The sequence below is a fragment of the Corynebacterium mastitidis DSM 44356 genome (assembly GCF_000375365.1).
GTDB classification, from domain to species: domain Bacteria; phylum Actinomycetota; class Actinomycetes; order Mycobacteriales; family Mycobacteriaceae; genus Corynebacterium; species Corynebacterium mastitidis.
Genome location: NZ_AQXB01000004.1, coordinates 167,267 through 224,053, shown reverse-complemented (window position 1 = coordinate 224,053; position 56,787 = coordinate 167,267). Strand labels below are relative to the sequence as shown.

General features: G+C 71.1%; 51 protein-coding genes, 1 tRNA gene and 2 pseudogenes (1 of these 54 running past the window's edge). 18 read left to right on the top strand and 36 right to left on the bottom strand.

Features of this window, described 5'->3' with window-relative positions:
• A pseudogene (locus tag B140_RS12145) lies at positions 1–627 on the bottom strand (SDR family oxidoreductase) (it extends 143 nt beyond the left edge of the window).
• A 49-nt stretch (positions 628–676) separates the two neighbouring features.
• Here B140_RS12145 and B140_RS0106445 point away from each other — a divergent pair.
• Positions 677–2,260 (top strand): succinic semialdehyde dehydrogenase, encoded by a 1,584-nt coding sequence (locus tag B140_RS0106445; protein ID WP_018118539.1) that lies wholly within the window; start codon positions 677–679, stop codon positions 2,258–2,260.
• A gap of 7 nt (positions 2,261–2,267) precedes the next feature.
• On the opposite strand, the gene B140_RS0106440 is transcribed toward B140_RS0106445, so the two are convergent.
• Together B140_RS0106440 and B140_RS0106435 are read right to left on the bottom strand one after the other, a co-directional pair.
• A complete protein-coding gene (locus tag B140_RS0106440) occupies positions 2,268–3,830 on the bottom strand; it encodes a glycoside hydrolase family 5 protein (protein ID WP_018118538.1) in 1,563 nt (520 codons plus the stop codon).
• Between the two features lie 288 nt (positions 3,831–4,118).
• Entirely contained in the window at positions 4,119–5,234 is a 1,116-nt protein-coding gene (locus tag B140_RS0106435; RefSeq protein ID WP_244874402.1) for an esterase/lipase family protein, read from the bottom strand.
• Between the two features lie 517 nt (positions 5,235–5,751).
• On the opposite strand from B140_RS0106435, the gene B140_RS0106430 reads away from it, so the two are divergent.
• On the top strand, positions 5,752–6,195 hold the full coding sequence (locus B140_RS0106430; RefSeq protein ID WP_018118536.1) for a hypothetical protein: 444 nt from the start codon (positions 5,752–5,754) through the stop codon (positions 6,193–6,195).
• Here B140_RS0106430 and B140_RS13330 read toward each other — a convergent pair.
• The gene (locus B140_RS13330) at positions 6,164–6,826 is read right to left on the bottom strand and encodes a GNAT family N-acetyltransferase (protein ID WP_244874401.1); all 663 of its coding nucleotides are present in this window, start codon (positions 6,824–6,826) and stop codon (positions 6,164–6,166) included. The two genes, B140_RS0106430 and B140_RS13330, sit on opposite strands and share 32 nt — an antisense overlap.
• Positions 6,827–6,943: 117 nt before the next feature.
• Here B140_RS13330 and B140_RS0106420 point away from each other — a divergent pair, with 117 nt between their 5' ends.
• Positions 6,944–7,153, top strand: coding sequence for a hypothetical protein (locus tag B140_RS0106420; RefSeq protein WP_018118534.1), 210 nt, complete (start codon positions 6,944–6,946; stop codon positions 7,151–7,153).
• A 130-nt stretch (positions 7,154–7,283) separates the two neighbouring features.
• Here the strand turns inward: B140_RS0106420 and B140_RS0106415 are convergent.
• Positions 7,284–7,360 (bottom strand) — tRNA-Met (locus tag B140_RS0106415).
• A 132-nt stretch (positions 7,361–7,492) separates the two neighbouring features.
• Entirely contained in the window at positions 7,493–10,474 is a 2,982-nt protein-coding gene (locus B140_RS0106410) for a UPF0182 family protein (protein WP_026166076.1), read from the bottom strand.
• Positions 10,475–10,618: 144 nt separating this feature from the next.
• On the opposite strand from B140_RS0106410, the gene B140_RS0106405 reads away from it, so the two are divergent.
• Both B140_RS0106405 and B140_RS0106400 read left to right on the top strand, forming a co-directional pair.
• Positions 10,619–11,140, top strand: a complete 522-nt coding sequence (locus B140_RS0106405; protein ID WP_018118531.1) for a PPA1309 family protein — start codon at positions 10,619–10,621, stop codon at positions 11,138–11,140.
• Positions 11,141–11,159: 19 nt separating this feature from the next.
• Entirely contained in the window at positions 11,160–11,834 is a 675-nt protein-coding gene (locus B140_RS0106400) for a hypothetical protein (RefSeq protein WP_156801678.1), read from the top strand.
• Positions 11,835–11,855: 21 nt separating this feature from the next.
• On the opposite strand, the gene B140_RS0106395 is transcribed toward B140_RS0106400, so the two are convergent.
• Positions 11,856–12,128, bottom strand: a complete 273-nt coding sequence (locus tag B140_RS0106395; protein ID WP_018118529.1) for a hypothetical protein — start codon at positions 12,126–12,128, stop codon at positions 11,856–11,858.
• 315 nt (positions 12,129–12,443) lie between these two features.
• Positions 12,444–13,496 (bottom strand): YlbL family protein, encoded by a 1,053-nt coding sequence (locus tag B140_RS0106390; protein ID WP_018118528.1) that lies wholly within the window; start codon positions 13,494–13,496, stop codon positions 12,444–12,446.
• An 81-nt stretch (positions 13,497–13,577) separates the two neighbouring features.
• On the opposite strand from B140_RS0106390, the gene B140_RS0106385 reads away from it, so the two are divergent.
• Positions 13,578–14,963, top strand: coding sequence for a zinc-dependent metalloprotease (locus B140_RS0106385; protein ID WP_018118527.1), 1,386 nt, complete (start codon positions 13,578–13,580; stop codon positions 14,961–14,963).
• Positions 14,964–14,993: 30 nt separating this feature from the next.
• Positions 14,994–16,142 (top strand): annotated as a pseudogene (locus B140_RS14340) (amino acid permease); the annotation flags it as partial.
• 201 nt (positions 16,143–16,343) lie between these two features.
• On the opposite strand, the gene mmuM reads toward B140_RS14340, so the two are convergent.
• Positions 16,344–17,234, bottom strand: a complete 891-nt coding sequence (mmuM, locus tag B140_RS0106365; RefSeq protein ID WP_018118523.1) for a homocysteine S-methyltransferase — start codon at positions 17,232–17,234, stop codon at positions 16,344–16,346.
• Positions 17,235–17,239: 5 nt separating this feature from the next.
• The gene (locus B140_RS0106360; RefSeq protein WP_018118522.1) at positions 17,240–17,770 is read right to left on the bottom strand and encodes a M48 metallopeptidase family protein; all 531 of its coding nucleotides are present in this window, start codon (positions 17,768–17,770) and stop codon (positions 17,240–17,242) included.
• Positions 17,771–17,845: 75 nt separating this feature from the next.
• Here B140_RS0106360 and B140_RS12970 point away from each other — a divergent pair, with 75 nt between their 5' ends.
• Positions 17,846–18,694, top strand: coding sequence for a hypothetical protein (locus tag B140_RS12970; RefSeq protein ID WP_018118521.1), 849 nt, complete (start codon positions 17,846–17,848; stop codon positions 18,692–18,694).
• Here B140_RS12970 and B140_RS0106350 read toward each other — a convergent pair.
• The 7 genes from B140_RS0106350 to B140_RS0106320 are packed head-to-tail and all read right to left on the bottom strand — an operon-like array spanning position 18,691 to position 30,263.
• Positions 18,691–20,739 (bottom strand): ATP-dependent DNA helicase UvrD2, encoded by a 2,049-nt coding sequence (locus B140_RS0106350; RefSeq protein WP_026166073.1) that lies wholly within the window; start codon positions 20,737–20,739, stop codon positions 18,691–18,693. The two genes, B140_RS12970 and B140_RS0106350, sit on opposite strands and share 4 nt — an antisense overlap.
• A 32-nt stretch (positions 20,740–20,771) precedes the next feature.
• Entirely contained in the window at positions 20,772–21,797 is a 1,026-nt protein-coding gene (locus tag B140_RS0106345) for a potassium channel family protein (protein ID WP_083912262.1), read from the bottom strand.
• A 60-nt stretch (positions 21,798–21,857) separates the two neighbouring features.
• Entirely contained in the window at positions 21,858–25,202 is a 3,345-nt protein-coding gene (locus tag B140_RS0106340) for an ATP-dependent helicase (RefSeq protein ID WP_018118518.1), read from the bottom strand.
• Positions 25,192–28,290, bottom strand: coding sequence for an ATP-dependent helicase (locus tag B140_RS0106335; protein ID WP_018118517.1), 3,099 nt, complete (start codon positions 28,288–28,290; stop codon positions 25,192–25,194). Before B140_RS0106335 ends, B140_RS0106340 begins: the two co-directional genes overlap by 11 nt.
• Before the next feature lie 3 nt (positions 28,291–28,293).
• The gene (locus B140_RS0106330; RefSeq protein WP_018118516.1) at positions 28,294–29,151 is read right to left on the bottom strand and encodes a TIGR02569 family protein; all 858 of its coding nucleotides are present in this window, start codon (positions 29,149–29,151) and stop codon (positions 28,294–28,296) included.
• Positions 29,148–30,020, bottom strand: coding sequence for a DUF3152 domain-containing protein (locus tag B140_RS0106325; protein WP_018118515.1), 873 nt, complete (start codon positions 30,018–30,020; stop codon positions 29,148–29,150). The genes B140_RS0106330 and B140_RS0106325 overlap by 4 nt, the downstream gene beginning before the upstream one ends.
• A complete protein-coding gene (locus tag B140_RS0106320; protein ID WP_244874400.1) occupies positions 30,021–30,263 on the bottom strand; it encodes a DUF3107 domain-containing protein in 243 nt (80 codons plus the stop codon). It lies immediately after the preceding gene.
• Between the two features lie 94 nt (positions 30,264–30,357).
• On the opposite strand from B140_RS0106320, the gene B140_RS12130 reads away from it, so the two are divergent.
• On the top strand, positions 30,358–31,707 hold the full coding sequence (locus B140_RS12130) for a DEAD/DEAH box helicase (RefSeq protein WP_040426132.1): 1,350 nt from the start codon (positions 30,358–30,360) through the stop codon (positions 31,705–31,707).
• On the top strand, positions 31,704–32,939 hold the full coding sequence (locus B140_RS0106310; protein WP_018118512.1) for an Rv3212 family protein: 1,236 nt from the start codon (positions 31,704–31,706) through the stop codon (positions 32,937–32,939). The genes B140_RS12130 and B140_RS0106310 overlap by 4 nt, the downstream gene beginning before the upstream one ends.
• Here the strand turns inward: B140_RS0106310 and B140_RS0106305 are convergent.
• Complete coding sequence (locus B140_RS0106305; protein ID WP_040426180.1) at positions 32,936–33,349, bottom strand: hypothetical protein; 414 nt, start codon at positions 33,347–33,349, stop codon at positions 32,936–32,938. The two genes, B140_RS0106310 and B140_RS0106305, sit on opposite strands and share 4 nt — an antisense overlap.
• Before the next feature lie 554 nt (positions 33,350–33,903).
• On the opposite strand from B140_RS0106305, the gene B140_RS0106300 reads away from it, so the two are divergent.
• Complete coding sequence (locus B140_RS0106300; protein ID WP_018118510.1) at positions 33,904–34,161, top strand: WhiB family transcriptional regulator; 258 nt, start codon at positions 33,904–33,906, stop codon at positions 34,159–34,161.
• 110 nt (positions 34,162–34,271) lie between these two features.
• The gene (locus tag B140_RS14625) at positions 34,272–34,346 is read left to right on the top strand and encodes a 50S ribosomal protein bL37 (RefSeq protein ID WP_370513925.1); all 75 of its coding nucleotides are present in this window, start codon (positions 34,272–34,274) and stop codon (positions 34,344–34,346) included.
• 97 nt (positions 34,347–34,443) lie between these two features.
• Here the strand turns inward: B140_RS14625 and B140_RS0106295 are convergent, their stop codons facing one another.
• Together B140_RS0106295 and B140_RS0106290 are read right to left on the bottom strand one after the other, a co-directional pair.
• The gene (locus B140_RS0106295; protein ID WP_026166069.1) at positions 34,444–34,701 is read right to left on the bottom strand and encodes a hypothetical protein; all 258 of its coding nucleotides are present in this window, start codon (positions 34,699–34,701) and stop codon (positions 34,444–34,446) included.
• Positions 34,698–35,312 (bottom strand): sigma-70 family RNA polymerase sigma factor, encoded by a 615-nt coding sequence (locus tag B140_RS0106290; protein WP_018118508.1) that lies wholly within the window; start codon positions 35,310–35,312, stop codon positions 34,698–34,700. The genes B140_RS0106295 and B140_RS0106290 overlap by 4 nt, the downstream gene beginning before the upstream one ends.
• Before the next feature lie 65 nt (positions 35,313–35,377).
• Between B140_RS0106290 and aroA the strand changes: the two genes are divergently transcribed.
• Both aroA and rsgA read left to right on the top strand, forming a co-directional pair.
• Entirely contained in the window at positions 35,378–36,694 is a 1,317-nt protein-coding gene (gene aroA, locus B140_RS0106285) for a 3-phosphoshikimate 1-carboxyvinyltransferase (protein WP_051069260.1), read from the top strand.
• Complete coding sequence (gene rsgA, locus B140_RS0106280) at positions 36,687–37,679, top strand: ribosome small subunit-dependent GTPase A (protein WP_018118506.1); 993 nt, start codon at positions 36,687–36,689, stop codon at positions 37,677–37,679. Before aroA ends, rsgA begins: the two co-directional genes overlap by 8 nt.
• On the opposite strand, the gene B140_RS0106275 is transcribed toward rsgA, so the two are convergent.
• Together B140_RS0106275 and B140_RS0106270 are read right to left on the bottom strand one after the other, a co-directional pair.
• Entirely contained in the window at positions 37,676–38,182 is a 507-nt protein-coding gene (locus B140_RS0106275) for a DUF6912 family protein (protein WP_018118505.1), read from the bottom strand. The genes rsgA and B140_RS0106275 overlap by 4 nt on opposite strands.
• Positions 38,183–38,185: 3 nt before the next feature.
• On the bottom strand, positions 38,186–38,596 hold the full coding sequence (locus B140_RS0106270; protein ID WP_018118504.1) for an HAD-IA family hydrolase: 411 nt from the start codon (positions 38,594–38,596) through the stop codon (positions 38,186–38,188).
• Positions 38,597–38,692: 96 nt separating this feature from the next.
• Between B140_RS0106270 and B140_RS0106265 the strand changes: the two genes are divergently transcribed.
• On the top strand, positions 38,693–39,067 hold the full coding sequence (locus B140_RS0106265) for a hypothetical protein (protein ID WP_018118503.1): 375 nt from the start codon (positions 38,693–38,695) through the stop codon (positions 39,065–39,067).
• A gap of 69 nt (positions 39,068–39,136) precedes the next feature.
• Here the strand turns inward: B140_RS0106265 and secA are convergent, their stop codons facing one another.
• From secA to B140_RS0106220, 9 genes are all read right to left on the bottom strand, one after another.
• On the bottom strand, positions 39,137–41,707 hold the full coding sequence (secA, locus tag B140_RS0106260; protein WP_026166067.1) for a preprotein translocase subunit SecA: 2,571 nt from the start codon (positions 41,705–41,707) through the stop codon (positions 39,137–39,139).
• Positions 41,708–41,845: 138 nt separating this feature from the next.
• Complete coding sequence (gene hpf / locus B140_RS0106255) at positions 41,846–42,520, bottom strand: ribosome hibernation-promoting factor, HPF/YfiA family (protein ID WP_018118501.1); 675 nt, start codon at positions 42,518–42,520, stop codon at positions 41,846–41,848.
• Between the two features lie 128 nt (positions 42,521–42,648).
• The gene (locus B140_RS0106250; protein ID WP_018118500.1) at positions 42,649–43,254 is read right to left on the bottom strand and encodes a ComF family protein; all 606 of its coding nucleotides are present in this window, start codon (positions 43,252–43,254) and stop codon (positions 42,649–42,651) included.
• A gap of 2 nt (positions 43,255–43,256) precedes the next feature.
• A complete protein-coding gene (locus B140_RS0106245) occupies positions 43,257–45,035 on the bottom strand; it encodes an LpqB family beta-propeller domain-containing protein (RefSeq protein WP_018118499.1) in 1,779 nt (592 codons plus the stop codon).
• Entirely contained in the window at positions 45,032–46,579 is a 1,548-nt protein-coding gene (mtrB, locus tag B140_RS0106240; protein ID WP_018118498.1) for an MtrAB system histidine kinase MtrB, read from the bottom strand. Before mtrB ends, B140_RS0106245 begins: the two co-directional genes overlap by 4 nt.
• Positions 46,580–46,588: 9 nt before the next feature.
• On the bottom strand, positions 46,589–47,269 hold the full coding sequence (gene mtrA / locus B140_RS0106235) for an MtrAB system response regulator MtrA (RefSeq protein WP_018118497.1): 681 nt from the start codon (positions 47,267–47,269) through the stop codon (positions 46,589–46,591).
• A 3-nt stretch (positions 47,270–47,272) separates the two neighbouring features.
• Positions 47,273–47,938: a dTMP kinase gene (locus B140_RS0106230; protein ID WP_018118496.1), complete on the bottom strand. Its 666-nt coding sequence runs from the start codon at positions 47,936–47,938 to the stop codon at positions 47,273–47,275.
• The gene (gene ahcY, locus B140_RS0106225; protein WP_018118495.1) at positions 47,938–49,377 is read right to left on the bottom strand and encodes an adenosylhomocysteinase; all 1,440 of its coding nucleotides are present in this window, start codon (positions 49,375–49,377) and stop codon (positions 47,938–47,940) included. The genes B140_RS0106230 and ahcY overlap by 1 nt, the downstream gene beginning before the upstream one ends.
• Positions 49,378–49,437: 60 nt before the next feature.
• On the bottom strand, positions 49,438–49,791 hold the full coding sequence (locus tag B140_RS0106220; protein WP_018118494.1) for a DUF4259 domain-containing protein: 354 nt from the start codon (positions 49,789–49,791) through the stop codon (positions 49,438–49,440).
• A gap of 260 nt (positions 49,792–50,051) precedes the next feature.
• Between B140_RS0106220 and B140_RS12125 the strand changes: the two genes are divergently transcribed.
• Entirely contained in the window at positions 50,052–50,918 is an 867-nt protein-coding gene (locus tag B140_RS12125; RefSeq protein WP_156801676.1) for a hypothetical protein, read from the top strand.
• A gap of 28 nt (positions 50,919–50,946) precedes the next feature.
• On the opposite strand, the gene manA is transcribed toward B140_RS12125, so the two are convergent.
• The 4 genes from manA to B140_RS0106195 all read right to left on the bottom strand — a co-directional run bounded on the left by manA (position 50,947) and on the right by B140_RS0106195 (position 55,085).
• A complete protein-coding gene (gene manA, locus B140_RS0106210) occupies positions 50,947–52,146 on the bottom strand; it encodes a mannose-6-phosphate isomerase, class I (protein ID WP_018118492.1) in 1,200 nt (399 codons plus the stop codon).
• A gap of 38 nt (positions 52,147–52,184) precedes the next feature.
• On the bottom strand, positions 52,185–53,141 hold the full coding sequence (locus B140_RS12120) for a hypothetical protein (protein ID WP_018118491.1): 957 nt from the start codon (positions 53,139–53,141) through the stop codon (positions 52,185–52,187).
• Positions 53,142–53,160: 19 nt separating this feature from the next.
• Positions 53,161–54,534: a phosphomannomutase/phosphoglucomutase gene (locus B140_RS0106200; protein WP_026166064.1), complete on the bottom strand. Its 1,374-nt coding sequence runs from the start codon at positions 54,532–54,534 to the stop codon at positions 53,161–53,163.
• 113 nt (positions 54,535–54,647) lie between these two features.
• Positions 54,648–55,085: a DUF3499 domain-containing protein gene (locus B140_RS0106195; protein WP_083912254.1), complete on the bottom strand. Its 438-nt coding sequence runs from the start codon at positions 55,083–55,085 to the stop codon at positions 54,648–54,650.
• A gap of 86 nt (positions 55,086–55,171) precedes the next feature.
• On the opposite strand from B140_RS0106195, the gene B140_RS0106190 reads away from it, so the two are divergent.
• Positions 55,172–55,627, top strand: a complete 456-nt coding sequence (locus B140_RS0106190) for a metallopeptidase family protein (protein ID WP_018118488.1) — start codon at positions 55,172–55,174, stop codon at positions 55,625–55,627.
• A 73-nt stretch (positions 55,628–55,700) separates the two neighbouring features.
• Positions 55,701–56,210 carry a hypothetical protein gene (locus B140_RS0106185; RefSeq protein WP_018118487.1) on the top strand — a complete coding sequence of 170 codons (510 nt, stop codon included), beginning with the start codon at positions 55,701–55,703 and terminating at the stop codon, positions 56,208–56,210.
• A 57-nt stretch (positions 56,211–56,267) separates the two neighbouring features.
• On the opposite strand, the gene B140_RS0106180 is transcribed toward B140_RS0106185, so the two are convergent.
• Positions 56,268–56,558, bottom strand: coding sequence for a WhiB family transcriptional regulator (locus B140_RS0106180; RefSeq protein WP_018118486.1), 291 nt, complete (start codon positions 56,556–56,558; stop codon positions 56,268–56,270).
• Positions 56,559–56,787 lie beyond the last annotated feature (229 nt).

The window sequence follows — 56,787 nt, the reverse complement described above, 5'->3', positions numbered from 1 at the left end:
ACACCGTCTCCGCCACCTGCTCCGGGGTGATCCGAACCCCCAGCCGCTTGGTGGAGGCGGCCTCCACGTCCGCCAGCTTCGTCTTGACCCACAGCGGCATGAGGCCCACCACGCGGATGCCGTCTCCACGCCACTCCAGGTCCAGGGCCTCGGTCAGCCCCGTGATGTAGAACTTGGAGGCGGAGTACGGGGTGATGTGCGGCTGGCCGTAGATGGCGGAGGCCGAGCCCATGTTCACCAGGTGGGAGCCCCTGGTGGCCTTGAGGTAGCGGTGCGCGGCCCGCGCCCCCAGGACCGCCCCGGTGCAGTTGACGTTGTTCTGCGCGGCGATGAGGGCGGGGTCCTGGTCCACGATGTCCCCGTCCCCGATGATGCCCGCGTTGTTATCCAGCACGTCCAGCCTGCCGCCGGTGTGGGAGGTAAAGGCCGCCAGGGCCGCCTCCCACTGCCCGGCGTCCGTGACGTCCAACGGGCCGGTGACGATCTCCGGGTGTTCCTCCCGGAGCGCGGCGAGCGCCTTCTCGTCGCGGTCGTACACGCCCACTATCCATCCCTCGCGGCAAAACGCAGCGCTACCTGGCGCCCGATACCCGCGGCGCCGCCCGAAATAAAAATACTTTTCTGCATGGAACCACACTATAGCAAACGCAGATCACACGATGTACGATTTTGTGTCATGCACCATAAAATCCGCTTCGACCAGCCCCTCCCCGAGGACCTAGCCGCCCGGCTGCGCGCCCTGACCGTCAGCGCCCGCCTCCGCACTACCCCCGACCGCCCCCGCCTTACCGTGGAAAACCCCTTCACCGGGGCCGACCTAGGGTGGGTGCCCACGGCCAACGAGGAGGACGTGGACGCCGCCTTCGAGCGGGCGCGCGCGGCGCAGCGATCCTGGGCCCGCACCTCCTTTAAGCAGCGCCGCGCGATCCTGCTGCGGTTCCACGACCTCGTCTTAAGCAACCGCGGCCTCCTCATGGACATCGCGCAGCTCGAGACGGGCAAGAACCGCACCTCGGCCCTCGACGAGGTCCTTGACATCGCCATCAACGCCCGGCACTACGCGCTCAGCGCGGGCAGGCTCCTCTCCCCGCAGCGCAGGTGGGGCGCCGTGCCGTTCCTCACCAAGACCTACACCTACCACCGCCCCAAGGGTGTGGTGGGCCAGATCAGCCCGTGGAACTACCCCCTGACCCTGGGCGTTTCCGACGCCATCGCCGCGATCATGGCGGGCAACGCGGTGGTGGCCAAGCCGGACTCCACCACCCCCTTTTGTCTGCTCGCCTGCCTGGACCTGCTCGAGCGGGCGGGCCTCCCAGAGGACGTGCTCCAGGTGGTCACCGGCTCCGGGCGGGTGGTGGGCACCGCCATCGCGCAGCGCTGCGACTACCTCATGTTCACCGGCTCCACCGCCACCGGCAAGACCCTCGGGGAGATCTGCGGGCGGCGGCTCATCGGCTACTCCGCGGAGCTCGGCGGCAAGAACCCCATGATCGTGGCCCGCGACGCGAACATCGAGAAGTCCCTCGACTCCGCCGTCCTGGGCTGCCTGGCCAACTCGGGGCAGCTCTGCGTCTCCATCGAGCGCATCTACGTGGAGGACGCCGTCTACGAGGAGTTCACCGAGGCCTTCACCCGCCGGGTGGCCGCAACCAGGCTCGGCGCGGGCTTCGGCTGGGACGTCCAGATGGGCTCGCTCGCCTCCCAAAAGCAGCTCGACACCGTGCGCTCCTACGTCGAGGACGCCCGCAGCCTCGGCGCCACCGTGCTCACCGGCGGCAGGGAGCGCCCCGACCTCGGCCCCTACTTCTACGAACCCACCGTGCTTGCCGACGTCCCCGAGGGCGCCCGGCTCCGGCGCGAGGAGGTCTTTGGCCCGGTGATCTACATCGAGCGGGTGTCCAGCCTGGACGAGGCCATCGAGCTGTGCAACGACACCGCCTACGGGCTCAACTCCAGCGTCTTTGCCGCGCCCGCCACCGGCTGGGCCACCGCGCCCCGCATCGAGGCGGGCTCGGTGAACATCAACGACGGCTTCTCCGCGGGCTGGGCCTCCTACGACTCCCCCATCGGCGGGGTGAAGGAGTCCGGCATGGCGCACCGGCACGGCGACGAGGGCATCACCAAGTACACCGACGCCCAGACCATCGCCCAGCAGCGGTTCATGACGCTGCAGGGGCCGCGTCGGCTGCCCCGCCGCGCCTACGCCGCCGTGATGAGCGGCCTGCTGCGCTTCGGGAAGATCACCCGAACCATGCGCTAGGCGGCTCTTACCTGGGGCGCACCGTGACCGTGACCGGCTCCTCCCCGGTGGACTCCACCAGCAGCCTGGTGGCGTTCGGCTCCGAGACCACCCGGCCGCCGGCGACCTCGGCGGTGTACCCGGCGGGGAAGTTGGCGGCCGGAACCGCGATCTCGCTCACGGCTCCGGGGGCAAAGCTGCCCTGGCCGTCCACCCGCGCGGCGTCCCAGGAGGTGACGTAGGTGCGGGCCTGGGCGTCCCAGTGGGCCTCGGCGGGGGTGCCCGCCACGGCGCGGACGTGCGGGGCCGCCAGGATCGCCAGCTTGTCCGCGTTCACGGCGTCGGCGGTCACCGGGCCGGGGACGGTGGGGTCCGCCACGATCCCCTGCTCGCGCTGGTTCTGCGTGGTGGGGTCGTCGCACCCGCAGTAGGACCAGTACTGCCAGCCGATCAGGCGCTCGCGCGCCCTGCCGATCACCCCGCCAAGCGTGGCGGCGTCATCCGTGGCGCCGAACTCGCTCAGCAGCAGCGCGCTCCCCTGCGCCGCCGCGGTCCTCTCCGCGTTGTCAAAGGTGAGGGAGTCCGGCAGGTCGCAGCCCGCGTAGGAACCGAACAGGGCGTTGGTGGTGCAGTACACGTGCCAGCTCAACGACGCTTGCGGGGCGCTGGCCGGGCGGGCCGGGCGGGTATCGATCCCGGTGTTCCACATCGAGTAGGGCTCGTAGTGCACGATGGCGCGGGGATCGGCCTCGACCATGGCGCGGGCCGCCTTCTCGTGCAGGGCGTCGAGCCTCCCCGTGGCCTCCCCGCAGTCCCCCAGCGTGAGGTAGCACAGCGGGTAGGCCGAGCCCGGCCAGGGCTCGTTCATCACGTCGTACCCCATGATCCCGGGGCGGCCCTGGAAGTACCCGGCCACGTGCCCCCACATCGCCGCGTAGCGGTCCTGCAGGCCCACCCCGCCCGGGCCGGGGGCGTTGCTCAGGAAGTTATCATAGGCGCGCAGCAGGCCGATGTTCACGGCCTGGTTCGTGGGGAAACCGGCCTTGAGCAGGCTCGGGAGGCCGTCGTCGATCACGGCCCAGTCCGGGGCGAACTCGCCCTCGAACCTCTCGTTGTACATGTCCTGGTGGGCGTCGATGAGCACGGCGATGCCCCGCGCGCTCAGCTCGTCCACGGTGCGCGCGATGGACTCCAGGTAGGCGTCGTCGTAGACGCCCGGCTGCGGCTCCACCGCCTTCCACATGATGCCCAGACGCACGGAATCGAAGCCGTTGTCCTGCAGCCACTGGGCGTCCTCCGCGTCGAAGCCCGCGGCCTCCGCCGTGTAGGGATCGTGCTTGTACACCATGTTGACCCCGGCGGTAAGGAAGGCGCGGCCGTCGCCGTCGGTGTACCAGCGGCCGTGCTGCTCGATGGGGCCGCGCTGGGTGATGCTGGGCTGGGCGGGGGTGGCCTGGGTCTCGTGGGCGGCCCTCTCCGGGGCCGGGGGCTGCTCCGGGGCGTGCCCCTGCGCGAGGGCCTGGACGGGGGTCAGGGAGAGCAGGCCGCAGCACACCGCGACGGCCAGCCCCCTGCGCTTGAAACGAGACATTGCAATGCTTCCTTACCGTAAATTCCCGGGAAGTCCAGAAAGATAATCATAATTCCGCGATATGGGACAAATATCTAGAACGCGGTGCCCATTATCATCGAACTTTCCATACCTTTTGGGAAAAATTATACCGTCTACACACCCCGAAACAAGGGTACTTTCTTACCCCGCCCGCCCCTCCAAAAGTTCCCTTTAGGTCGATAAGGTTTATATCCAAAAAAGAATAAAGGGCGCGGCATGGGCGCATGACATTGCGCGCCCGCCTCGCCCTCCCCCGAACAATGCCGCCTACGAGGAGAGCCGAGAGGACAGCTCGTCCACCGGGCTAAAGCCCTCCGACACCCCGGGCAGGGTGGGAACGTTGACCGACCCGACCTCCGGGGAGCTGTTATCCGAGGAGGCCGTGACCGGGACGCAGGGGACCTCGACCTCGCGCCCCAGGGAGTTGGCGGTCAGGGCGATGGCGCGGGGAGAGAACGTGATACCCAGGTGCTCCGAGGCGTCGAGGGAGCAGCCGTCCTGCAGCACGTAGTTCCGGGCGCCGGCAGCGGTGTACTGGCTCGCCGACGTCGGGGTGACCGCCTCGTCAAAGCGCGTGGAGATGGAGACGTAATTGACGCCGGGAACCTCGATGCCGCCCTCCTGGAACCACTCGTTGAACTCGCTGTGCGGCAGGAGGTCGCGCACGCTGGGGCTGGCGATCAGCGCGGTGGCAAGATCCCCCATGCCGCCGATGGCGTTCAGCTTGTTCAGCCCGTACGAGGTGCCCAGCAGGGTGGTGCCGTGCAGCACGCCCGCGATGGAGACGATGGTGCCCACGCCCTCGCCATGCACCCGCTTGGCGTACGCGGTGGCGATGGTGGCGCCCGCGGAGTGACCCACCATGTCCACCTCGCTGGCCCCGGTCATGGCCTTGACCTGGTCGATCTTCCGGCTGATCTGATCGATCGAATCGTTGATCGGGGCCATCGCCCGGAAGGTGGGGATCGACCCCAGGACGGAGCTGCCGTCCGGGGTGGGGGTGCCCGGCAGCTTGCCCACGTTAAAGGCGTAGACGCACTTGCCCATGCCCGCGAGGTCCGGGGCCATGGCCGCGAAGGTCTGATAGGAGTTGGAGTTCAGGCCGTGCAGCAGGATGACCGGGTTCTCCCCCTCCGCCGGAACGCAGGACACGTTGGAACCCAGGGGGCTAATGTCCTCCGTCATGCCCTGGTTCTTCATCACGTCGATGAAGTCGTGCGCGCGGGGGCCGTGCGGGCCCATGCCGGTCCAGTCCAGGACCGCGTCGCCGCCGACCGGCTGCTGATCACTCGAGCCCGGAGCCGCCAGTGCAGGTGCGCCACTTACGCCGAGGGCCAGGCCCAGCGCCGCGACACACGCGGCGGATGCTTTTAAGAACTTCACAGGTCTAATTACACCTTCCCAGATAGAAGCGATGGACACAACAGAGTATCCACACCAGATGTTAGACCAGGGTAGCCTGCAGTAAAAAGCGCGTGAAGTATGGTATATATCATTTTATATAGGAAAGGTGGACTTTATGGCCGCCCGAGCGATTATATACGGAGTGTGAGACTTAGCGTGCGGGATTCACTCCCGACCCCCTTAAGATTGCAGACCTGCCCGACCTGGGGCGGCGCAGTGCGAGGCGGGGGCGGTCCCGCTCCACCCCCCTCCCTGGCCCGACCCGGCGACAGGGGGGACCCCGGCATTGCCCCAATTGCGCACAAGCGAAATAAATAGCCACTTTAATTCCCTATTTACCCCCTCATCCCACGGCGATAAATAGGAATAACATTGCCGCCGCCGCGATCCGATAGGCGGGCCCGATGTGGCTCGAACACGAGCCGAACCGATCCTTGCGCCACGCAACAAGGAAACCTAAAATGAGGGAAATAAAAGAATAACCACAAGGGGAAAAATGACCACGGAAGAAAACTCAACCAGGTTCCTCACCACCCTACTGCCCAAGTCCCTCGACGCGGGGGATAAGGTCACCATCCTGGACGAATGCTTCACCGGGCCGTCCCTGGACCTCGGGGATAGCTCCGGGATTATCGTCACAATGCGCAAGGATGACGGAAAGATCCTTCTCGAGGGAAAGACCTATCCTCCCGGATTCGGCATGAACATGAGCGGCGTGGCGCGGGCGCTTGGGGACGTCACGATCCCCGAGAAAGACCCCGACGCATTTCTTGCCGCCTACGACGAACTGGTAGAAAAACTCCTCGAAAGAGATGCCTGGATAAGCCCACGGGATAAGAGGGATAAGCCCGTGAACCGCAGCCAATGGCAGACGAGGATCGATCAGGGGCGGGATTACGGGGAGCGCATTATGCGCATCGCGGCCCGCGGCATCCATTAATACTCCGCGTCCCGGCGGTGGCATCGGGACGCGGCCCCCGCCCGAGGGGAATCCAGTAGCGCCGCTTCAGGGGGCCACCTCCCGGGCAGCGGCGCCGATCCTCCAGGACTCCCCCGTTGGCCTCGATGACGCGGGCGGAGCCGGCGTTATCGTCGTCGCACACGAGCAGCGCGCGGCGAACGCCCCTGGAGTACAGAAGAACCAGCGTCTGGCGAAGGATCTCGGTGGCATAGCCCCGGCGCCGAAACTCCGGCGCCACGGCGTAGCCGATGTGGCCGCCGTGGTTCAGCAGCTCCTCGGTCAGCCCGTACCGGACGGACGCGCGCCCGACGACGACCGGGCCGCCGCCCCTTCCGTCCCCCTCGCCCCAAACCTCCGCGAGAAGAAAATCCGTAGGAGGCCACCCCTCGGGCAGGCCGACACCCTCGTGAAAGCGCATGACGCTGCCGAGGAAGTCCGCCCAGTCCGCGTTGCTCCGGTTCCCCCGCCACGCCCGGGTTGAGGGGCACGGGCCCGCGCCGAGCACCCCCACTCCGGCCAGGAAGTCGAACCGCTCGGTGGAGCACAGGACGTTGAGTTCACGGACCCGGGCCTCGTAGGCGGCCACGGGGAGGCGCAGGATCAGCGGCATGGTGCCCAGGATAGGGGTTCTGCGATTCGGCTGGACGGCGCGGCCCCGCCCCGCCCGGCGCTCACGCCCCGGCATTGGTAGCCTCGACGGCAGACCAACACAGACTAGGAGAAACTTATGCCCACAAGCACGCGCGGACGCCTCCTCATGCTCCTCGCCTCATGGTTCATCGCGTTCCTCACCTCGCTCCTCGTCATGGACGGCAACGTCGGCCAGGCGTTCTTCTCCCCGCTCACCATGCTCATGGGCTTCCTCTCGGTCAGCGCCGCCTCCGCGATCGTTGTCCAGGCCAGGAACCGGGACCAGTCCGAGCGCCCGGAGGCCTAAAGGGGGCCACGGCACGCGGGGCGGGCAGGGCGCAAGGCGCTCGCGTCCGCCGGGGAGTCCGTGTGCGCCGTACCCCTCCCCCGGCACGCAAGAATCCCCCGGGACCGAAGTCCCGGGGGATTCTTTGACATGGTAGCGGGGGCAGGATTCGAACCTACGACCTCTGGGTTATGAGCCCAGCGAGCTACCGAGCTGCTCCACCCCGCGTCGAATACTTTTCAGTATCGCGCCGCCTTGGCGACGTGTAAGAACTATACGCACAACCCCCATAAAGAACAAACTCCCTGCTCACCGCAAGAAAGCGGCCAGCAGGGAGCGAGCGTGTCCCGCGCTGCGGGCCTAGGAGTCCGTCCCCTCGGCGGCGCGGTACCCCTCCACCGCGCGATCCAGCTCGTCAAGCGCCTTGCCGTACTCCTCGAAGGAACCGTCCCGGGCGCCCTCGAGCTTGCGCAGGGCGTCGTTGATCTTCTCGATGGCCTCGCCCTCGGAGCCCGAGCCGCTCGCCGGGGGAGTCGGCGTGGCCTCCTTCTCCCTCTGCTCGGCCTGCGCGGACTCCGAGGCCCCCTTCTCCCCGGCGGCGTCGGCGTCGCCGTCCACCTCGCGGATCTCCTGCGCCGCGTGCGGGTCGATGCCCACCTGCGTCAGCGCCTCGGAGATCGTGGGCGCGTAGCCGATGGAGCCCTTGTAGCTCACCAGCACGCGCAGCAGCTTCGGGAAGGCGGAGTCCTGGTTCTTGCGCTGGGAGTACAGCGGCTCCACGTACAGGATCTCTCCCCCGCCCACCGGCAGGGTGAGCAGGTTGCCGTCCTTGAGGTCGTTGGTGCCCTCCCACAGGGTGCGATCCCGCGAGATCTGGTCCGAGGAGGACATCGTGTCCTGCACCAGGCGCGGGCCCTGCGTGAGCGTGTCCGTGGGTAGCACGCGCACCGTGATGTGCCCGTAGTTCTCCGGGTCGGAGGTGGCCGTCATGTGCGCGGAGAGGAAGTGCCGCTGCAGGCCGCGGAAGGGCGTAATCAGCTGGAAGGCCGGCCTGCCGGTCTTGGGATCGGCCGCCACGATGTGATACGGGGGCTGGGGCAGTTCCTTGCCGCTGTCGTCGGTGGGATCGGCGGGCACGGACCAGAAGGCATCGTTGGTGAAGAACACATGCGGGTCGTCCACGTGGTAGCGGGCCAGCAGCTCGCGCTGCACCTTGAACAGATCCTCCGGGTAGCGCAGGTGCTCGCGCAGCTCCTCGCTGATCTCGGAGTGGGGCTTCACCGCGTCAGGGAACACGCCCCGCCACGCCTTGAGCACCGGGTCCTCGGTGTCGAACTCGTACAGCTCCACGGTGCCGTCGTAGGCGTCCACGGTGGCCTTGACGGAGTTGCGGATGTAGCCCACCTCGTTGTTGATGAGGCGCTGGGTGGTGCCGTCGGGGGTCAGGGCATCCTCGGTGACGTTTTGCAGCGAGGTGCGCGTGGAGTACGGCAGGGAATCCAGGGTGGTGTAGCCGTCCACGATCCACTTCACGCGGCCGTCGATCACGGCGGGGTAGGTCTTGGAGTCCGTGGTCAGCCAGGGGGCCACCTTCTCCACGCGCTGGCGGGGGTCGCGGTCGAAGAGGATCTTGGAGTCCGAGCCCACGCGGTCGGAGAGAATGAGGTTCATCTCCTGGTACTTCAGGGCAAAGGCCGCGCGGTTGGCCCAGTTGCCCACGTCCACGCCGCCCCGGCCGGAGTAGGTGTAGCTCTGGTCGTCGGTGTCATACTCCACGGGGCCGTTGCCAGTATCGCCCACGATGGCGTAGTCCGCGCCGTCGTTCGCGGAGGCGATGACGGGGCCGAAGTAGATGCGCGGCTGGTCCACCTTCATGCCCAGCTTCTCCGCGTCGCTGTTGCCGGAGGCGTTGGATTGCAGGTCGGACACGGTGTACACCGGGTAGCCGCCGCGCGTGGAGCCCACGTCCCGGGCCACCTCGTCCACCTTGTTCGCCGGGGCGGCGATGAACCCGTTGCCGTGGGTGTACACCGTGTGCCGGTTGATCCACCCCGCCTGGTTCTCCCGCAGGGAGTTCGGGTTCAGCTCGCGGGCCGCCACCACGTAATCGCGCATCTGGCCGTCCACGGAGTAGCGGTCCACCGAGAGCGTCTCCGGGAAGCCGTAGAAGTTGCGGAGCTGTTGCTGCTGGGTGAAGGTGGGGCTGAGCACGTCCGGGTCCAGCAGGCGGATGTTGGAGATGGTGGCCTCGTCCGCCGCCACCTTCTCATCGCTGGCACCGTCCGCGCCCCAGTTGTCCAGGTAGGTGACCTTATCGTCCGTCAGCCCGTAGGCCTGGCGCGTGGCCTCGATGTTGCGGGCGATGAACTCGCGCTCCTTGGCCTCGCGGTTGGGGTTGACGGAGAAGCGCTCCATGAGCAGCGGCCAGGCCGTGCCGATAGTCAGCGAGGAGACGAGCAGCAGCACCGCACCCAGGGCGGGAATGCGCAGGTCCTTGAGCACCACGGCGGAGAAGAAGGCGAAGGCCACCACCAGCGAGATAATCATGAGGATGATGCGGGCGGGCAGGTGGGCGTTGATGTCCGTGTAGCTGGCGCCCGTGAACGTCTCGTTGGAGTTGTTCATCAGGGCGTAGCGCTCCAGCCAGTAGCCGAGCACCTTGACCAGCATCCACAGGCCCGCGATCACCGAGAGCTGCACCCGGGTGGCGCGGGTGATCTGCCCCTTGAGCCCGGCCGCCTGGTTGCCCAGGCGAATCCCGCCGAGCAGGTAGGAGCCCACCGCCGAGACGAGGAAGGCGATGACGAGCAGCAGCGACAGCGCGGAGGCCGCGATGTTGAGCAGCGGCAGGTCGAAGGCGTAGAAGCCGAGGTCCTTGCCGAACTGCGGGTCCTCCACGCCGAAGGGCGCGCGGTTGAGGAACAGCAGCGCGGTGCGCCAGGTGCTCTGCCCCACGAAGCCCGCCAGGATGCCCACGAACACGGGGATGACGAGCAGCAGGCCGCGCACGGACCGCTCCATGAGCTTGCGGTACTGGTGCACGGGGGAGTTGAGGTCATGCCCGTACAGGTCGCGCGGGCGGTAGCGCCAGGTGAAGTACCCGGCGGCCCAGGTGATGGCCGCCGCCACCAGGCCGAAGAGAGCGAAGAGCACGATGCGGGCGACGAGGACGGTGGAGAACACCCCCCGGAAGTCCACCTCACCGAACCACAGCCAATCCGTGTAAAACCCCACCAGGATGGGGGCAAGCATGACCACGAAGGCGAGGACGCCAACGATCCAGCCTATTGTCCTGGGGGGACGCTTGCGGGGGGCGGAAGGCGGGGAAAAAGCGTTCGCCAACGTGGGCTCCTTACCGTATTTTATTCATGCCGATGACAGCGTGTATTACGAGATATACGCGTAGTCTCCTACCATACGGAAGGAGAAACACACCTGGCCACACGCGGCGCGCCCGCGCTCCCCGACGACCCCAGTAAGGAACCCATGCCCGCGAAGCCCCAGCAAGCACTCAATCGCGCCATGATGGAGGCCGTGGACTTCATCCACGCCGAGGGGTGGGACGCCCCGCCCACCCTGTTCGGGCTCGTGCCCAGCGAGCTGATCCCCGAGCACGTGGACGACGCCGAGGACTCCCCCCTGACGCTCGTGGTGCAGGATAGCCTGCCCGGCATCGCCCCCGGCTCCGCCGAGCTGGCGGACTACCTCTCCCGGATCGCCTGGCCGCCCCAGGTGGCCGGGGTGATCCTGGCCCAGGAGATCCGCTTCCGCGATACCGCCGAGGGCGCGGACTCCCCGGCCCGGCAGGCACGCCTGTTCTCCGGGGTGCTGCGCAGCGGGGAGGAGCTGACCCTGGTGCAGCGCCGCCCCACCGAGGCGGAGAGTAAGGCCGCCGGGCGCTTTGCCGACGACCAGGTGGAGCTGCGCGGGGGCGACTCCGTGGCCCCCGAGGTGATCGTGGCCCTGCGCTACGGGCTGGATCAGGACCCGGGCGCCCTGGATGTCTAATATAAGGAGCGTCAACACCGTGAGCACCCGAGGAGACGATGCCGTGCGCCGCACCAGCCGCCCGTGGAGGGCCCTCCCCCTCGTCCTCGCCGCCGGGCTGGGGATCGCCGCCTGTTCCTCCGAGTCGGCGGAGCCGGACTCCCCCGCCGAGGCCACGCAGAGCGCCCAGACTGCTCAGGCTGTTTCCGAGGAGACCTCGGCCGCGGCGACCACGCACTCCCCCACCAAGGCAGACAAGGAGTCCGAGGCCCTCAAGCAGGTGGCGGCGACCTACGCCTCCCTGGCCCCGGCGGAGCTCTTCGAGAAGTTCGAGTCCTGCACCCCCAACGGACTCGAGGGGTCCCACGAGTGCTCCGGGCCGGGGATAGGCCAGTTCCAGTTCTACGACTCCTCCGCCAAGGCCACCTCCAGCACCCAGCAGCTCACGCAGCTGCGCAGCTCGCACGTCATGCGCGATACCGGGGACATCGTGGTGGGGTGGTCCACGCTGGGCACCTCCGCCGTGATCACCGTGGTGGATAACAAGAAGGGGCTGGTAATGCAGCAGCTCGTCTCCTCGGACAAGGTGGACCCGGAGAAGCGGATCGTGGAGCTGGGGCTTGCCGACGCCGAGGAGGCCCCCGGCACCGAGCCCGCCACCACGGAGTCCGCCGCGCCGACGAGCGCGGAGGAGACGGATTCGGCGGAGGGCTAGGCGCGATCCCGGGGCGCTGTGTTAGGAGGCCTGGGCGATGAGCGCGCGCAGGGCAGAGACCGGCACCGTTTTCTCCTCCCCCGCCTCCTCCTTGACGGCCTCAACGAGGATGTCCCGAATCACCTGTCCCGTGGTCACGCCGCGCTCTCGGGCAATGCCACGGAGGGACTCGAGGGTGGCCTTCGGAAGGCGAGTGGTAAAAGCGCTCATGGCCGATGGCTCCCACGCCGCCGGCTCGGACCGGGCTGCCTCCGCAGAAAAATCCTCGTTCTCAAAAACGCTCGGGTCGATCATGCTTTCCTCCTAAACTCACGCCTCTCCCTGTGGGTCATATCCCGCACAGTCACCACGAACACGCAGCGCGCCCTCCCCTTCCATCTCTCGCGGAACGACGCCATGCCGCGCAATGTGCGTCTCGCTGCGGTCATCCCACCTTGATTCGCATATCGTACACGCCACGTACACGATGTCTCTGGGCTCTGGGCCAACCACACCGCAAGATAAGGCGCGAAACGCCCCCGCCAGCACGCGCGCGGCTTTCTGCGAGCGGGTGGCCTGCGAGCTGGGGCGACACGACTCCGCGCCACGCCGGACGAGCCCGCACCGGCGCTACCCGCAGGTGCGCACCTCCCGGCCCGCGGCGAAGTCGGACATGGCCGCGATCGCGTCGTCAAGCGTCTCCACCGAGGCGATCACGGTGGAGCCGTTGTTGCCCGCGAGCGCCTCGCGGCAGTTGGCGGCCGGGGCCAGGAACAGCTCCGCGCCCAGATCCGAGGCCGCGCGCACCTTGTGCTTGATCCCGCCGATCGGCCCCACCGTGCCGTCCTCCGCGATGGTGCCGGTGCCCGCCACGAACTTTCCGCCCGTCAGCTCCCCCTCGCTGAGCTTGTCCACCACCGCGAGGGAGAAGATCATCCCCGCCGAGGGGCCGCCGATGTCGCTGAGGTTGTAATCCACGCGCACACCGTCGGCGGACTCCGAGCCCATGAGCACCCCCAGCCGGGCCCGCCCCGGCTCCTGCGGGTCCTCCCCCAGGGTCACCGTCTCCTCCACCTGCTCGCCGCCCCGGCGCACCGCCACGGTCACCTCGTCGCCCGGCGCGCGCTCCCCGATGAGGTCGCGCACCTGGCCCGGCTTGTCCACGGCCGTCTCCCCCACCCGCTCGATCACGTCCCCCTCGCGCAGGTGATCGCCCGCGGGGGCGCCGTCAAGAACCCCGGCCACGGTCACCCGCATGGGGCGGCCCAGGTGGTTCAGGGCCGCCACGGTGGCGCTGGCCTCGGAGGTGCTGAAGGCCGCCTGGTTGACCTCCTGCACCTCCTCCTGGGACTTGCCGGGGGGAAAGATCTGCTCGATGGGCACCAGGGTGTCGTCGGTCAACAGCCAGCGCGCGGCGGCCTGCGCGAGGGTCATGTTGCTGCGCACCGCCACCGTGGTCATGTTGAGCTGCCCGGCGGTGGGGTAGGTCCGCGCACCCTCCACCGCCACCACCTCGGTGCCCTTCACCGTCCCCAGGGTGTCGATGCTGGGGCCCACCCCCTCCGCCGCGTAGGGGACGGTCAGGGAGACGTCGGTGCCGGGGATGTGGTCGGCGGAGATGAGCGCGGTGAGCGCCACCACGGGCAGCGCGCCCCAGGCGATGGTTCGGATTCGGCGGTTCACATCGCATTAGGCTACCCGTGTTCGCTCTCAGCGTTGCACAACCGATGGCTGCGGCGCGCTGCGCGCCGGTAGGTTGGTGCTATGAATAACGGCGGCTTTGGTTTTTCCTTTGGCAATGGCGACGACGACGAGAATAAGCGGCGCGGCGATCAGTCCTTCGGGGCCTTTGGCTTTAGCGGCGGCCTGGGGGACATCCTGAACCAGTTTGGTCAGATGCTCTCCGGCATGGGCAGCTCCATGAACTCCCCTGAGGGGGCGGGGCCGGTCAACTACGACCTGGCCCAGCGCATCGCCCGCCAGCAGCTCGGCGGCTCCGATCAGGGCGTGGGCAAGAAGGAGTCCGAGGCCGTGGCGGACTCCGTGCGCCTGGCGGACCTGTGGCTTAACGACGCCACTATGCTCCCCGCCGCCCAGTCCACGGTGGCCTCCTGGACCCCGGAGGACTGGCTGAGCAACACCATGCCCATGTGGAAGCGCATGGTCACCCCCGTGGCGGAGAACATGAACCAGGCGCAGCTGGACTCCCTGCCCGAGGAGGCTCGCCAGATGATGGGCCCGATGACGCAGATGATGAAGCAGATGTCCGGCATGAACTTTGGCATGCAGCTCGGGCACGCCCTGGGCGACCTCGCCGGGCAGGCGCTCACCGGCTCGGACTTTGGCCTGCCGGTGGCCCCCGCCGGGGTCACCGCCGTGCTGCCCGCCACCATCGCGCGCGTGGCCGGGGACCTCAACGTGGCCCACGGGGAGGTCCTGATGTACATCTGCGCCCGCGAGGTGGCCCGGCAGCGGCTCTTCCAGCACGTTCCGTGGCTGGTGGAGCGCCTGGTCTCCTCCGTGGAGGAATACGCCCAGGGGCTGGTGATCGATACCTCCCACATCGAGGAGGCCGCCCGCGGCCTCAACCTGGAGTCCGGCGACCCGCAGGCGATCCAGGAGGCCATGCAGCAGCTCCAGAACATGGACCTAAGCCCCAAGATCAGCTCCCGCAACGCCGGGGCCGTCTCCCGGCTGGAGACCCTGCTGGCGCTGGTGGAGGGCTGGGTGGAGCACGTGGTCACGCAGGCCATGGGCGAGCGCATCCCCTCCACCGGCGCGATGAACGAGGCGTGGCGCCGCCGCCGCGCCACCGGCGGCTCCGCCGAGCAGGCCTTTGCCAAGGTGGTGGGCATCGAGTTCGCCGCCCCCAAGGTGGCCGAGGCCATGGAGCTGTGGCGGCGCGCGGAGGCGGCCGTGGGCGTGGAGCGCCGCGACGCCGTGTGGGATCACCCGGACTTCCTGCCCACCGCCGAGGATCTGGAAAACTCCGCGGAGTTCATCGACGGCCTGCTCGACGAGGGCGGCGTGCACGGCTTCGACCCCATCAGCGAGATCGAGGAGCTGGAAAAGCGCCTGGCCGAGGGCGGCAAGGACGGCGAGGCAGACGGCGGCGAGGATGAAAATAAAGGAGACAACGACACCCCCTAACCCGCCCTGCCTGGGCTATCCTCACTGCCTATGACGGCCCAGGAAGCCCAGGAACACCACGGCGTGCACCGCGCCCTGCGCACCCGCCACCTCATGATGATCGCCCTGGGCGGGGTGATCGGCTCCGGGCTGTTCATCAGCTCCGGGTACACCGTGGCGCAGGCGGGCCCGCTGGGCGCCGTGGTGGCGTACCTCATCGGCGCGGCCGTGGCCTGGATGGTGATGACCTGCCTGGGCGAGCTCGCCGTGGTGTTCCCCGACTCCGGGGGCTTTTACACCTACGCCACCAAGGCGATCGGCCCCGCCGTGGGGTTTGCCACGGCCTGGCTCTACTGGCTGTGCTGGGTCGCCGCCCTCGCCTCGGAGTTCACGGCCAGCGCCATGATCGCGCAGCGGTGGTTCCCCGGCGTGGATACCTGGGTGTGGTGCGCGCTGTTCGCCGTGCTGCTGCTGGGGCTCAACGCCTACTCGGTGCGCTGGTTCGGGGAGGCGGAGGCCTGGTTCTCCGGCATCAAGGTGGCCGCCATCGCGGTGTTCATCCTGCTCGGCGGCGCGCTGATCCTGGGCTGGCGCGCCCCGGCCCAGCAGGCCCCGCTGCTGGGCAACTTTCTCACCCCCGAGGGATACTTTCCCACCGGGATCGGCGGGGTGATCGTGACCACCCTCGCGGTCTTGTACGCCTTCTCCGGCACCGAGCTGATCGCCATCACGGCGGGCGAGGCCACCGACCCCGGCCGCACGATACCCCGCGCCCTGCGCGCCACCCTGCTGCGCCTGGTGGTGTTCTTCGCGGGCGCCATCGTGGTGGTCGCCGCGCTCCTGCCCTACCCGCCCGGCGGCGAGGAATCCGTGGAGGGCAGCCCCTTCGTCCTCGTCTTGGAGCGGGCCGGGGTGCCCTACGCGGCGGACCTCATGGCCCTCGTGGTGATCGTGGCCCTGCTCTCTGCGGGCAACTCCGGGCTCTACGCCTGCTCCCGGCTGCTGTACTCCCTGGCGCGCGCCGGCCAGCTCCCCCGCGCCTTCGGGCGCACCACCCGGCGCGGGGTGCCGCTGCTCGCCGTGGTGGTCAGCCTCGCCGGAGGGCTGTTCTCGCTGCTGAGCAGCGTGTTCTCCCCGGGCGGGGTGTACCTGGCCCTCGTCTCCGTGGCGGGCTTTGCCGTGGTGGCCGTGTGGATCGTCATCGTGGTCGCGCACCTGCGCCACCGGCGGGCCTACCTCGCCGCCGGGGCTCGCTGCGCGACCTCCCCTACCGGGCGCCGGGCTACCCCTGGGTCCCCCGGATCGCGCTGCTGGCCTGCGTGGCCTCCCTGGTGGCCGTGGTCTTTGACCCGCAGCAGGTCTCGGCCGTGCTCTTCGGGGTGCCCTTCGTGGCGCTGTGCCTCATCGCCTATCGTTTCCTACCCAACGCCGCGCCACCCGCGCAATCTCCTCCGGCCCCACCCGGCAGCAGCCCCCGATGAGGGCCACCGGGGCGTCGATACGCAGCGCGGCGGGCTCCTCCGGCGTGGCCACCCAGCGCCGGGCGGAGGCGTCCCACCGCTCCCCGGAGTTGGGGTAGGCCAGCAGCGGGAGGGCGGTGTGCCGCCGCAGGATGCCCAGGGCGGCGGTGGCCTCCCGGGCGCTGCAGCAGTTCACGCCCAGCGCGCACAGGCCCGGGATCTCCCCGGCCAGGCGGGCGGCCTCCCCGAGGTCGGAGCCGTCGCGCAGCCTCCCGCCCGCCACGCTGAGGCTCAGAGCCACCGGCAGGCCCAGGCCGCGCAGCGCCACGGACAGGGCGGCCACCTCCGGCAGCGAGGGGATCGTCTCCGCGAGGAGCAGGTCCGGGCCCGCCGCCGCCAGCGCCTCCGCTCGGGGCCCGTGCCAGCGCGCCAGCTCGCGCTCATCCTTGCCGTACGCGCCGTCGTATTCCGTGCCCGGCCCCGGACCCGCGCCGTAGGGCCCCACCGAGGCCGCCACCCAGCGGGGCCCGCCGCCGCTCCCCGCCGCCTCCTCGGCGGCCTCCCGGGCAAGGCGCACGCTGGCGCGCAGCAGGGCCGTGGTCTCATCCCCGCCGCCCTCGAAGGTCACCTGGTAGGAGCAGGTGGTGGCCACCTGCGCCCCGGCGGCGAAGAAGTCCGCGTGCGCCGCGCGCACCTCCTGGGGCCGGTCCTTGAGGATCTGCGCGGACCACAGGGCGCCGCTGATGTCATTCCCGCGCCGCTCCAGGTGGGTCCCCAGGCCGCCGTCGAGGATGATCGGGGCCTCGCCGGGGCCCGGTGGCGTAAAGATCATGTCCGTTACCTCCCGTATCGCTGGTATGCCTCGAGGTACCCCCGGGCGCGCTCCGCCTTGGGCGCGCGGTCCGCCCAGCGGTAGAACTCCGCGCTGTGTCCGCCGGGGACAAAGGTGTGCGTCAGCTCGTGGATGAGCACGGCGTCCAGCACGTAGCCGGGCACCTCGCGCAGCCGGTCGCTGACGCGGATCTCCCCCGTGCCCACCGTGCACGAGCCCCAGCGATGCCGCTGGTTGCTCACCCACCGCACCGACGACGCCTCCGCCCGCCCCTCCAGGTAGGCCGCGTTGAGGTGCCGCGCCCGCCGCTGCAGCTCCGCGTCGCTATACCCGGAGGAGATCTTGCGGCGCAGCCCCGCCACCACCTTCTCCACCGCGCGCTCCCGCTCGGCCCGGCCCATCGCCGCCGGAACGCGCACCTGGATGCGCCCCTGCACCAGACGCGCCTGCACGGACTTGGTGCGCCGGGGAGAGGCGATCACCTCCACCTCGGGGGCCTCGTAGGCCTCGGGGGTGGCGGGCTGTTCTGCTGACATGACACGGCAGTGTACCTGTGCTGCAATGGGAGGCGGGGAACGCGCCGGGGGACGGCGCGGGAAGCAGGGGGAACCATGCCGGACGAGGATCTGATACTCGCGCCCGCCGCGCACGTGGTGGTGCGCGACTCCCGCAGCGTGCAATGCGGGATCGACGCCCGGCGCGCGGGCATCGTGGAGGTCGCCCACCCACGCGCGGTGGCCGCCGCGCTCGCCGGGGCGCGCCGGGCCACCCCGAGGTCGAAGCTCATAGAGCGGCTGCGCGCCGCCGGGCTGCCCCGGCTGGCGGCGGCCTCCCTGGTGGGAGAGCTGGTGGAGTACCGCGTGCTGCGCCGCGCGGACGCCGACCGCGCCCCGATCACGGTGCTGGGAAGCAGCCGCCTCGCCCGGCTCACCGCGGCGCTGCTGAGCGAGGACGGGCTGGCGGTGCGCAGGCCGCCGGGCGGCTCCCCGGGCGACGCGCGGGGCCTGCACGGCCTGTGCGGCCCGGTGCTCCTGGTGGACAGCGCCGCCGAGTACGGGCGGCTGGTCCCGGCGCTGCTGCGCCACTGCCCCACCGTGCTGCCCGCGCTGCTCCTCGGCGCACAGGGCGTGATCGGCCCGGCCAGGATCGAGGGCACCGGCCCCTGCCCGGTGTGCTACGTCCTGCACCGCAACGAGGAGGACCCCCGCTGGTACCGCGTGCTCACCCAGGTCACGGACCCCGGCTACGGGCCCGCCCTGCACGCCACCGCCGCGCGGCTGAGCGCCTGCGGCGCCTGGCTGGCGGGTGCTACCCCGGAGCCGCCGGGGCACCCGGGCATGGCGCTGGGCCCCGGGGAGGTGCTGCGCATCGACCCCTACCGCGCCGCCGGGATGGAGCGGCGCGCGGCGCTGCGCCCGCACCCCAAGTGCGTGCTGTGCGGGCGCTTGGGTGGCGGCTAGCGATACTGGGACAGCGCCGCCAGCAGGGACTCCCCGAAGCGCTCCACCTTGACCGGCCCCACCCCGGAGATGCTCAGCAGCTCGCGCTCCGTGGCGGGCATCGCCTCCGCGATGGCCACCAGGGTGGCGTCCGTGAACACGATGTAGGCGGGCACCTGCATCTCCTGGGACAGCGCGCTGCGCCAGGCCCGCAGGCCCTCGAACACGGCGGCGTCCATGTCCGAGGGGCAGTCCTCGTGGCGGCCCAGGGTCTTTTCCGTGGTCCCGTGCAGCGGGCGTCCGCACACCCGGCAGCGCTTGGCCTTGACGCTGCGCGGGGGCGCCTCGCGGACGTCCAGCTCCGGGGCCACGCCGTCCAGAAAGCGCGTGCGCTTGCGCGAGGCGCGCCCGCCCTCCTGGCGGGCGAGCGACCAGGACAGGTGCAGGTGCTCCCGAGCCCGGGTGATGCCCACATAGAACAGGCGGCGCTCCTCCTCGATGTGCCGGGCGCCCGCCTTAATGGCGTGGCTGATCGGCAGCATGTTCTCCGTGAGCCCCACCAGGAACACCGCGTCCCACTCCAGGCCCTTGGCGGCGTGCAAGCTCGCCAGGGTCACGCCCTGCACCGTGGGCGGCTGCTTGGAGTCCGCGCGGCGGCGCAGCTCCGCGAGCAGGCCGGGCAGGTCCAGGCCGGCGATGTCCCGGGCGAGCTCCTCGGAGAGGTCGGCCAGCGCCCCCAATAGCTGCCAGCGCTCGCGCGCCTGGGCGCCGCTGGGCTCGGTGTCCGTCAGCCCCAGCGGGGCGAGGATGCCGCGCACCAGCTCCCCCAGGGGGAGGTCCGGGAGGTCGGGGCGCTGGGAGGCGCGCACCAGCTCCTTGATCGCCTGGGTGATCTCCGCGCGCTGGAAGAAGCCCTCGCCCCCGCGCACCTGGTAGACGATCCCGGCGTCGGACAGCGCCTGCTCGAAGGCCGCGGACTGGGAGTTGATGCGGTAGAGCACCGCGATCTGCGAGGCGGGAACCCCCCGGTTGAGCAGGGTGAGGATCTGCCCGGCCACCTCGCGGGCCTCGGTGGGCTCGTCCGGGTAGGAGTGGAAGTCCGGCTCCGGCCCCGGAGGCCGCATGCCCTCCAGGCGCAGGCGGGTTCCGGCGAGCCTGCCGGTGGCGCGGTCGATCACCGTGTTGGCCAGGTCCGTGATCTGGGGGGTGGAGCGGTAATCGCGCTGCAGCTTGACCACGGTGGCGTGCGGGTAGGTGCGGGAGAACCGCAGCAGGTTCTCCGGGCTCGCCCCGGTGAAAGAGTAGATCGTCTGGTTGGCGTCGCCCACCACCGTGACGTCGTCGCGCTGCCCCAGCCAGGCGTCGAGCACCCGCTGCTGCAAGGGCGTGACGTCCTGGTACTCGTCCACCACGAAGCTGCGGTAGCGCTCCCGGAACTCCTCGGCCACCGCCCGGGAGTTCTCCAGCGCCCCGGCGGTGTGCAGCAGCAGGTCGTCAAAGTCCAGCAGCATCCCCTCCGGGGTGACCTTGGACTCCTCGTAGCGGCGGTAGACCTCCGCCACCTTCTGCGGGGAGGTGGGGGGCGTGCGGTGCGTGCCCTCGACGTGCCCGGCGTACTGGTCGGCACTGACCAGCGACGCCTTGGCCCACTCGATCTCCCCGAGCAGGTCGCGCAGCATTTCCGTGGTGGGCTCCACCCCGGCCGCCCGGGCGGCGCGCGCCACGAACGGGAACTTGTTATCCAGCAGCCGCCACGGCAGGTCCCCCGCCACCTGCGGCCAGAAGTACCGGAGCTGGCGGCGCGCGGCGGCGTGGAAGGTCAGCGCCTGCACCCCGCCCACCCCCATGTGGTTGAGGCGGTCGCGCATCTCGCCCGCCGCGCGCGCGGTGAAGGTCACCGCCAGCACCCGCTGCGGGGCCACAAAGCCCCCGCTGATGAGGTGGGCGATGCGGTAGGTGATGGTGCGGGTCTTACCCGTGCCCGCGCCCGCCAGGATGCACACCGGGCCGCGCGGGGCGGTGGCCGCCACCCGCTGGTCGTCATCGAGCTGATCGAGGTTCCACACCGCGCTGCTCACCGCCTCTCTCACCGTCCCTCTCACTGCCCCTCGACGTCCTGCTCGGTGACGCGGCGCACGTAGAGCAGGCGGTCGCCCGGCTCCACGGCCTCCGCCTCGGGGGAGTCGATGCGGTACAGCTCGCCGGAGCGCACCACACCCAGCACGATGTCCGCGAGGTGACGGGGGTTGGCCCCCACCTCGTCCTCGGCCACGGGGCGCTCCGCCACGGAGAAACCCTCGTCCGGGGAGAGCAGATCCTCCATCATCTCCACCACAGAGGGGGTCACGGTGGCCAGGCCGAGCATGCGCCCGGCGGTCTCCGAGGAGATGACCACGGAATCCGCGCCGGACTGCTCCAGGAGATGCTGGTTCTCCGACTCGCGCACGCTGGCCACGATCATCGCGCTCGGCGCCAGCTCCCGCACGGAGAGGGTGACGAGCACGGCGGTATCGTCCAGGTTGGGGGCCACCACCACGGAGCGGGCGCGGCTCACGCCCGCGATCTTGAGCACGTCCGCCTTGGTGGCGGAGCCGTGGACGGTCACCAGCCCCTGGTTCTCGGCGCGGCTCAGCGCCACGCGGTCGGTGTCGATGACCACGATCTGGTGGGCGGGGACGCCGTCGGCCAGCAGGGCCGCCACGGCGGAGCGCCCCTTGGTGCCGTAGCCTACGACGATGGTGTGATTGCGCACTCTATTCCTCCAACGCTGTATCTGCAGGGACTTCCGCGACTCCTCCGTGAGCACCGAGAGCGTGGTACCCACCAAGATGATAAGAAAGGCGATGCGCATGGGGGTGATCACCAGGATGTTCACCACGCGGGCCCCCTGCGTGACCGGCGTGATGTCCCCGTAGCCGGTGGTGGAGAGGGAGACCGCCGAGTAGTACAGCGCGTCGATGAAGGTCAGGGGCTCGGAATACCCGTCCCCGTCCGCGTACACGATGACCGCCACCAGCACAAGCAGCATCAGGGCGTACGCCACGCGGGTGCCGATGAGCACCCACGGGCTGCTGCGCGGCTTGCCCGGGATGGAGATCACCCCCAGCAGGGCGTGCACGGGCATGGCGCTGAGCTGCCCCTCGGCGCGAAAGCGCTCCCGAAACCTCTTAGCCACCGCTACTCCTTAACGCCGCGCCTCTGAACGATTCCCTGACACCTTAACCCCTCCCGGGGCGGGCGCGTCCGTGGGGGAAGCGGCGGCGGACATGAGCGCGGCGAGTTCCTCCCTGCCCGGCAGGGAGTCCGGCTCCAGGGTGCGATCAAGCGCCACGTAGTGGAACATCGCGCGGATGTGGCGGGTACCCAGCAGCTCGCCGAGGGCCACCTTGTACACCGCGAGCTGGATCTCCGCCGCGCGGCGCTCCTCCCGCGTCGCGGGCGGCATGCCCGTCTTCCAGTCCACGATGAGCCACCCTCCGGTCTCCGCGTCCGGGAAGATCGCGTCCACCCTCCCGCGCACCACCGCCGCGCCGAGCGTGACCTCGAAGGGGTGCTCCACGTAGGCCGGGGTGCGCTGCGCCCACCGGCTGGCCAGGAACTTCTCCTTGAGCACGCGGACCTCGTCGGCGGTGACCTCCGGCTCCCCCAGGCCCGGGAGCTGGTCCTCGTCGAGCAGCCCCGCCCCGCCGAAGCGCTCCTCCAGCCACTCGTGAAACGCCGTGCCGCGCTTGGCAAAGGAGTTGGGCTTAAACGGCACGGGCCTGCGCTGGCAGCGGGCGAACTGCGCCGGGTCCGCCTTGATGCTCACCAGGTCGCTGGCGGTCAGCTCGCCGGGAAGCTCCACGCGCACCACCGGGGCGCGCAGCGCCCGCTGCTCCTCGCACAGGGCCGTGACGTCCGCCTCCCACTGGCCAAACAGCTCGCCCTCCTCCTGCGGCGGCAGGTCCGCCAGCGCCGCACGCACGAGCCGGGCCCCCTCGCGCAGGTCCGCGCGGACCCCGGGCGGCGGGAAGACCCCCTCCTCCGGCGGCGGGGAAACGGGCTCGGCCGCCGGGTCCGCGCCGTCGCCGCCGTACCAGTGCGCCACGGCGTCCGGGCGCAGGGCGGCCAGCAGCTCCAGGTGCGCGTAGGGGCGGACGGGCTGGGTCTCCCCGCGCAGGGAACTCCCGCTGACCAGGAGCGTGCGCTCCGTGCGGGTGAGCGCCACGTAGAACAGACGGGTGGCCTCCTCCGCCTCGGCGGCGCGCACCCGGTCGATGTAGTCCTTTCCGAGGTCCTCGAACTCCTTGCGGTTCTCCGCGCCGCCCGGGTCGAACACCGGGGCCTCCTCGCTCGCGGCGGTGGCCTCCCGCACCTCCCCGCGCAGGGTGGCGGGGACCCGCCTGACCTGGGTGAGGAACGTCTCCGCCTGGACCTTCCAGGTGGATTCGTCCGCGTGCGGCACCGCCACGTGCCGCCATTCCAACCCCTTGGCCTTGTGGGCCGTCATGATCTGCACCCGGTCGCTGCGCACGGTCACCGCGCCGGGCTCCAGCCCGCGATCCCGGCTGCGCGCCAGGTCGCAGTAGTCCAGGAAGCCGCCCAGGGTGGCCCCGGGGACGGCGGCAAAGCCCGCGGCCTCCTCCAGCAGCCGGTCGAGGTGCACGGTGCCCACCGCGCCCGGGGCGAAGGGGTCCTCCCGCGCCAGCACCTCGGTGCGCACGCCCAGGGCGCGCTCGACGTCGCTGAGCACCTCCACCAGCGGCTTGCCCAGGCTGCGGGTGCGCAGGCCGCGCAGCATCGCGGCCGCCTCCTCCGCGCGCCCGCGCCCCTCCGGGCTCAGGCCCGCCCCCTCGCCCAGGTCCGCGAGGGCGTCGCCCAGCCCGGCCACCTGCTCGCGGTCCGGCGGCATCGCCTGCTCCACCGCGCGGCGCAGCCGCTCCTCGGGGTCCTCCGGAGCCTCCTTCTCGGGGGCCGCCTCGGTGGCCCGGCCCGCGAGGTTGCGCGCCCGGCGCGCCAGCGCGCGCACGTCCGCCCAGCCCAGGCCCACGGCGGGGCCGGTGAGCAGCCGCAGCGCGGCGGCGTCCTCGGCGGGGCGGATCAGCAGGCGGGCCACGGCGAGGACGTCGGCCACCTCGGGGACGTCCACCAGCCCGCCCAGGCCCACCACCTCGTAGGGCACCCCGCGCCGGGCCAGCTCGGCGGCCAGGGGGGCGCTGTGCTTGTTGGCCCGCACGAGGATCGCGGCGGAAAAGGGCTCTCCCTGCTCCTGCGCGCGCTCGTAGTGCCGGGCCATGTGCTCGGCCACCCGGGCGCGCTCCTCCTCCACGGTGGCGTGCCAGGCCACCTGGACCTCGCCGCGCTCCCCGCCGAACGGGGTCAGGGGCGCCACGGTGCGGTCCGGGCGCCCCGGGGGCCCCAGCACCTCCGCGGACACTGCGTTGGCGAGGTCGAGCACGGCCCCGGGGTTGCGGAAGCTCACGGTGAGCTCCTTCTTGGGCGCGGGGCCAAGGGGGGCGGGAAAGTCCTCCCGGAAGGCTTCCAGGTTGGCCGCCGTAGCGCCGCGCCACCCGTAGATGGCCTGCATGGGATCCCCCACCGCGTTGACGGTGAGCCCGGGGTCGGCGCCCTTGCCGTACAGCTCGCGCAGCAGCACGCGCTGGGAGTGGCTGGTGTCCTGGTATTCGTCCAGCATGACCACGCGGTGCCTGCGCCGCTCCGTGGCCCCCACCGAGGGGTGCTCGCTGGCCAGGCGCGCGGCCACGGCCATGTGGTCGGCAAAGGTGGCGGCGTTGCGGCGGGTCAGCTCCGCGCGCAGCGCCTCCACCAGGGGCAGGTAGTCCAGGCGGTGCTCCTGGGCGTCGAGCCACTTCTGCAGCGTGGCGTTGGGCTCCTTGCGCTGCCTCTTGCCCGGGGGCAGCTCCTGCACCAGGCTCACCAGGGGGTGCGTCTCCTCCCGGATGTCCTCGGGGGTGACCTGGTGGTTGAGCATCTCCCCGTGCAGGGCCAGCAGGGTGTCCACCACGGCGGCGGGCTCGCTCTCCACGCTCAAACGGCCCCGGTAGTCCGCCACCACCCGCGAGGCGATGGTGAACAGCTCCGTCTCCGAGATGCGGCGCGCGTGCGGCTCCACGGGGGCGAGCAGGCCGTATTCCTGCACGAGGCGGCCCGCGTAGGCGTCGTAGGTGAGCACCACGGGCTGGGCGTTGTCCAGGCGGCCCGCCAGCTCGCCGCCGGGGTCCACCTCGCGCAGCGCGGGGCTCAGCGCCAGCCTGCGCAGGCGATCCCGGATGCGCTGGCGCAGCTGCTGGGCGGCCTTGCGGGTGAAGGTCAGGCCCAGGATGTGATCCGGCTCCACCAGGCCGTTGACCACGAGCCACACGGCGCGCGAGGCCATCGTCTCCGTCTTGCCGGCCCCGGCGCCCGCCACCACCAGCATGGGGCCCACCGGGGCCTCGATCACCTCCGCCTGCTGCGGGGTGGGCGCGTTGCGCCCGAGCAGGGCGGCGAGCTTCTTGGGGCTGATCCGCCCGGCGTTCTCACGAGGCAACGGTCAACCTTCCTTCCGGTTGGACGGGGCACACCGCCCGGAGGCGGCACGAATCGCAGTGGGGATTGACGCGGGCCAGCAGGCGCGGGCCGCGCGTCTGCCCCGCGAGCAGCGGCAGGCGCGCGGCCAGCTCCTCCTGCTCCTGCGGGGTCAGGGCGGCCTGCTCGCGCGTGGTGATCTTCTGGCTGGACGTACCCGGGTACACCAGCCGCGCCCCGCCCAGGGGCGGGTGATCGGGCCCCTCGCGCACGGCGCCCCCGCGGATCTCGCCGCGCGCCAGCGCCAGCTGGTAGGCGCGCAGCTGCGTGTTCTCCTGGGCCCGCCGCTGCGAGGGGGCGCTGCTGCCGGTCTTGAAGTCCACCACGTAGTGATCCCCTGCGGCGTCCCTGTCCAGGCGGTCCATGCGCCCCGCGATCACCACGGCCTCGCCCACCGGTACCTCCACGGGCATCTCCACGCCCACGGGCTCGCCCTGCGCCTGCACCCACGCGTGGGTGCGCCGCAGCAGGCGGTCCCACTGCTCCACGAGGTTCTGTTCCTTCCACGCGGGCACGTCCCGGGAGTCCAGCCAGGCCCGCGTGACGATCTCCCGGGCGCGCTCCTCCGGAACCCCGCGGGCCAGCGCCTCGGCGTAGGCGTGCACGAGGGAGCCCTTGAGCAGGTGCGGGGAGTCCTCCTCGCGGAGGTAGCGCTCGGCCACCGCCCGCAGCGGACAGTCCTCCAGGCCCTGGATGCGCGAGGGGGAAAGATACACCCGCTCGGAGCCGACCAACTCCTCCTCCGTGGAGGCGGGCCGCGCCCCCCACCACTGGGCGGGATCAGCCCCGGGGACCCCCGCCCGCGCCAGCCGGGCAAGCTGGCGGGCCGCCTGGCGGCGCGTGGCCTCCGGGGTCTCCTCCGCGCAGACCGCCCGGCGCAGCTCCGCCACCGCCGCGGGCGCGGAGAGCACCGCAAAGCGCGGCGGGGTTGTCTCCTCCCCGGCGCCCGCCGCCACCGGCGCGGCCTCGGCGTACTCCCCCTCCTCGCGGCCGAGTTCGGCCAGGAAGCGGGAGGGCTCGCGCACCTCATCCTCCTCCTCGTGCACGGCGGTGATGAGCAGCCGATCCGTGGCCCGGGTGGTGGCCACGTGGAAGAGGCGGCGCTCCTCGGCCACCTTCTCCTTGGTGCGCCCGATGATCGCGTCCGGGTCCACCCCGGAGTCCACCAGGTCGATGAACTCCTCCTGCTCGAACAGGGTGCCCGTCTCCCCCAGCGCGGGCCAGACGTCGTCCTGCACCCCGGCCACCACCACCGTGCGCCACTGGCGGCCCGCCGCGCCGTGGGCGGTGAGCACCGTGACCGCCTCGGGGGCTGCCGCGCGCCGGTCGCGCACGCCGGTGGGAAGTTCCTGCTCCTCGATGTGGGCGATGAAGGAATCGATGCCCGCGCGCGGGCGGCGCTCCACGTAGTCCCCGGCGGCGTCGAACAGCGCCATCATGGCGTCCAGGTCGCGGTCCGCCTGCGAGCCCGCCGCCCCGCCGCGCAGCGCGGCGGCGGAGAGCCGCTCGGACAGGCCGGTGGCCTGCCACAGCGCCCACAGCACCCCCTCCACCGAGGCCCCGGAGTTCTTCGCCTCGAAGGCCGCGCCGAGCACGGTGCGCATGCGGTCGAGGATGTCCCGCTCGCGCTCCGTGAGGATCTCGCGCAGGCGTTCCTCGTGCTCCTCGTCGCGGGCGGCGGCCGGGTCGATGAGGCGGCGCAGGGTGAGCATGGCGCGCGTGTGCATGTCGCTGCGCCGCAGGCCGCGCAGCAGGCGGCGCAGGGTCACCGGGTCCGCCCCGCCCACCGGGCCCAGCAGCAGCGCCTCCAGCTCGCGCTCCTCCAGGGGCTCGCGGAGCGCCCGGACGCCCAGGATGATGCCCGCCACGAGGGGCTGGTGGGAGAGCACCATGTCCGTGGCCTCGATGTGCACGGGCACCCCCGCGCCCAGCAGGGCGCGGCGCACCGGGTCGATCATCCCCGAGGAGCGCACGATCACCGCGATCTCGCTCCACGGCACGCCCTCGATCAGGTGGGCGCGGCGCACCTCGTTGGTGTAGCGGGCCTGCTCCTCCACCGCGGATCGGGCGATGGACACGGCGGCCTCGGGGTTGCGGCGGGAGCGGGGAAGGCGCACCTCGCGCTCCGCGGGGAAGGAGCGCAGGAACTCCGGCGAGGCGCCCCGAAAGTGAAAGACGGACTGCTCCGGGTCGCCGCCCACCACCACGGTCCGGGCGTGCCGCGCCAGAAGGGAGATCAGCTCCCCGGAGAGCGGGTCGAGGTGCTGGGCGTCGTCCACCACCACGGTGTGCCACAGCCCCTCGAGGAGTTCGGGGCGATCGCGCAGCGCGCGCAGGGCCACGGCCACCAGCTCCGAGGCGCTGTACGAGTGCGCCCCGCTGAGCGCCATCGTGCGCTCGTACTCCCGCAGGAAGGTGCCCGCCGCCGCCCAGGCGGGGCGCCGGTGCCTCCGGCCCAGGTCCTCCAGGTCGCGCGCCCCCACGCCGCGCTCGGCGGCGCGCAGCAGGAAGTCGCGCAACTGGCGGGCAAAGCCCACCAGGCCCAGGGCCGGGACGTGCTCCTGCGGCCAGGGGCCCCGGCCCTCCTCGGCGTGCCCGGCCAGCAGCTCGCGGATCACGGCGTCCTGCTCCGCGCCGGTGATGAGGCGGATTTTCTCCTCGCTGGCGCGGCGCAGCAGGGCGAAGGCCAGCGAGTGCAGGGAGCGCACGGCGGGCTCCTCCGAGGCGTAGCGCCTCCGGGCGGCGAGGAGGCGCTCGCCCAGCTCCCGGCGCAGCCTGCCGGCGGCGTCCTTGGAGGCGGCCACCACGAGCACGCCCGAGGGGCGCTCGCTCTCCGCGATGATGCCCACGGCGGTATCCACCAGGAAGGAACTGACGCCGGAACCGGCCGGGCCGGTCACCCGCCATCGCCCGGCGCGCGGCAGGCCCCCGTCGAGCCCCTCGATCCCCTCCCACGTGCGCGGCGGCGGCGCGGCCTCGCGGGGCACGAGCACCACCTCGGGCGTGGGGGGCACCGGAGAGAAGGCCGAGGGGGCCGCTGCGTCAGTCATGCCTCACATTGTGGCAGACAGGCGGGACACCACGAGCCGCGCAACCCCCTCCAGGTTCGAAATTATGTTCGAGTTATCCTCGTCCACCTGCGCACACACGTAGGCCCGGTACAGCAGGGCGCGTAGGGCGAGCTGCTCGGCGTCGGGGATGTGGCTGAAGCGCTCGAAGATGCCCTCGTCGGTGGCGCCGATGAGCAGCGCGTCCACGATCGCCTGCACCGCCGTGTAGCCGTGCGGGTGCACCACCCCCACCAGGTCGGTGAGCACCGGCCCCCCGCCCTCCGGGTAGACCGTGGTGCCCAGCATGTCCGCGTGCCCGATGCACTCCGGGGCGCTCGTCTCCTCGCGGGCCGCGCGTAGCGTCTGGATCACCTCGCGCAGCCGGTGGTTCTTCAGGCCCATGTCCACCGCGCCCACGTCCGGCGACCAGGCGCAGCGATCCGCCACGGAAAAGACGTCGTCCCCGCTGGTGTCCGGCTTTTCCTGCACGCCCGCCAGCGCCTCCTCCAGGCGCAGCGCGGCCACCACCGTCTCGTCCACCCGGTCCACCAGCTCGCCCTCGACGAAGGCGGAGGCCCGCCAGCCCCCGGCCACGAAGCGACCGTCGGTGGAGCGCACGGGGCGGGCCACCGTGACCCCGGGCACCTCCAGGCGGTCGCGCACCCGCGCGGACCAGGCCACGTGCGGCCCCACCGCCCGCGAGAGCGCCACCTCGCCCACGCGCCAGCCGTGATCCCAGGCGCTGCCCAGGGGAACCGCCGCGCCGTCCTCGGCGTGAAAGCCCGCGGCCACCTGCGCGGGCGGGTGCCCGGCCCGGGAGTCCAGCGGGGAGATGCGTGCTGCCTTGACGACGTTGTTCACGGTGCCACCTTCGGGTAGGGCCACGGGTTGTACTTGCACGTGGCGTTATCGTCCGAGTAGACCTCGCCGGGGTCGAAGCCCGCGAGTTGGGAATTGTTCAGGCTGAGCGTCTGCTGCATCATCACGGGGGCCAGCTCGCCGTTGCCGCCGCAGGGCTCGTGCGCGGAGAAGCCCAGGCCGTGGCCCACCTCGTGGTTGATGAGGTACTGGCGGTAGCTGCCCAGGTCGCCCTGGAAGGGCGTGGCCCCGCGCACCCAGCGGGACTCGTTGACCACCACGCGGTTGCCCTCGGAGTAGAAGCAGCTCGTCTCCATCGCCAGGTCGGTGCCGCACAGCTCGTGGGTGGTGCCCACGGAGGTGAGCTGGATGCGCATGGTGGGGTTGTCGGAGGGGCCCACGTGCTCGAAGCGGTACGCGGGGTCGTGGGTCCAGCCCTTGGGGTTGGACAGGGTGGCGTCGATCATGGAGGCCAGGGCGTCGTCCCCGCCCAGGCTCGCGGTGTCCACGCCGCCCTCGACCTCGATGACGTAGCGCACCACCTTGTCCTTGCCCTCCCCGGCCTTCATGCCGGGGGTGCCGATCACCCGGTAGGTGCCGTTGCCGCGCTCCGTGTAGGCGCCGCCGGCGGGCAGCCGATCCGCCGCGACCTTCAGCGCCTCCTCGTCCGAGGGCACCGGGCCGCGCTTGCCGCCGGGCGCGGCGGGCGCGCTGGCGGAGCTGGCAGCCCCCGGGGACTGCTCGCTCTCCGAGGGGGCGGTGGCCACGTCCCACAGCACCCACACGGTGATCACCGCGAGCACGGGAATGGCGTAGGCCCGCCAGCCGTAGTCGCGCGCAAAGCGCACCAGGGCGCTGTCCGAGGAGGCCATTTAGGCCCCGGCAAAGCCCACGGCGCGGGGCGCGGCGGCGCCCATATCCACGTAGGCGATGGTCGCGGCGCGCACCAGGTAGGTCCGCCCCTTGGCGTCCTTCAGCTCCAACACGCCCTGGCCGGACTCGAGGACCCGCGCGATCCGCGCCTTCAGGTCCTCGCCCCCCTCGGTCGCGTGCACCACCAGCTCGCGTGGGGAGTCCTGAAAACCGATCTTGACGTCCATAGCTTCTGCCTTCATCTCTACGAGTGCGTGCATTCCTCGACCAGGTTCCGCGCCGGGAGGCCCGGCGGCCATGAAACCATCATAGTCAGGTGTCGATAGTATCTAAGGTGTGTCTGCAGGAAGCAACAACCCAACCTTTGCCGAACTCGGCGTGGCCATGGAGATCACCGAGGCGCTCAGGGAAAGAGGAATAGAGCGCACCTTTGCCATCCAGGAGCTCACCGCCCCCCGCGCCCTCGACGGCCGCGACATCATCGGCCAGGCCCGCACCGGCATGGGAAAGACCTACGGATACGGGGTCCCCCTGCTGGATCGGGTGTTCGACGCCGCCGACGTGCCGGAGCTGGACGGCACCCCCCGCGCCCTGGTGGTGGCCCCCACCAGGGAGCTGGCCGATCAGGTGGGCGAGGACCTGCGCCGCGCCGCCGCCTACCTGCCGGTGAACGTGGTCACCATCGTCGGCGGGCGCGGCTACGAGGAGCAGATCGACGCCCTGCGCGCGGGCGCGGACGTGGTGGTGGGCACCCCGGGCCGCCTGCTCGACCTGCACTCCTCCGGCCCCCTCGACCTGAGCTCGGTGGCCATCCTGGTGCTCGACGAGGCGGACGAGATGCTCAACCTCGGCTTCCTCCCGGACGTGGAAAAGATCATGGCCGCGCTCACCCATGCGCACCAGACCATGCTCTTCTCCGCCACCATGCCCGGCCCCATCCTTGCCCTGGCGCGGGGCTTCATGAACCACCCGCTGCACATCCGCGCGGAGCTGGGCGAGGACAAGCCCACGCACGACCGCATCCGCCAGGTGGTGTTCCAGGCGCACCAGATGGACAAGCCCGCCGTGGTGGCGCGCATCCTCCAGGCCCCCGGGCGCGGGCGCACCATCGTCTTCGCGCGCACCAAGCGCGCGGCGGCGCGCCTGGCCGAGGACCTCGCCCAGGCCGGGTTCCGGGTGGGGGCCGTCCACGGCGACCTCCCCCAGCACCTGCGCGAGCGCTCCCTCCAGGCGTTCCGCGACCGCCAGTGCGACATCCTCGTGGCCACGGACGTGGCGGCGCGCGGCATCGACGTGGACGACGTCACCCACGTCATCAACTACCAGGTGCCGGACGATCCCATGACCTACATCCACCGGATCGGGCGCACCGGGCGCGCCGGGCACAGCGGCACGGCGGTGACCCTGGTGGGCTACGACGAGCTGGGCAAGTGGCGGATCATCGACGAGGAGCACGCCCTGGGGCTGCCGCAGCCGGAGCGCTGGTTTTCCACCTCCCCCGAGCTGGCGGAGGCCTTCGACATCGGCCCCGAGGCCGGGGACTCCGTGGGGCCGCCGCGCCGCGTGTTCGGCAACGCGGCGGCTGCGGGCCCTGCGGGCGGTGCGGGCGCGGCAGGCTCCGGGCGCGCCCGCACCGGGGCCCCTCAGCGCGGGGGCTCCCGACGCGGAGGGAAGCGCCGCCGGTGAGTACCAAGCCCCTGCGCCGCACGCGGCGCGACCTCGTGGCCACGGCGGCGCTGAGTCTGCTGGGCGTGGCCGCCGTGGGGACGGTGGCGCTCACCGCCCCGATCCGCGACGCCCACCCGCAGCCGAACACCGAGGAGTACGCCGCGCCCTCCTCCCTGGAGGCCGCGCCCACGGCCCTTGCCCCGGCGTGGTCGGAGCGGATCGCCCCGCTGCCGGGGGTAACCAGGCCGGTGACCGCCGCCGGGCTGGTGTTTACCCACGACGCCCACACGCTGCGCGCCCGAGATGCCTCCGGGGAGCAGCGGTGGAGCTACGGGCGGGACGACGCCGAGATCTGCTCGCTCGGGGCGGCATGGGGCTCGGTGGTGGTGACCTACCGCACCAAGGCGGGCTGCGGGGACGTGGTGGCCCTCAACGCCCGGACCGGCGAGTACAAGCACACCCGGTCCAGCGACGCCGAGGACGTGGTGGCGGCCGTGGCCTCCAACGACCGGATCGGCACGCTCAGCCCGCGGCGCGTGGAGCTGTGGCGCTCGGACCTGGTGCGCACCGTGGAGTACGGGGACGTGGAGGCCAAGCAGGAGCCGGAGCTGCAGCCGCACGAGGAGTGCGCGCTGACCTCGGCGCTCACGCGCAAGAAGGTGCTGGCCGTCACCGAGACCTGCCCGGGGTCCGAGGGGGCGTGGCTGCGGCTCCAGGAGGCCACCCCGGAGTCCTCGCGGGAACCGAGCATCACCGGGGAGGTGGAGCTGCCCCACCCGGGCGCCCGGCTGGTGGCCGTGGGCGAGACCGCCGCGGCGGTCTACGTGCCCGGCGCCACGCCCCGCCTCGTGTCCTACAGCACGGAGGGCACTCAGCTGGCCTCCCGGGAGGTAGCGGCCTCCCCGCTGGCCGAGGGCGACTCCCCGGCGGGGGTCTTTAGCCCGCGCACCGCGGACCTGCCCACCTACATCACCTGGTTCGACGGCGAGCGCCTGTACCTGCTGCGCCCCAGCGACCTCTCCGTGGTCCGCGTGATCGAGGACGCCATCGGCACGGGGGCCGCCGGGGCGGACCGGCTGTTCTACCCCACCGCCTCGGGCATCGCGGTGGCCTCCCCAGACGGCGAGCGCGTGGAGCGCACGCTGGAGGTGGAGCGCCCCGGGGAGCCGGACGCCGTGGGCCTGGCGGTGGTGGGCGGCACCCTCGTGGAGCGCCGCGACGGGGAGATCGTGGGCTACGCGGGAACCTAGCCCTCGTACACGCGGCTGGCCCAGGCCACGGCCCTCGGGCTAAACATCAGGGCGAGCACCGCCACGGCGGAGGCCCCGGTGGCCAGGCCCATGAGCCAGGCGCCCGCGCCCATCATGGAAAAGGAGATGGGCAGCAGGATGAGGTTCAGCATGATGATGGGCCCCCGCCCCAGCCGCCCGCGCGCGCGCAGCACCGCCACGGCGCCGGCGAGCACCGCGCCAAAGACGATCAGGAAGAACACCGCCGTGCCCAGGCCGACCCAGGCGGCGTTGGGGCTCTCGCTCACGATGGCGGCGTCGCGCTCGCCCATGAGCTGCCGCGCGATGAGGAGAACGGCGTAGCCGATCCCCAGGAGGGACTGCACGGCGGCGATCAGGGCGGCCCAGCGGACGGGGGCGGGGGGTGTCATGCTCACGGGACCGATTCTATCGCGCCGCCGCCGCGCGGCCCCTCCCCCGCCCGGCGCGCCGCGGCGTCGAGCCCCACCGGCACCGAACCTTAGGAAGGATCTCCCCGGGCCGGGTCGGGTCGCGGCGGGCGGGTCCCGGGGTGACGGGGGTGAGTGATTTGACTTATATTTTTCCCTCTTTCCACCGCACCTCTCCGCAAATACCCAGTTCAGGCGATAAAATAAGGGTAGGCTCACTGAATTGCAGCCCCCGCGGCTCCGCGCACCGGCCCGAAAAGGTCCCCGTTTTATGTGAGTTATATTACTTTTTGGGCTATACCCCTAGCGGCGGTTGTTGATGCGTGCCATTATCTTCAGGTACCCAAAAGCGACCGGCTCGTAAACCGGACGTTAATCGGAAGGCACCGCAAGGTTAACGCGGCGCAAACAGGGCACCCAGCCAGCCTCTGCACGCGCCACCGCGCCCCTCCCATCCCCCTTCGGAGCGCCCCTGCCTTCAGTACCTCAGTACCGCACGCCCCCTGCGAACCACGATGACACAAGGAGACATGATTATGGACTGGCGCCACGAAGCCGTTTGCCGCGACGAGGACCCCGAGCTGTTCTTCCCGGTGGGCAACTCCGGCCCCGCCCTCGCCCAGATCGCCAAGGCCAAGATCGTCTGCAACCGCTGCCCCGTGACCTCCCAGTGCCTGCGCTGGGCCCTGGAGACCGGTCAGGACGCCGGCGTGTGGGGCGGCCTCTCCGAGGACGAGCGCCGCGCCCTGAAGCGCCGCAACAACCGCGGCCGCCGCGCGCGCATGACCGTCTAGCCACCGCCGCATAAGCCCGGAAAACCCACGGCCAATTTCTTCCCCCACCCCGGCACCGCTAAAGTCGGTGGGGTTGACCTCCGTACACCGATACGACCCAAGGAGTAATCATGAGCAAGCGTGGTCGCAAGCGCAAGGACCGTCGTAAGAAGTCCGCCAACCACGGCAAGCGCCCGAACTCCTAAAGCAGTTCGGCCCCGCAGCGCCGAAAGGTGCCCGGGATCGCCTCCCTCAAACAAAAAGGAGGCGATCCCGGGCACCTTTTCTCTCTATCGGCCTCGCCTAGCGGCGCACGATGCGGATCTGCGCGCTGATGCGCTGGCGCAGCGTCACCGGGGCGGGGGCGGCCCCGCAGCACCCCCGCATGAGCGCGCGGATCGCCTCCTCGCGCTCCAGGCGGGAGAAGCACTCCGGGCAGCGCTCGATCTGGCGGCGCAGCTCCTCGCACTCCTGGGCGGAACGCGGGGTGTCGAACAGCCCCCTGAGGGCCTCCTGCACGTCATCGCGCTGGCAGCCACATGGTTCTTTCTCCGACGTCATTTCTTCACCTTCTGAGCATTCTCGCCGTTCTCAGGGTGGTCGAGGCCGATCCCCTGTTCCTGTGCCACTTCCTTTAACAAGCCCCGGAGCTGTTTTCTTCCGCGGTGCAGGCGGCTCATCACGGTCCCCAGCGGGGTGTCCATGATCTCCGCGATCTCCTTGTACGCCAGGCCCTCCACGTCGGAGTAGTACACCACCATGCGGTAGTCCTCCCGGAGCTGGTCCAGGGCGTCGATGATCTGCTGATTGGGTATCCGCTTCAGGGCCTCCACCTCGGCGGAGACCAGGCCCGTGGAGTCGTGCGAGGAGGTGGTGTAGAGCTGGTAGTCCGTCATCTCCTCGGCGGAGGTCTGCACGGGCTGGCGCTGCTTCTTGCGGTAGGAATTGATGTACGTGTTGGTCATGATCCGGTACAGCCACGCCTTGAGGTTGGTGCCGGCCTGAAACCGATCGAAGGCCTGAAAGGCCTTCATGTAGGTCTCCTGCACCAGGTCCTCCGCGTCGGCGGGGTTCCGGGTCATCTTGAGCGCTCCGCCGTAGAGCTGATCCAGCAGGGGCAGCGCCTCTCGCTCAAAGCGCCGGTGAAGCTCCTGAAGCTCGGGGTCCGCCATAGTGTCCGCCATGGTCGATGTGCGGCCTTTCGGTCGTGGGGGCAACGGGCAATGCATACCATTGTATGCCCTGGCTCCATCTCTATGATGGGGGTGTGCGCGATCAACACCCCGCCCCCTGGCCAGCCCCCACCGCCGCCGGTCCTTTGTCCTGGACCCAGCGCGTGCCCGGCTCCAAGTCCATGACCAACCGGGCGCTCGTGCTCGCGGCGCTGGGGGATTCCCCCTCGGTGCTGCGCGGCGCGCTGCGCTCCCGGGACTCCGAGCTCATGTGCGACGCCCTGCGCGCGCTCGGCGCCGACGTCCGCGTGGACGAGGCCCGCCCCGACACCATCGAGGTCGCCCCCGGCCCGCTGCGCGCCGCCCGGGTGGACTGCGGGCTCGCCGGGACCGTCATGCGCTTCCTGCCGCCGCTGGCCGCCCTGGCCGAGGGCCCCGTGGACTTCGACGGCGACGCCCAGGCCCGCACCCGGCCCATGTGCCCGCTGCTGGGTGCCCTGCGGGACCTCGGGGTGGAGGTCGCCGGGGACGCGCTGCCCTTCCGCGTGATGGGCCGCGCGGCGGGCGACCTCGGCGGCGCCGTCACCGTGGACGCCTCCGGCTCTTCGCAGTTCGTCTCCGGCCTGCTGCTGGCCGCCCCGCGCTTCGGGCGCGGGATCACCGTGCGCCATCGCGGGGCCGCGCTGCCCAGCCTGCCGCACATCGAGATGACCGTGGACATGCTGCGCCGGGCCGGGGCCACGGTGCACGCGGGCCACGAGGAATGGCGCGTCGAACCCGGCGCCCTCGCGGGCGGCGAGTGGCAGATCGAGCCGGATCTCTCCAACGCCACCCCCTTCCTCGCCGCCGCCCTGGTCAGCGGCGGCACCGTGACCATACCCGGCTGGCCCGCCGCCACCACCCAGGCCGGGGATCACTTCCGGCGCATCGCCACCGCGATGGGCGGCACCGTGGTGCGCACCCCCGACGCCGTGGCGATCACAGGCCCCGCCGACGGCCGCCTCCACGGCGTGGAGCTGGACATGTCCGAGATCGGGGAGCTGACCCCCACCGTGGCGGCGCTGGCCACCCTGGCCACCACGGAGAGTCACCTCTACGGCATCGCCCACCTGCGCGGGCACGAGACCGATCGCCTGGCGGCCCTGCGCGCGGAGATCACCGCCCTCGGCGGGCGCTGCGCCGAGACCCCGGACGGCCTGCGCATCTCCCCCTCCGCCACGCTGCGCGGCGGCACCTGGCGCTCCTACGCGGATCACCGCATGGCCACCGCCGGGGCCATCATCGGCCTGCGGGTGCCCGGGGTGCTCATCGACGACGTGGCCACCACCGCCAAGACGCTGCCCGGCTTCGCCCGCATGTGGGAGGCGATGGTGCGTGGCTAGGCGGCGCTACGACGAATCCGACGTGCGGGTGCGGCCCGGCAAGGGCTCCCGCCCGCGCACCAAGAACCGGCCCGAGCACCGCGACGCCCTGTTTGGCATGGTGGTGACCAAGGATCGAGGCCGCTGGGGGGTGGTGCTCGACGGCGCGCGCGGGCCCGTGGTGTGCATGCGGGCGCGCGAGCTGGGCCGCACCCCCATCGAGGTGGGCGACCGCGTGGGCGTGGTGGGCGATACCAGCGGAGCCCCCGGCACCCTGGCCCGCATCGTCCGGCTCGCGGAGCGCTCCTCCGTGCTGCGCCGCACCGCGGACGACACCGACCCCTACGAGCGGATCGTGGTGGCCAACGCCGAGCTGCTGCTCATCGTCTGCGCCGTGGCCGACCCCCCGCCGCGCGCGGGCTTCGTGGAGCGCAGCCTCATCGCCGCCTTCGTCGGGGGGCTGCGCCCTGTGCTGTGCCTGACCAAGACGGACCTGGCGGACCACCGGGCCTTCGCCGCCGAGTTCGCAGACCTCAACGTCCCCGTGCTCACCTGCGGGGTCAACGATCCCCTCGATCATCTGCTGTCCACCATCTCCGGCCACACCAGCGCCGTGATCGGGCACTCCGGGGTGGGCAAATCCACCCTGGTCAACCGGCTGGTGCCCCAGGCGGAGCGCGCCACCGGCGAGGTCTCCGAGGTGGGCAAGGGCCGCCACACCTCCACCCAGTCCGTGGCCCTGCGGCTGCCCGGGGACTCCGGCTGGATCATCGACACCCCCGGCATCCGCTCCTTCGGCCTCGCCCACGTGGGGGCCGACGCCGTGGTGGGCGCCTTCGAGGACCTCGCCCAGGTGGCCCAGGACTGCCCCCGGGGCTGCGCGCACATGGGCCCCCCCGCGGACCCGGAATGCGCGCTGGACTCGCTGAGCGGCGCCAGCGCCCGGCGCGCGGCGGCGGTACGCGCGCTGCTCGGCGCGCTGCGCACCAACGTGGACTGGGACTAGAGCAGCTCCACCAGCACCGGCAGCTCGCTGGGGTCATACCAGGCCAGGAAGTTATCCAGGGCGTCGCCCACCGTCAGCTCGGCGTCCTCGTCCCCCATGTCCGCGGCGTCGATGGCCTCGATGGCCCGGGCGGTGGCCTCCTCGGACTCCGGCACGTCCACGTGGATGGCCGCTACGTCCGCCAGGTGCACCTGCGCGGGCTCCAGGCGCACCACCGACTCCCCGTTCTCCGGGGTAAGGGAAACGTGGCCCTCCGGGACGTCCGCGGAGATCACCACGCGGCGGTGCGGGAACCTCTCCTGGTCCCCCACCGCCAACAGCCGGAGGGAGGCCTCGGCGGCGTCCTGAAAGGCCGCGTGCGCGATCTCCTCCTCGTCGCCCTCGGTGTAGAACTCCCGCAGCGCCGGGGTCACGGCGAAGGCCCAGCCCGAGCGCGCGGTCACCACGCGCGCCTCGTTGAGCCCGCACAGGGTGCTGAAGGTGGCGGGGATGTACACGCGCATGGGCTAGAACTCCCCCTCGATGTCGAAGAGTCCCACGATCTCCACCACCGCGCGGTCGAAGGACTGGTACAGCACGCCCACCAGCCCGGCCTCCACCGCGGCGCGCACGTTCACGATGGAATCGTCGATGAGCACGCAGTCGCGCATGGGCAGCTCCAGGGTGTCGGCGGCGATGCTCATCGCGCGCTCGTCGGGCTTTTCCGCGCCGATCTCCCCGGACAGCAGCACCGCGTCCACGATGCCCCGGTACTCCCACTCGCGGATCGGCTCCGCGCCGGGGCCGCCCGGGTCGTTGGACAGGATGGCCGTGGCCACGCCGTTCTTCTTGGCCGCCGCAAAGAGGTTACGCCAGCGGCGCTGGTCCTCCTCGCTCCCGTCCAGCACGCCCACGTAATCAACGATGAGTCCTCGCACGCCAATCCCTTCTCCTCGCGGTTCTTTTCGTGTCACAATGATACTCAGCCCCGCCCGCGCCCGCCCCGCCACCTCACGCAGAGAGGCGGCACCGCCATGCTCATCCCCATACCCGGCTACGGCCACCTGAAGATCTACCTCCCCGACGCCGCCCGTCCCTCCCCCGAGCCCGCGCGGCCGGGTGCTGCTCCCCCGACGCCGCGGCTGCGCGCCCAGGTGCTCGTGCTCCTGGAGGTGCTGTGCGCCCGACGCCCCCTACGTCAGCTCTCCGCCGCCTCCTTCGAGGCCCCGGTGCTGGCCTACGCCCGCGCGCACCGCCGCGCCCGGCGCTCGGTGCGGCTGCGCTCCCTGCACCTGCGGGGCCGGCAGGGCGCGGAGATCTACGGAAGCTGCGAGATCGGCGGCGCCCGCTACGGCTTCACCGGCTGCGTGCGCGGCGGCAGGATCGCGGAGTTCCGGGTGCTGTGGTGACGCGGCGGTGACACGACGAGGGCGGGAGGCCATCGCCTCCCGCCCTCGGTTGCGCACCGGGTATAAAAACTACTCCGCGTCGGCCGCGCCCTCGGGGGCCTCGGCCCCCTCGGCGTTCTCCTGCGCGCCCACGAACTGCTTGCGCAGCATGAAGAGCTGGCGCACCGTCTCCTCCTTGATGGCGTCGTTCATGGCCTGGAACATCTCGCCGCCCTCCTTCTGGTACTCCACCAGGGGGTCGCGCTGGGCCATCGCGCGCAGGCCGATGCCCTCCTTGAGGTAGTCCATCTCGTAGAGGTGCTCGCGCCACTTCTGGTCGATCACCGGCAGGATCACCATGCGCTCCACGTCGCGCATCTGGCTCTCCCCGCTGATCTCCGCGACCTTGCGCTCCATCTCCTCGTACTGGGCGTGCGCGTCCTTGGTCAGGGCCTCCTGGAGCTGCGCCGCCGTGAGCTCCCCGGCGGAGCCGTACTCGGTGCCCTGCACCAGCTCCTCCGCGCTCACGGTGGGGCCGTAGAGGGAGTCCAGGGCGTGCCACAGGGCGCCAAGATCCCAGTCCTCCACGTACCCCTGGGCGGTGGCGCCGTCCACGTAGGCGCCGATCGTCTCGTCGATCATGCCCTGGATGTGCTCGCTGATGTCCGAGGACTCCAGGATGTCGTGGCGCTCGCGGTAGATGACCTTGCGCTGCTCGTTGAGCACCTCGTCGTACTTGAGCACGTTCTTGCGCATCTCGAAGTTCTGGTTCTCCACCTGAGCCTGGGCGCCCTTGATGGAGTTGCTCACCATCTTGGCCTCGATGGGGACGTCGTCCGGCACGTTGAGGCGGTTCATCATGTTCTCCATGGTCTGCCCCACGAAGCGCACCATCAGCTCGTCGCGCATGGAGAGGTAAAAGCGCGTCTCACCGGGGTCGCCCTGACGCCCGGAGCGGCCGCGAAGCTGGTTGTCGATGCGGCGGGACTCGTGGCGCTCCGTGCCCAGCACGTAGAGCCCGCCCGCCTCGCGCACGGCGTCGCCCAGCTCCTGGGAGCGGTCCTTGACCTTGGGCAGCTCCCGCTCCCAGGCCTCCTGGTAGGCCTCGGCATCCTCCACCGGGTCCAGGCCGCGCTCGCGGAGCTGGATGTCCAGCAGGATATCCGGGTTGCCGCCGAGCACGATGTCCGTGCCGCGCCCGGCCATGTTGGTGGCCACCGTGACCGCGCCCGGCAGGCCGGCCTGGGCCACGATCTCCGCCTCCTGCTCGTGGTGCTTGGCGTTGAGCACGTTGTGCTTGATCCCCTTGGCCTGCAGCAGCTGGGAGAGATACTCGGAGCGCTCCACCGAGGTGGTGCCCACCAGCACCGGCTGTCCGGCCTGCTGGCGCTGGGCGATGTCCTCGGCCACCGCCGCGAACTTGGCCTCCTGCGTCTTGTAGATGCGGTCCGAGTGATCCACGCGGGCGTTCTCCCGGTTGGTGGGGATGGGCACCACGTTGAGCTTGTAGATCTGGTTCAGCTCGGCGGCCTCCGTCTCGGCGGTACCCGTCATGCCCGCCAGCTTGGAGTACAGGCGGAAGTAGTTCTGCAGGGTCACGGTGGCCAGGGTCTGGTTCTCGTTCTTGATCTCCACCCCCTCCTTGGCCTCGATCGCCTGGTGCATGCCCTCGTTGTAGCGGCGCCCGCTGAGCACGCGGCCGGTGAAGGAGTCCACGATGAGGATCTCCCCGCCGCGCACGATGTAATCCTTATCCCGCTCGAACAGCTCCTTGGCCTTGATGGCGTTGTTCAGGTAGCTCACCAACTGCGAGTGCTCCGGGGCGTAGAGGTTCTCGATGCCCAACTGATCCTCCACGAACTCCACGCCGTCCTCCAGCACGCCCACCGTGCGCTTGCGGTGATCCACCTCGTAGTGGATGCCCTCGCGCATGCGCGGGGTGAGCTGGGCAAAGACGTTGAAGTACTGGGAGGTCCCGTTGACGGGCCCGGAGATAATCAGCGGGGTGCGGGCCTCGTCGATGAGGATGGAGTCCACCTCGTCCACGATGGCGTAGTTGTGGCCCCGCTGCACCAGCTCGTCCAGGGAGCGCACCATGTTATCGCGCAGGTAGTCAAAGCCGAACTCGTTGTTGGTGCCGTAGGTGATGTCCGCCGCGTAGGCCTGGCGGCGCTCCTCCGGGCGCATGTCCGAGAGGATCACGCCCACCTCCAGGCCGAGGAAGCGGTGCACGCGGCCCATCCACTCGGCGTCGCGCTTGGCCAGGTAGTCGTTCACCGTGACCACGTGCACGCCCTTGCCGGACAGCGCGTTGAGGTAGGCGGGCAGCACGCAGGTAAGCGTCTTGCCCTCGCCGGTGCGCATCTCCGCCACGTTGCCAAAGTGCAGGGCGGTGCCGCCCATGATCTGCACGCGGAAGTGCTTCTGGCCCAGCACGCGCCACGAGGCCTCGCGCGCGGTGGCGAAGGCATCGAGCAGAATATCGTCCAGGCTCGCGCCCTCCTCCAGGCGCCCCTGGAACTCGGCGGTCTTTGCCTTCAACTCGTCATCGCTCAGCGCGGCGTACGCGTCCTCCAGGGCAATAACGTCGTCAGCGATCTTTGCCAGACGCTTCACGGTGCGGCCTTCACCGGCGCGGAGCAACTTCGACAGTCCTAGCACTTCCCACAGTCCTTACTCTGATGAGGGCGGTTTTATAGAAATATCCTCAAACAGTGTACGCGGGGGCGCCCCGCTACGGGTAACACCGCCGTCGGCTAGGGCACCGACGGCGGCGTGAGCAGGCCAGACGCGCGATCCCTAGCCCCGCTCGGCGGCCTCCGTGAGCGAGATCAGGCCATAGTCGAAGGCGTGGCGGCGGTACACCACGGAGGGCCGCCCCGTCTCCTCGTTGACGAAGAGGTAGAAGTCGTGCCCCACCAGCTCCATCTCGGAGAGGGCGTCATCCACGGACATCGGCGTGGCCGGGTGCTCCTTGGTGCGCACCACCTGGCCGGGCACCACGTCCTCCACGGAGTCCGCGTAGGGGTCCACGTCGAAGCGCCCCTGCTCCTGCTTGGCCTTGTCCGCCTCGGCCACGAGGTCGGCGGCCACCTCTCCCACGCCCTTGGGCGCGCGGTGGCCGGAGCGAGAGATGGAGCGGCGCGCCTTGACCTTGCGCAGGGAGCGCTGCATGCGGGCGATCGCCGTCTCCAGGGCGGCGTAGAAGCTATCCTCCTTGGCCTCCGCCCGCGCGATGTGGCCCTTGCCCGACGCCGTGATCTGGATGCGATCGCTCTGCGCCTCCCGGCGCGGGTTGGGCTCGTGCTGCAACTCCACGTGGAACGAGGTGAGGGTGGGGTCCAGCTTCTCGATCTTGGCGAGCTTGGCGTTCACCCGCTCGGCAAAGTGCTCGGGGACCTCCACGTTGCGCCCGGTGATGGAGACCTGGGCCTCCGGGCTGAGGGACTCGTTGCCGTTGACGGCGGTAGACATCTTCTTACCTCCCTAGAAGTAGGCGGTGGACCTCGTGTGTCCGTCCCCCATAGTACCCGCGCCCGGGCGTCCGCGTTTACCCTTTGTTCACCCCGTGGTGGGCCCCGCGCGGTACCCCCGCCCGCCGCTTAGGCGTGCGACCACACCACCGCCCCGGCCACCCGGACACCCTCCACGAGCAGCCGGGCGACGGCCGCATGCAGGGTGGCCCCGGTGGTCACCACGTCGTCCACCAGCACCACCACCGGCGGAACTGCGCCGAGGATCTCCACCCGGCCCAGGGCGTTGCCCCGGCGCCGATCCCTGCCCAGCCCGGCGGAGTCGCGCACCCCGCGCCTAAAGCGCAGCGAGGCCGCCGCCACCGGCACCCCTCCCGCCCGGCAGCAGGCGGTCACGTGATCCCCGCCACGCAGCCGGGCCGAGCGCGGCCGCGTGGGCGCAGGCAGCGCCACCGCCTCCTCCGGCAGCTCTCCCCGGGCGCGCAGGGCCTCGATCCCCGCCGCCAGCGCCGCGCCCACGTGCCCGTACACGGCGCGGTTGCCGCGCTCCTTGAGCGCCACGATGGTGCGGCGGCGGGCCCCGCCGTAGGGGCCGAGCGACCACACGGGGATCAGGGGATCCAGCGGGGGCGTGACCCGCTGCGGCGGGGCGGACCAGGCGCAGCGGCACCGCGCGCAGAGCGTCTCTCCCGGCGCCCCGCACCCCGCGCAGCGGCGCGGCAGCAGCAGCTCCACGGCTACCGCACCACGACCGGGGTGGCGCGGGTGCCCTGCAACCCGGGCACCTCCCGCCAGTAGGCCTCCTCGCCCGAGGGGGCGTCCGGCAGCATGCGGATGGCCAGCGAGTCCGTGAGGTAGAGCTTGTCGCCCGCGTCCGCCACGGCGGTCACCGGGGCGGAGACCGTGGCCGAGGAGATCGGGGTGGTCTCCGAGCCGTCCTGTTCCACCCGAAACAGCGGGCTGCCCGCCTCGCTGGTGCCCACCAGCAGGGAGCCGTCGAGGCTCCAGTCCACCGCCGTGACCCGCCCGGCGAGCTGCGGGGAGACCTCCATCGGGTTGACGATGGCGCGGCCCCCGGCGTCCGACTTGTCCAGGATGCCCACGTACAGGTGGGAATCGATGATCATGGCGGCGCGCGCGCCGGACGGGGAGAGCCGCAGCTCCGTCATGGGGGCGCGGTCGTGCTCCGGGGTGCCCTCCCCCGCCCCGCGCAGGCTGGCCAGGGCGGAGGTGTTCACGGTGTTGTGCACCCATTCCCCGGTGCTCGACGAGCGCACCACGCGCACCACCTCGGAGCCGTTGACCACCGCCCAGGCCGCCGTGGTGCCCTGCTCGAAGGAGGGGCGGGTGATGCTGTTCGCGGTCAGGGCCTCCTCCACCGCGCCGTTGAGCTTGCCGAGCAGCAGCCGCGTGCGGTCCCCGGCGTCCCGGGTGAGCGCGATGTTGCCGTCCGCGGCGATGTCCGCCTGCTCCATCGCCCCGGCGGAGCCCAGCTCGCCGGGCACCGGCTCCGCGGTGGCGGCGGAGACGGTCACGAGCGCGCCGTCCTCCGAGACGGCGTACAGCGGGGCCACGGAGGTGGAGACGCCCTCGGGGTTGTAGTCCGCGACGTCGTCCGTGGTGATCTCCTCCATGCCGTCGTCCACGGGCGCGCCGTCCACCTCGATGATGTAGGGCCCGGAGATGTTCGCCCCGGCCAGCGTCCACACCACCTGGGCGGCAAAGGCGATGCGCTGCTCGCGGTCCAGGCCGCTCATCCCGGCAAAGCGCAGCACCCCGTTGTTGCTCACGGAGAGCGAGGCGTTCTGGGGGATATCGGACCGCACGGCGGGGCCGATCGTCTCGCTCGGGCCGTGCAGAAGCATCCCCAACAGCGTATCGCGGGTGTCCTCCTGCCCCCGGTACACCCAGCGACGGTCCCCCACCAGGTTCTTGCTGCCCGTCTTGCTGGGGAAGTACAGGGTGCGCGGCTCGTAGTGGTTGCGCAGATCCGTGCGCTCGATGATGACCACCCCGGGCAGGGTGGTCATGCGCCACTGGTTGTCCTCGTTGCGCTCGAAGACCACGGAGGTCTCCATCCGCTCGTTGAGCGGGGTAAACGAGCCCTCCGAGTCCATCTCCCCGATCACGTTGGCCCTAATGCGCAGGGTGTGCTTGGAGCTGGTAGAGCCGGGCTCGGTGCTGGTCTCCATCCCCTCGATCACCCGGATGTTCTGCTGCTTGGGCCAGGAGGAGGCCAGGTCGGAGGAGAGGAAGGCCCGGGCGGACTGGTAGTTCTGCGAGGGGTTGGCCGAGGCCTGGAAGAAGTCGCGCAGCAGCACCCCGGGGTCCGCGCCCTCCTCCGGCACGATGGTCTGCTCCGGCTCCTGCGGCGCGGAGCTAAACGGGCGCAGCGCGCGGGGCTCGGAGTTCTTGGGCAGGGTGCTGCACGCCCCGAGCATGCTCAGGGAGGCCACGACGGCCACGACCGCGAGCCTGCCCGAGCGGCCGCCCCGGTGATACTTCCGTGCGCTCATGATGCGGGTGCCTCCAATTCCAGCGGACAGTGCTCGATCGTGCCGTTGGGGACGCGGGGCAGGACCACGCGGAACTGCGAACCGACGCCCTCCGTGCCCGCGGCGTCGAGGATGCCGCCGTGCAGGCTGATGTCCTCCTGCGCGATGGCCAGGCCCAGGCCCGTGCCGCCGGAGTGGCGCTTGCGGGAGGGGTCCGCGCGCCAGAAGCGGTTGAACACCAGTTCCTCCTGGCCCTCGCGCAGCCCCACCCCGTGATCGGTCACCGTCACGGCCACGGCGTCCTCGCTGCCCGCCCAGGTGACATCCACCGGGTTGCCCTCGGAGTGGTCGATGGCGTTGGCCAAAAGGTTGCGCAGCACGCGCTCCACGCGGCGGGAGTCCACCTCGGCGTACAGCGGCTCCTCCGGGCCGTGGAACCGCACCTCCACGCCGATCTCCTCGGCCAGGTGCTCCACCTGCTGCCAGGCCTCGTTCACGCACATGCGGATGTCCAGGCGGGACTCGCTGAGGTCCGCCACGCCGGCGTCGTGCCGCGAGATCTCCAGCAGGTCCGTGAGCAGGTCCTCGAAGCGATCCAGCTCCGTGGTCATCAGCTCCGTGGCGCGCCGCGTGCCGGCGTCGAACTCGTCGGCGTGCATGGCGATCATGTCCGCCGCCATGCGCACCGTAGTCAGCGGGGTGCGCAGCTCGTGGGAGACGTCCGAGGTGAACTGGCGCTGCAGGTCCCCGTACTCCTTGAGCTGCTGGATCTGCTTGGAGAGGGACTCCGCCATCGAGTTGAAGCTCATCGCCAGGCGGGCCATCTCGTCCTCGCCCTCCACGGACATGCGCTCCCGCAGGTGCCCGGCGGCCAGGCGCTCCGCGATGCGCGAGGCCGAGCGCACCGGGGTGATCACCTGCTGCGCCAGCAGCCAGGCGATGCCGATGAGCAGCACCACCACGATGCCCGCGGCGGTGGAGATCAGCCCGCGCATGAGCGCCATCGTCTCCTCGTCGTCCTCCATGGACAGCACCAGGTACACCTGCAGGCCGGGGATGTCGGAGCTGGTGGGGCTGCCGATGATCAGGGCGTTATACCGGCTGCCGTCGCTGCGCCCCACCTCGTGAAACTGCGTGGACACCTGGCCCTCGCTGACGAACTTGCGCAGGCCGGGCGGGATGTCAAAGCCCTGGGGCGAGGTCACCTCCGCGCCGTCCTGGTGCGCCACCGTGAGCACCGGCTCGTAGGGGGAGGCCCCCACCTCCGCCCCGGCGCGGTTGGTCAGCGCCGCGCGGGCGGAGTTCAGGCGCACCTGCACCGAGTTGTTGGGAGAGGTCGCGGCGATCTGCTGCTCCACGGCCGAGCGCACCCGCTCGATCTCCGAGTCCGCCGTGCTGAGCTTGCTGTCCACCAGGCGCTGCGTGACGATCGAGATCATCGCCAGGCCCAGGATCAGCATGACCACCGAGGTGGCCGCGAGCATGGACCCGATCACGCGCACCTGGAGCGAGGTGCGCCAGGATTCCGCGGCGGATTCCCGCCAGGCCGCCAGTCTCTGCCTCAACAACCCGCGCTACTCCCCCGAGCCCGTCTTATACCCCACCCCGCGCACGGTCAGGATGATGGTGGGGTTCTCCGGGTCCCGCTCGATCTTGGAGCGCAGCCGCTGCACGTGCACGTTGACCACCCGGCTATCGGCGGACTGCCGGTAGCCCCACACGCGCTCGAGCAGCTCGTCCCGGCTAAACGCCTGGCCGGGCTTGCGCGCCATCTCCACGAGCAGGTCGAACTCGATGGGGGTCAGCGCCACCTCCTCGCCGTCGCGGCGCACGGAGTGGCGCGGCACGTCGATCACCACGGAACCCACCTCGAGCACCTCGCTGGGCTCGTTGTCCATGCGGCGCAGGCGAGCCCGGATGCGGGCCACCAGCTCCTTGGGCTTGAAGGGCTTGGTGATGTAGTCATCGGCCCCGGACTCCAGGCCCAGGACCACGTCCACTGTGTCCGTCTTGGCGGTGAGCATGACGATGGGCACGGTGGACTCCTGCCGGATGGCCCGGCAGATGTCCACGCCGTTCATCCCGGGCAACATGAGGTCCAGCAGGATCAGATCGGGGGCCTCCCGCTGGGCGGTGGGCACGGCCTCCATGCCGTCCATCACCGCCACGGTGGCAAAGCCCTCACCCTCCAGCACCAGGGTGAGCATCTCGGCGATCGCGGGATCGTCGTCCACGACCAGGATCTTGGGCACCATCTGTTATCTTTCCTCCGCGAGTCCGCGCACTGCTTCTACTACCTCCGACGGATCTGAGGCTACCAGCCACGGGCCGCCCCACCCCCGGCGCGCCAGCTCCCGGTAGGCCTCGTAGGTGCACTCCTGGAGGCCGCCGTCGCGCTCGTAGCGGTCGCGGGCGCGGGCGGCGTCCTCGTCCTCCCGGGCGCGGGCCCGGCGCGCGGCCACGCGCGGCGGGGTGTCCAGCAGCACCTGCAGGTCCGGCACGGGCAGCCCGAAGCGGCCAAACTCCAGGTCGTGGACCCACCGCAGCGCCTCCTCGGCGGGAGAGGCCCCTGCGGCGGCGGCACCGGGCGCACCGGCGCCGCCGGGCGTGAGTCCGCCCAGCCGGGCGGCGGAGTAGGCGGCGTTGGAGGCCACGTAGCGGTCCAGGATCACCACCCCGCTCCCCGCGCAGGCCGTCAGCTCCTCCCTCGCCGCGCGGCGGTCCAGCGCGAACAGCGTGGCCATGCCGTACACGGAGTCCGCCAGGTCGCCCATCCGACCGTGCAGGGCGGCGCTGGCGAGCTGGGCGTGCACCGAGTCCTCGTAGCGGGGAAAGGCCAGCACGCGCGCGCCCAGCTCCCGGCGCACCGCGCTCACCAGCGTGTTCTTCCCCGCGCCATCAATGCCTTCGACGGAGATAATCATCAGTAGCGGTAGTGCTCCGGCTTGAAGGGGCCCGCCACGTCCACCCCGATGTAGTCCGCCTGCTCCCGGGTCAGCTCCGTGAGCGCGCCGCCCAGGGCCTCCACGTGGATGCGGGCCACCTTCTCGTCCAGGATCTTGGGCAGGCGGTACACCTCGTTGCCGTAGTGCTCCGCCCTGGTGAACAGCTCGATCTGCGCGATGGTCTGATCCGCGAAGGAGTTGGACATCACGAAGCTGGGGTGGCCGGTGGCGTTGCCCAGGTTGAGCAGGCGGCCCTCCGAGAGCACGATGATGGAGCGCCCGCTGGGCAGGGTGAACTCGTCCACCTGCGGCTTGATGTTCTGCCGGGTCACGTCGTCTCGGTGCAGCAGGGAGGCCATGTCGATCTCGTTGTCAAAGTGCCCGATGTTGCCCAGCACGGCGTGGTCCTTCATCGCCATCATGTGCTCGAAGGTGATGATCCCCAGGTTGCCGGTGGCGGTGATCACGATGTCCGCCTCCGCGATGGCCTCCTCAACCGTGACCACCGGGAAGCCCTCCATGAGCGCCTGCAGCGCGTTGATGGGGTCCACCTCAGTGACCTTGACGCGGGCGCCCTGGCCCTTCATCGCCTCCGCGCAGCCCTTGCCCACGTCGCCGTAGCCGCAGATGAGCACGTTCTTGCCGCCCATGAGCATGTCCGTGGCCCGGTTGATGCCGTCGATCAGGCTGTGCCGGGTTCCGTACTTGTTGTCGAACTTGGACTTGGTCACCGCGTCGTTGACGTTCATCGCCGGGAAGGGCAGGACGCCGCGCTCGGCGTAGTGGTAGAGGCGGTGCACCCCGGTGGTGGTCTCCTCCGTCACCCCGCGCACGGTCTCGGCGGCGCGGCCCCAACGGCGGGCGTCCTGGGCCAGCACCCGGCGCAGCATGGCGCGGAAGGCCCTCTCCTCGTCGGAGTCCCCGGGGGCGTCCTCGGGCACCGCCCCGGCGCGCTCGTACTCGCAGCCCGTGATGACGGCCATCGTGGCGTCGCCGCCGTCGTCCAGGATCATGTTCGGGGCCCGGCCCTCGCCCCAGTCGAAGATCCGGTCCAGGCACCACCAGTACTCCTCCAGGGTCTCGCCCTTCCAGGCAAAGACGGGGCTGCCCTGGGGGTCCTCCGGGGTCCCCCGACCCACCACCACGGCGGCCGCGGCGGCGTCGTCGGTGGAGAAGATGTTGCAGGAGGACCACCGCACCTGCGCGCCCAGCGCGGTCAGCGTCTCGATGAGCACCGCGGTCTGCACCGTCATGTGGATGGAGCCCGCGATGCGCGCCCCCCGCAGCGGCTGCCGCTCGGCGTATTCGCGGCGCAGGGCCATCAGGCCCGGCATCTCGTGCTCCGCCAGGCGGATCTGGTGCCGCCCCGCGACGGCCAGGCTGAGATCGGCCACCTTGTACTCGGAAACACTGCTCATGGAGGGATTCTCCTTTACATTTCTCGGCGTTGCCCACCACCTTAGCGCTAGGACGTGGCGCTACGAGAGGGCCTCCAGGTAGACCTCGAGGTCCTCCTGGGTGTCCGCCTCCTCGAGCAGGGCGCTCGCCGCCTCGCGCAACTCCTCGTCCCCGGAGCCTATGAGGTCGCGCAGGAAGGGGTGCGCGTCCGCCGCCTCCGCGGCGGAGAAGGGCGCGCCCGCCCAGATGGCCGCCACCGTGGCCGCGGCCAGACCATTGAGGCGCTCCTCCTCGGTGGCGTCCGCGTTTGCGCTGGCGAGCGCGCAGGCGTCGCGGATGGCCGCCACAACCTCGGGGCCGTCCAAATCGTTGAGCTCGTCGAGGAAGTCCTCGTTGGTCTCCTCCGCAAAGATGGCGATGTCCCAGGCACCCATGCTGACCCTATCCTTTCCGCCCCGTCCCGGCACCAGCGGCTCCGTGACTGGGCCGCGCCGCCGGCGCCGCGCAAGGGTCCGCGACCGGGGCTCCTATGCTCTTGATTTCACGTCCGCTTCTGATAAGTTCGTTATCAGGTCGTTACATTACGGAGTCGAGGTTATACCGTTGGCGCTCGCGCGTGAAGGGCGCCTCCCCCGGCTCCCGGGATACGGGCCCTCAGTCCACGAACTCGGCGGTGAGAAGAGGCAAGGAACAGGTGAAAGCGGACACACGCAAGGTGATGGTGTTCATCGCCGTGGGCATCCTCGCCGCGGCGACCATCGGCCTGCTCGTGTGGCGCATGTCCGCCCCCGGCGCGCCCGCCCCGGAGCAGCGCGATCACCGCGCCACCGCGCGGACCTCCTCACTGAGCACCACGGCGGCGCCCTCCCCCACGCGCACCAGCGCGGAGCGGGAGACCTCTGCCGTGGACTCGGCCCCCGAGATCCTCGCGCAGCCGCAGCGAGACGAGCAGTACGACTCCCCCACGGTGCTGCGCGCCAAGCCCACCAAGATCTACCGCCCGGACAGCGTCTCCGCCCAGAACCTCGGGAACGCCGACGCCGCCGAGGGGGCCCGCGGCGAGGGCGCGAACGACGCCCCGGTGGCCACCAATCTCGCCCTTCCCTCCGGGGAGGACGCCGGGTGGGGCGACTCCCCCGTGCCCACGCAGCCCCCGGCGCCCACGGGCACCGGGGAGGACGCCAAGGAATCGGAAGGTGTCATTCCCCAGGAATGGCGCGAGGGCCTGACCCCGCTCTCGGAGGCCCTCGAGCAGACCCAGGAGGAGTTCTCCAAGCTCCCGGGGGTCTCCGACCTCCCGCTCCCCACCATGCCGCCGCGCGAGGAGGAGTCCGCAGACCCCTCCGAGGCACACGCCCCGGACGAGGCGAGCGAGCCGCAGGAGCCCCGGGACGCCGAGGCGCGGCCCGCCACCACGGCCCCCGCCGCCCCCGCGCAGAACAGCCCGGCCTCGCAGACCCCCGGGGAGCCCTCGGCGGCCCCCACCGAGCAGGAGAAGCAGCCGGAACCGGAGGCCTCCCAGCGCGCGGCGCTGCCGAGCTCCTCCTCGCCCCGGCGCTAGGCCGGTAGGCATACCCCCTCCGCGCGGGTTAGGCCCGCGCCCAGAACACCTCGGCCTCGGCGTCCTCCGCGCGCACCCGCACCGGCCCCTCGCAGGCGGGCAGCCACAGGGCGTCTCCGGCGCGCGCGCTTAAGGCCGCCCCGGTCCCCTCCCCCAAGGCGGCCGCCGCGATCGCGCCGCCGGTGCACATCAGGATGGAGGGGCCGTCGTGCTCCACCAGGAGATCCCGCCCCGGGTCGAGGCGGTGCCTGCTCAGGCGGAACTCGGAGCTGGGCACCGGGTAGGTGCCCTGGGCGTCGCACTCCACGGTGGGCTCCGCCAGGGAGCTGAACGTCAACAGCCGCACCAGCTCGGGCACGTCCACGTACTTGGAGGTCAGCCCGCCGCGCAGCACGTTGTCGGAGTTGGCCATGATCTCCACGCCCATGCCCCGAACGTAGGCGTGGAGCTGCCCGGCGTCCAGGTAGATGGCCTGGCCCGGCTCCAGGTGGATGTGGTTGAGCAGCAGCGCGCCCAGCACGCCGATGTCCCCGGGGTAGCGCTCCTGGAGGTCCACCACGGTGCGCAGCACCCCGCCGATCCAGTCCTCGCGGCCCAGCAGGGGCCGCGCGCGCTCCACCAGTGCCTCGATGAGGGCCACGCGCGCGGCCTGCGGGATGGTGATCCAGGTGGTAAACAGCACGCGGAGGTTGGCCTCCTCGGCCCCCTCCCTATCGAGCATGGCGAGGTAGCGCTCCGCCTCCGGGCAGTCCAGCGCCGCGAACAGCTCCAGGGTGCGGTTCAGGGGCCGGAACCCGGCCATCGCGCGGAACTCCGTGAGCGCCACGATCAGCTCCGGCTTGTGGTTATCGTCCTTGTAGTTGCGGTTGGGGGCCTCCAGGGGGATGCCCTCGGCGTTTTCCCTGGCGAAGCCCTCCTCCGCCTGGGCCTTGGAGGGGTGCGCCTGCAGCGAGAGCGGCTCGTCCGCCGCCAGGAGCTTCACCAGGAAGGGCAGGCGCTCCCCGAAGTCCGCGCGCACCCGGGAGCCCAGGTGCGCCTCCGGGTCGGCGGCGATCGCGGCGTCGAGGGGCCGGGCGGTGGCGGCCAGGGTCGAGGGAGAGGCCGGGTGCGCGCCGTACCACAGCTCCGCCTGGGGATTCTGCGAGGGCACCTCCTGGCCGCGCAGCCCGGGGATGAGGGTGCGCGATCCCCAGGGGTAAGCGCGGATCGTTCCGTTGAGCTTATCCATGTGGTGTGTTCTCCTCGTCTCCTACGTCGATCCCTCGGTCAGCCCCGCAGCGGCACCGTGGCCGCGAGCGCCCGCACGAGCAGGCACGCCGCCTCCGCCGTGGGGCCGTGCTGCGCGGCGGGAGTGGTTTGCTCCAGGCCGCCGGGTACCGCGCCCCGGGGTGCGCCCCAGACAACGACCTTCAAAGGTAGCACTGCCTCCCGGCCGTCCCGGCCCCCGGGCGCGGCGTCAAGGAAGGGATCGAAGAAAATGTCCTGGTGGGCGGCGGTGGCCACGGCGAGGTCCTCGGGCTCCCCGGCCCCGCTGGGCAGCTCGTAGGCGCTCCACACCTGGGCCGCCGCCTGGGCCACGGCGAGGTTGATCTCCCCGTGGCCGGTGTGCATGACCCGCGCGCCCTGGCACCAGGACCACAGGTTGCGGGCGGGGTTGACCGCCTCGTCGCGCTCGGGGTGCACCCGCTCGATCTCCCGGTCCACCGCGTCCGCGAGGTGGCCCAGGCGGCTGGCCACCAGGCGGGGGTCCTCCTCCATGAGGTCCATCGCGGTGATCGCGGCCATCATCGTGCGGGCCGGGGACAGCGCGGGGGCGGCCTGCGGGGCGTCGAGCAGCACGGCGCGCTCGGGGACGTCCTCCCGCAGGGGACCGGCGGCGGGCCCAGCGTAGATCACCGTGGCGCCCCGGCGGGCCGCCACGGACATGGCCTGGGCGACGGGCTCGTCCTCGGCGCGGCCGCCCGCCACCAGCACCGCGTCCAGGGGGCCGACGTAGCCGGGCAGGGTGCGGGTGACCACCACCGGCAGGCGCAGCGGGGCCTTGAGCGCCACGGCCAGGCGCGCGCTGGCGGCCGCGATGGCGTCGGTGGCCAGCACGATGAGGCTGCGCGGGCGCGCGCCGATCAGCTCGGGGACCTCGGTGAGCCGGGAGAGGGCGCGCACCTGCGCGCCCTCGTAGGCCACCCGGAGGAAACGCATCGACTCGGCGGAGGGCATGCTCATGCCACCGAGGATAGCGAGTTTAGCCGCGAATGATTCCCAGGATCTCCGCCACCAGGGCGTCCACGTCCTCCCGCGTGGGGGCCTCCGCGTTCAGGCGCAGCAGCGGCTCGGTGTTCGAGGCGCGCACGTTGAACCAGGCGGGGCTGCCCGCGAGCTGCACCGTCACGCCGTCGAGGGTGTCCACGGATTCCGCGCGGTCCTCAAAGGCGCGCACCACGGCCTGCGTGGCGGCCTGCTGATCCTCCACGGTGGAGTTGATCTCCCCCGACGCCGCGTAGCGGGCGTAGCGGCCCATCAGCTCGGAGAGCGGCCGCCCCGCCTCCTGGGAGCCCAGGGCCGCCAGGACGTGCATCGCGGCGAGGATGCCGGAGTCCGCGTTGAAGAACTCCGTGAAGTAGTAGTGCGCGGAGTGCTCGCCGCCGAACACCGCCCCGTGCTCGGCCATGCTGGCCTTGATGAAGGAGTGGCCCACCCGGGTGCGCACGGCGGTGCCGCCGTTCTCCTCGATGACCTCGGGCACGGTGTGGGAGGTGATGAGGTTGTGGATGACGGTGGCGCCGGGCTTGGCGCGCAGGTAGCGCTCGGCCACCAAGGCGCAGATGGCGGAGGGGGAGACCGGCTGGCCCTTCTCGTCCACCACGAAGCAGCGGTCGGCGTCGCCGTCGAAGGCCAGGCCGATGTCCGCCCCCTGCTCCACCACGAAGCGCTGGAGGTCCTCCAGGTTCTTCGGCTCCAGGGGATTGGCCTCGTGGTTGGGGAAGGTGCCGTCCAGCTCGAAGTACAGGGGCCGCACGTCCAAGGGCAGGCCCTCGAACACGGCCGGAACGGTCAGCCCGCCCATGCCGTTGGCCGCGTCCACGGCCACCACCAGCGGTCGGATCTCGCTGAGATCCACCAGGGAGCGCAGGTAGGCGCCGTAGTCTCCCAGCACGTCGCGCTCGGTGATGGTGCCGGGGGCGCCGCTATAGTCCGGTACGCCGGAGACCAGGGCGTCGGTGATGTCCCCCAGGCCCGTGTCCTGCCCCACGGGGCGCGCGCCCCGGCGGCACAGCTTGATGCCGTTGTACTCGGCGGGGTTGTGGCTGGCGGTAAACATCGCGCCCGCGCACTCCTGCGCGCCGGAGGCAAAGTACAGCTCGTCGGTGGAGGTCAGGCCCAGCAGCACCACGTCGAGGCCCTGGCTGGTGGCCCCCTCCGCGAAGGCGCGGGACAGCTCCGGGGAGGAGGGGCGCATGTCGTGCCCCACGGCGAGGGTGGTCTCGCCCTCCCCGCGCAGCAGCGCGGCGTAGGCCGCCCCGGCGTCGCGCACAAAGTCCGCGTCGATGTCCCGCCCCACCACGCCCCGGATGTCGTAGGCCTTGATGACGGCGGCGACGGATTCACGGGTGCGCATGGGGGTGTCCTCCTGATTGTGCGTATTCATACGATGATTCAGCTTAGTCCCTCCCGCGCCGCCCCGCCCCCGGAAGCGGGTCCCCTCCCCTTGGCCCCGGCTCTTCCCCCGTATCAGCGCTCGTCGCCGTCGCGCACCACGCGCAGGTGGGCGCGGCGGCGCTGCTTTTCCTCCTCCAGCCGCTTGGAGCGGTGAACCGGGTGCAGCGAGGTCTGCGGGCTCAGTGCCTCCTCGGCGGCCTCCTCCCCCCGGGGGTCGTGGCCCGCCACCAGGCCGGTGGAAAACCTCCCGGCCTCCCGCACGGCCTCCGCCAGGGCGGTCAGCTCCTCGTCGTCGTCCGCCTCGATGCCCTCCACCCGCAGCATCTCCCACCCCAGCGGCGCGGTGATGCGCTCGGAGTGGTGCGCGCAGAGATCCCAGCTATGCGGCTCCGAGGAGGGCGCAAGGGGGCCCACCACCGCCGTGGATTCCGCGTAGGCGTACGTCAACGTGGCCACCGCAGGCTTGCCGCAGCCGGGACGGGAACAGCGACGAAATTGATTCACGCCCATAGAGTCTAGACCTCCACTTGAGATTTGAATACCCGGACGGCGCGCCCCACCCACGCCCACCCCCCGCCGACGTAGGCTTGACCACCATGTACACCAGGGCCTTCCGGGATCGCCGCCAGCGCGGGCTGCGCGGCCCCCTCCTGCCCCCCACGCTACCGCGCTACCGCAGCAGGGGGCAGCTTTTCGACGCCGCCGTGCTGGAGGCCTACAGCCCCCTGGCCGCCCAGTTCCCCGAGCAGCTCGCCAACCTGGACGTGGCGGTGGACACCGTGCCCCGCATGCAACTGCGCCCCGACCTCACCGTCCTGCCCCCGGAGATCGTGGCCGACGGCCCCGTCCCCCTGGGCCGGATCATCCCCGCCGGGGTGGACGCCGCGGGCAACCCCACCCGCTCGCGGATCGTGATCTTCCGCATGCCCATCGAGCACCGGGTGGAGCGCCCGGAGGAACTCCACGAGCTGCTCGCCACCATCCTCACCGCCCTGGTGGCCGGGTACCTCAACGTGGACCCCCGGGACATCGACCCGGGCTTTCAGTGGTAGCCATCTGTTGCGCGGCCCCGCCGGGGGCCTTATTCTGCGGGCGACCCCGCCCCGCCACGCGCCAGGAGGCATCGTGCAGTCACCATTCGTATCCGTCGTACTGATCGGCCTCGCGCTGATCGCGGTTCCCGCCGCCGTCTGCGCCGGGATCATCGCGCTGATCGAGCGCACAACCCCACGCCGCACCTCCCCCGAGGGCACCGCCGGGACCTGGAAACTGGGTGGGATCGCGGCGGCGCTTGGCCTCATCCTGAGCACCGCGATCCTCGAGGGCCTCTTTCGCGTGATACACAGCGAGGCCGTGGTGGCCTTCGCCGTTCCCATATCCCTCGTGATCGTGCTGCTGGTCGGCGCCCGCCGAGCCCGCCACGAGATCGCGGGGCCGCTGGCCCTCGCCCTGGGCGGCACGGTCGGCTGCGCCCTGTACTACGCCGTGGAAACCCTCGTCACAGGCGTGGGCGATGGAACCGGCCTCTGGGCCGTGGGCATCCTCTACGCCTGGGCCTGCTGCGGCGTCCCCCTCGCGGTGGCCGCCGTGCTCCGCATCGCGCTGCGCTCGGGTCGCACGCCCCGGCGCGCCTGAGCACGCGCACGAACCCCCGTATCCCCTTGCCGGGGATACGGGGGTTCGTGGCTTCTCTTAGGAAATCTCCCGCCGCAGGCGACGCCGCTCGCGGTCGGAGAGCCCGCCCCAGATACCAAAGCGCTCGTCGTGCTCCAGGGCGTACTCCAGGCACTCGTCGCGCACGCCGCAGGCCTGGCAAATGCGCTTGGCCTCGCGCGTGGAACCGCCCTTTTCCGGGAAGAATGCCTCGGGATCGGTCTGCGCACACAGCGCCTGATCCTGCCATTCCTGCTCTACCGCCCCGAAGAGGTCATCCAGGGTGAGCTTGGCTGTGGTTCCGCCACGGAGTGTGGCGTCATCGGCCATATCTTCCACGCCACGGTCCCTTCTGCGTACCCAACAGTTGCTTACACCGTTGTGATTCAACACCACGTCACTACATATCGTCAACCTATGCGGCGGCCCCGCGGAGCCCTTCCGGGATAAGGGCACGTCAGCAGCACCATAAACCACATTAGTCACAGCTTTTACCGGGCGGGGGTAAAAGATGGGGGCACTACATATAGTGGTGGCGATTTTTCTGTGTACAACCCAC

Coding starts and splice junctions, on each gene's coding strand:
- B140_RS0106345 (WP_083912262.1), bottom strand. CDS start 21,797: ATGCCCGTGCACGCCCTGCTGGGGGTGATCTCCATCCCGGGCAAGCCG.
- B140_RS0106275 (WP_018118505.1), bottom strand. CDS start 38,182: ATGCGCGTGTACATCCCCGCCACCTTCAGCACCCTGTGCGGGCTCAAC.
- B140_RS0106220 (WP_018118494.1), bottom strand. CDS start 49,791: ATGGGTGCCTGGGACATCGCCATCTTTGCGGAGGAGACCAACGAGGAC.
- B140_RS0106265 (WP_018118503.1), top strand. CDS start 38,693: ATGCTCATCCCCATACCCGGCTACGGCCACCTGAAGATCTACCTCCCC.
- B140_RS0106385 (WP_018118527.1), top strand. CDS start 13,578: ATGAATAACGGCGGCTTTGGTTTTTCCTTTGGCAATGGCGACGACGAC.
- manA (WP_018118492.1), bottom strand. CDS start 52,146: ATGGATAAGCTCAACGGAACGATCCGCGCTTACCCCTGGGGATCGCGC.
- B140_RS12970 (WP_018118521.1), top strand. CDS start 17,846: ATGCCGGACGAGGATCTGATACTCGCGCCCGCCGCGCACGTGGTGGTG.
- B140_RS0106440 (WP_018118538.1), bottom strand. CDS start 3,830: ATGTCTCGTTTCAAGCGCAGGGGGCTGGCCGTCGCGGTGTGCTGCGGC.
- B140_RS0106290 (WP_018118508.1), bottom strand. CDS start 35,312: ATGGCGGACCCCGAGCTTCAGGAGCTTCACCGGCGCTTTGAGCGAGAG.
- B140_RS0106395 (WP_018118529.1), bottom strand. CDS start 12,128: ATGATCGACCCGAGCGTTTTTGAGAACGAGGATTTTTCTGCGGAGGCA.
- B140_RS0106295 (WP_026166069.1), bottom strand. CDS start 34,701: ATGACGTCGGAGAAAGAACCATGTGGCTGCCAGCGCGATGACGTGCAG.
- B140_RS0106195 (WP_083912254.1), bottom strand. CDS start 55,085: ATGGGCGTGAATCAATTTCGTCGCTGTTCCCGTCCCGGCTGCGGCAAG.
- aroA (WP_051069260.1), top strand. CDS start 35,378: ATGCCCTGGCTCCATCTCTATGATGGGGGTGTGCGCGATCAACACCCC.
- mtrA (WP_018118497.1), bottom strand. CDS start 47,269: ATGGTGCCCAAGATCCTGGTCGTGGACGACGATCCCGCGATCGCCGAG.
- B140_RS0106420 (WP_018118534.1), top strand. CDS start 6,944: ATGCCCACAAGCACGCGCGGACGCCTCCTCATGCTCCTCGCCTCATGG.
- B140_RS0106190 (WP_018118488.1), top strand. CDS start 55,172: ATGTACACCAGGGCCTTCCGGGATCGCCGCCAGCGCGGGCTGCGCGGC.
- B140_RS0106245 (WP_018118499.1), bottom strand. CDS start 45,035: ATGAGCGCACGGAAGTATCACCGGGGCGGCCGCTCGGGCAGGCTCGCG.
- B140_RS12120 (WP_018118491.1), bottom strand. CDS start 53,141: ATGAGCATGCCCTCCGCCGAGTCGATGCGTTTCCTCCGGGTGGCCTAC.
- B140_RS0106335 (WP_018118517.1), bottom strand. CDS start 28,290: ATGACTGACGCAGCGGCCCCCTCGGCCTTCTCTCCGGTGCCCCCCACG.
- B140_RS0106180 (WP_018118486.1), bottom strand. CDS start 56,558: ATGGCCGATGACGCCACACTCCGTGGCGGAACCACAGCCAAGCTCACC.
- B140_RS0106230 (WP_018118496.1), bottom strand. CDS start 47,938: ATGATTATCTCCGTCGAAGGCATTGATGGCGCGGGGAAGAACACGCTG.
- B140_RS0106320 (WP_244874400.1), bottom strand. CDS start 30,263: ATGAAGGCAGAAGCTATGGACGTCAAGATCGGTTTTCAGGACTCCCCA.
- hpf (WP_018118501.1), bottom strand. CDS start 42,520: ATGTCTACCGCCGTCAACGGCAACGAGTCCCTCAGCCCGGAGGCCCAG.
- B140_RS0106200 (WP_026166064.1), bottom strand. CDS start 54,534: ATGCGCACCCGTGAATCCGTCGCCGCCGTCATCAAGGCCTACGACATC.
- ahcY (WP_018118495.1), bottom strand. CDS start 49,377: ATGAGCAGTGTTTCCGAGTACAAGGTGGCCGATCTCAGCCTGGCCGTC.
- B140_RS0106430 (WP_018118536.1), top strand. CDS start 5,752: ATGACCACGGAAGAAAACTCAACCAGGTTCCTCACCACCCTACTGCCC.
- B140_RS13330 (WP_244874401.1), bottom strand. CDS start 6,826: ATGCCGCTGATCCTGCGCCTCCCCGTGGCCGCCTACGAGGCCCGGGTC.
- mmuM (WP_018118523.1), bottom strand. CDS start 17,234: ATGATCTTTACGCCACCGGGCCCCGGCGAGGCCCCGATCATCCTCGAC.
- B140_RS0106405 (WP_018118531.1), top strand. CDS start 10,619: ATGCCCGCGAAGCCCCAGCAAGCACTCAATCGCGCCATGATGGAGGCC.
- B140_RS0106300 (WP_018118510.1), top strand. CDS start 33,904: ATGGACTGGCGCCACGAAGCCGTTTGCCGCGACGAGGACCCCGAGCTG.
- B140_RS0106360 (WP_018118522.1), bottom strand. CDS start 17,770: ATGTCAGCAGAACAGCCCGCCACCCCCGAGGCCTACGAGGCCCCCGAG.
- B140_RS0106305 (WP_040426180.1), bottom strand. CDS start 33,349: ATGACACCCCCCGCCCCCGTCCGCTGGGCCGCCCTGATCGCCGCCGTG.
- B140_RS0106445 (WP_018118539.1), top strand. CDS start 677: ATGCACCATAAAATCCGCTTCGACCAGCCCCTCCCCGAGGACCTAGCC.
- B140_RS0106325 (WP_018118515.1), bottom strand. CDS start 30,020: ATGGCCTCCTCGGACAGCGCCCTGGTGCGCTTTGCGCGCGACTACGGC.